This window comes from Paenibacillus gyeongsangnamensis (assembly GCF_027533625.1).
Classification (GTDB): Bacteria; Bacillota; Bacilli; order Paenibacillales; family NBRC-103111; genus Paenibacillus_G; species Paenibacillus_G gyeongsangnamensis.
In genome coordinates, this window is sequence record NZ_JAQAGZ010000001.1 from 632,225 (window position 1) to 679,463 (window position 47,239).

General features: G+C 57.5%; 40 protein-coding genes and 1 rRNA gene (1 of these 41 only partly in view). 36 read left to right on the plus strand and 5 right to left on the minus strand.

The genetic code is table 11. The features are described 5' to 3' along the window. Positions 1-743, plus strand: the 3' portion of a protein-coding gene (locus tag O9H85_RS02885) for a Gfo/Idh/MocA family protein (protein WP_269879752.1). It extends 424 nt beyond the left edge of the window; 743 of the gene's 1,167 nt are visible here — the last part of the coding sequence; its start codon lies beyond the left edge, outside the window; it ends in the stop codon at positions 741-743. A gap of 76 nt (positions 744-819) precedes the next feature. Here O9H85_RS02885 and O9H85_RS02890 read toward each other — a convergent pair whose 3' ends face one another. Continuing rightward, the gene (locus O9H85_RS02890) at positions 820-1,377 is read right to left on the minus strand and encodes a thermonuclease family protein (RefSeq protein WP_269879753.1); all 558 of its coding nucleotides are present in this window, start codon (positions 1,375-1,377) and stop codon (positions 820-822) included. Positions 1,378-1,536: 159 nt separating this feature from the next. Here O9H85_RS02890 and O9H85_RS02895 point away from each other — a divergent pair, with 159 nt between their 5' ends. From O9H85_RS02895 to O9H85_RS02905, 3 genes are all read left to right on the plus strand, one after another. After that, positions 1,537-3,243, plus strand: a complete 1,707-nt coding sequence (locus O9H85_RS02895) for a DNA repair helicase XPB (protein ID WP_269879754.1) — start codon at positions 1,537-1,539, stop codon at positions 3,241-3,243. Beyond that, positions 3,240-5,297: a helicase-associated domain-containing protein gene (locus O9H85_RS02900; protein ID WP_269879756.1), complete on the plus strand. Its 2,058-nt coding sequence runs from the start codon at positions 3,240-3,242 to the stop codon at positions 5,295-5,297. The genes O9H85_RS02895 and O9H85_RS02900 overlap by 4 nt, the downstream gene beginning before the upstream one ends. 141 nt (positions 5,298-5,438) lie before the next feature. Then, complete coding sequence (locus O9H85_RS02905; RefSeq protein ID WP_269879757.1) at positions 5,439-5,882, plus strand: YlbF family regulator; 444 nt, start codon at positions 5,439-5,441, stop codon at positions 5,880-5,882. A gap of 7 nt (positions 5,883-5,889) precedes the next feature. Here O9H85_RS02905 and O9H85_RS02910 read toward each other — a convergent pair whose 3' ends face one another. Next, complete coding sequence (locus O9H85_RS02910) at positions 5,890-6,909, minus strand: asparaginase (RefSeq protein WP_269879758.1); 1,020 nt, start codon at positions 6,907-6,909, stop codon at positions 5,890-5,892. Positions 6,910-6,955: 46 nt separating this feature from the next. Between O9H85_RS02910 and O9H85_RS02915 the strand changes: the two genes are divergently transcribed. The 5 genes from O9H85_RS02915 (at position 6,956) to galU (ending at position 10,823) form a co-directional block, all read left to right on the plus strand. Then, entirely contained in the window at positions 6,956-7,222 is a 267-nt protein-coding gene (locus O9H85_RS02915; protein WP_269879759.1) for a YlbG family protein, read from the plus strand. Between the two features lie 359 nt (positions 7,223-7,581). Continuing rightward, entirely contained in the window at positions 7,582-8,019 is a 438-nt protein-coding gene (locus O9H85_RS02920; protein WP_269879760.1) for a hypothetical protein, read from the plus strand. A 139-nt stretch (positions 8,020-8,158) separates the two neighbouring features. Continuing rightward, positions 8,159-9,070, plus strand: a complete 912-nt coding sequence (locus tag O9H85_RS02925; RefSeq protein WP_269879761.1) for a selenium metabolism-associated LysR family transcriptional regulator — start codon at positions 8,159-8,161, stop codon at positions 9,068-9,070. A 23-nt stretch (positions 9,071-9,093) separates the two neighbouring features. Further along, positions 9,094-9,942, plus strand: coding sequence for a PHP domain-containing protein (locus O9H85_RS02930; protein ID WP_269879762.1), 849 nt, complete (start codon positions 9,094-9,096; stop codon positions 9,940-9,942). Then, the gene (galU, locus tag O9H85_RS02935; protein ID WP_269879763.1) at positions 9,939-10,823 is read left to right on the plus strand and encodes a UTP--glucose-1-phosphate uridylyltransferase GalU; all 885 of its coding nucleotides are present in this window, start codon (positions 9,939-9,941) and stop codon (positions 10,821-10,823) included. The genes O9H85_RS02930 and galU overlap by 4 nt, the downstream gene beginning before the upstream one ends. 24 nt (positions 10,824-10,847) lie before the next feature. On the opposite strand, the gene O9H85_RS02940 is transcribed toward galU, so the two are convergent. Further along, the gene (locus tag O9H85_RS02940) at positions 10,848-11,441 is read right to left on the minus strand and encodes a hypothetical protein (RefSeq protein ID WP_269879764.1); all 594 of its coding nucleotides are present in this window, start codon (positions 11,439-11,441) and stop codon (positions 10,848-10,850) included. A gap of 241 nt (positions 11,442-11,682) precedes the next feature. On the opposite strand from O9H85_RS02940, the gene O9H85_RS02945 reads away from it, so the two are divergent. Beyond that, entirely contained in the window at positions 11,683-15,273 is a 3,591-nt protein-coding gene (locus O9H85_RS02945; protein ID WP_269879765.1) for a CheR family methyltransferase, read from the plus strand. An 87-nt stretch (positions 15,274-15,360) separates the two neighbouring features. Then, positions 15,361-16,293, plus strand: coding sequence for a MerR family transcriptional regulator (locus tag O9H85_RS02950; protein ID WP_269879766.1), 933 nt, complete (start codon positions 15,361-15,363; stop codon positions 16,291-16,293). An 80-nt stretch (positions 16,294-16,373) separates the two neighbouring features. Here O9H85_RS02950 and O9H85_RS02955 read toward each other — a convergent pair whose 3' ends face one another. Beyond that, positions 16,374-18,158 (minus strand): Rqc2 family fibronectin-binding protein, encoded by a 1,785-nt coding sequence (locus tag O9H85_RS02955; protein ID WP_269879832.1) that lies wholly within the window; start codon positions 18,156-18,158, stop codon positions 16,374-16,376. Between the two features lie 342 nt (positions 18,159-18,500). Between O9H85_RS02955 and O9H85_RS02960 the strand changes: the two genes are divergently transcribed. The 19 genes from O9H85_RS02960 (at position 18,501) to spoVM (ending at position 40,354) form a co-directional block, all read left to right on the plus strand. Then, positions 18,501-21,302, plus strand: a complete 2,802-nt coding sequence (locus O9H85_RS02960; protein ID WP_269879767.1) for a calcium-translocating P-type ATPase, SERCA-type — start codon at positions 18,501-18,503, stop codon at positions 21,300-21,302. A gap of 345 nt (positions 21,303-21,647) precedes the next feature. Then, entirely contained in the window at positions 21,648-22,484 is an 837-nt protein-coding gene (dapF, locus tag O9H85_RS02965) for a diaminopimelate epimerase (protein WP_269879768.1), read from the plus strand. Positions 22,485-22,516: 32 nt separating this feature from the next. Next, on the plus strand, positions 22,517-24,412 hold the full coding sequence (locus O9H85_RS02970) for a bifunctional homocysteine S-methyltransferase/methylenetetrahydrofolate reductase (protein ID WP_269879769.1): 1,896 nt from the start codon (positions 22,517-22,519) through the stop codon (positions 24,410-24,412). Positions 24,413-24,441: 29 nt separating this feature from the next. Next, positions 24,442-25,323 (plus strand): YicC/YloC family endoribonuclease, encoded by an 882-nt coding sequence (locus O9H85_RS02975; RefSeq protein WP_269879833.1) that lies wholly within the window; start codon positions 24,442-24,444, stop codon positions 25,321-25,323. Between the two features lie 238 nt (positions 25,324-25,561). Next, positions 25,562-25,822 carry an extracellular matrix/biofilm regulator RemA gene (gene remA / locus O9H85_RS02980; RefSeq protein ID WP_009672664.1) on the plus strand — a complete coding sequence of 87 codons (261 nt, stop codon included), beginning with the start codon at positions 25,562-25,564 and terminating at the stop codon, positions 25,820-25,822. After that, entirely contained in the window at positions 25,812-26,453 is a 642-nt protein-coding gene (gene gmk, locus O9H85_RS02985) for a guanylate kinase (RefSeq protein ID WP_269879770.1), read from the plus strand. Before remA ends, gmk begins: the two co-directional genes overlap by 11 nt. Position 26,454: 1 nt before the next feature. Then, positions 26,455-26,673 carry a DNA-directed RNA polymerase subunit omega gene (gene rpoZ, locus O9H85_RS02990; RefSeq protein ID WP_269879771.1) on the plus strand — a complete coding sequence of 73 codons (219 nt, stop codon included), beginning with the start codon at positions 26,455-26,457 and terminating at the stop codon, positions 26,671-26,673. Positions 26,674-27,036: 363 nt separating this feature from the next. Continuing rightward, positions 27,037-28,290 (plus strand): bifunctional phosphopantothenoylcysteine decarboxylase/phosphopantothenate--cysteine ligase CoaBC, encoded by a 1,254-nt coding sequence (coaBC, locus tag O9H85_RS02995; protein ID WP_269879772.1) that lies wholly within the window; start codon positions 27,037-27,039, stop codon positions 28,288-28,290. Continuing rightward, entirely contained in the window at positions 28,275-30,764 is a 2,490-nt protein-coding gene (gene priA, locus O9H85_RS03000) for a primosomal protein N' (protein WP_269879773.1), read from the plus strand. Before coaBC ends, priA begins: the two co-directional genes overlap by 16 nt. Before the next feature lie 103 nt (positions 30,765-30,867). Beyond that, positions 30,868-31,350 (plus strand): peptide deformylase, encoded by a 483-nt coding sequence (gene def, locus O9H85_RS03005; protein ID WP_269879774.1) that lies wholly within the window; start codon positions 30,868-30,870, stop codon positions 31,348-31,350. Then, positions 31,347-32,327 carry a methionyl-tRNA formyltransferase gene (gene fmt, locus O9H85_RS03010; protein WP_269879775.1) on the plus strand — a complete coding sequence of 327 codons (981 nt, stop codon included), beginning with the start codon at positions 31,347-31,349 and terminating at the stop codon, positions 32,325-32,327. The genes def and fmt overlap by 4 nt, the downstream gene beginning before the upstream one ends. Next, positions 32,320-33,807 (plus strand): 16S rRNA (cytosine(967)-C(5))-methyltransferase RsmB, encoded by a 1,488-nt coding sequence (gene rsmB / locus O9H85_RS03015; RefSeq protein WP_269879776.1) that lies wholly within the window; start codon positions 32,320-32,322, stop codon positions 33,805-33,807. The genes fmt and rsmB overlap by 8 nt, the downstream gene beginning before the upstream one ends. A 74-nt stretch (positions 33,808-33,881) precedes the next feature. Then, the gene (gene rlmN / locus O9H85_RS03020) at positions 33,882-34,964 is read left to right on the plus strand and encodes a 23S rRNA (adenine(2503)-C(2))-methyltransferase RlmN (protein WP_269879777.1); all 1,083 of its coding nucleotides are present in this window, start codon (positions 33,882-33,884) and stop codon (positions 34,962-34,964) included. Positions 34,965-34,972: 8 nt separating this feature from the next. Then, a complete protein-coding gene (locus tag O9H85_RS03025; protein WP_269879778.1) occupies positions 34,973-35,743 on the plus strand; it encodes a Stp1/IreP family PP2C-type Ser/Thr phosphatase in 771 nt (256 codons plus the stop codon). A gap of 7 nt (positions 35,744-35,750) precedes the next feature. Beyond that, positions 35,751-37,958, plus strand: a complete 2,208-nt coding sequence (pknB, locus tag O9H85_RS03030; protein WP_269879779.1) for a Stk1 family PASTA domain-containing Ser/Thr kinase — start codon at positions 35,751-35,753, stop codon at positions 37,956-37,958. Continuing rightward, positions 37,958-38,890 (plus strand): ribosome small subunit-dependent GTPase A, encoded by a 933-nt coding sequence (rsgA, locus tag O9H85_RS03035; RefSeq protein WP_269879780.1) that lies wholly within the window; start codon positions 37,958-37,960, stop codon positions 38,888-38,890. Before pknB ends, rsgA begins: the two co-directional genes overlap by 1 nt. Positions 38,891-38,892: 2 nt before the next feature. Then, positions 38,893-39,555: a ribulose-phosphate 3-epimerase gene (gene rpe, locus O9H85_RS03040; protein WP_269879781.1), complete on the plus strand. Its 663-nt coding sequence runs from the start codon at positions 38,893-38,895 to the stop codon at positions 39,553-39,555. Between the two features lie 7 nt (positions 39,556-39,562). Continuing rightward, complete coding sequence (locus O9H85_RS03045) at positions 39,563-39,808, plus strand: hypothetical protein (protein WP_269879782.1); 246 nt, start codon at positions 39,563-39,565, stop codon at positions 39,806-39,808. 465 nt (positions 39,809-40,273) lie between these two features. After that, the gene (spoVM, locus tag O9H85_RS03050; protein ID WP_014652194.1) at positions 40,274-40,354 is read left to right on the plus strand and encodes a stage V sporulation protein SpoVM; all 81 of its coding nucleotides are present in this window, start codon (positions 40,274-40,276) and stop codon (positions 40,352-40,354) included. A gap of 103 nt (positions 40,355-40,457) precedes the next feature. On the opposite strand, the gene rpmB is transcribed toward spoVM, so the two are convergent. After that, positions 40,458-40,646 (minus strand): 50S ribosomal protein L28, encoded by a 189-nt coding sequence (gene rpmB, locus O9H85_RS03055; protein ID WP_269879783.1) that lies wholly within the window; start codon positions 40,644-40,646, stop codon positions 40,458-40,460. Between the two features lie 242 nt (positions 40,647-40,888). Between rpmB and O9H85_RS03060 the strand changes: the two genes are divergently transcribed. The 6 genes from O9H85_RS03060 to O9H85_RS03085 all read left to right on the plus strand — a co-directional run. Beyond that, positions 40,889-41,251, plus strand: coding sequence for an Asp23/Gls24 family envelope stress response protein (locus tag O9H85_RS03060; RefSeq protein ID WP_269879784.1), 363 nt, complete (start codon positions 40,889-40,891; stop codon positions 41,249-41,251). A 109-nt stretch (positions 41,252-41,360) separates the two neighbouring features. Further along, positions 41,361-43,136, plus strand: coding sequence for a DAK2 domain-containing protein (locus O9H85_RS03065; RefSeq protein ID WP_269879785.1), 1,776 nt, complete (start codon positions 41,361-41,363; stop codon positions 43,134-43,136). A gap of 25 nt (positions 43,137-43,161) precedes the next feature. Continuing rightward, positions 43,162-44,013 (plus strand): DegV family protein, encoded by an 852-nt coding sequence (locus O9H85_RS03070; protein ID WP_269879786.1) that lies wholly within the window; start codon positions 43,162-43,164, stop codon positions 44,011-44,013. Position 44,014: 1 nt separating this feature from the next. Then, positions 44,015-46,069 (plus strand): ATP-dependent DNA helicase RecG, encoded by a 2,055-nt coding sequence (recG, locus tag O9H85_RS03075; protein ID WP_269879787.1) that lies wholly within the window; start codon positions 44,015-44,017, stop codon positions 46,067-46,069. Positions 46,070-46,153: 84 nt separating this feature from the next. Continuing rightward, the gene (locus tag O9H85_RS03080) at positions 46,154-46,441 is read left to right on the plus strand and encodes a stage VI sporulation protein F (RefSeq protein WP_269879789.1); all 288 of its coding nucleotides are present in this window, start codon (positions 46,154-46,156) and stop codon (positions 46,439-46,441) included. Between the two features lie 620 nt (positions 46,442-47,061). Further along, positions 47,062-47,239: ribosomal RNA gene (locus tag O9H85_RS03085) — 16S ribosomal RNA — on the plus strand; the annotation flags it as partial.

A 47,239-nucleotide genomic window follows, 5' to 3' on the forward strand; every position in this document is an offset into this window, starting at 1 on the left:
CCTCGGGCGAGCTCGGCCAGGTGCGCCGCACCAACTGGATCATTACCAACTGGTACCGCTCGCAAAGCTATTACGATTCGGGCGGCTGGCGCGCGACGTGGGCAGGAGAAGGCGGCGGCGTGCTGTTGAACCAGGACCCGCACCAGCTTGACCTGTGGCAGTGGACGATTGATATGATGCCGCAGCGTGTACGCGCGTTCTGCCATTTCGGCAAGTACCGCAATATTGAGGTGGAAGACGACGTCACCGCTTATGTGGAATACGCGAACGGAGCGACCGGCTTATTCGTAACGACGACCGGCGAAGCGCCGGGAACGAACCGTTACGAAGTGACGGGCGACAACGGGAAGATCGTCGTCGAAGACGGCAAGCTGACCTTCTGGCGGCTGCGCACGCCGGAGCCGGAATTTAACGCAACGTGGAAGGGCGGCTTCGGATCGCCGGAAGTGTGGAAGTGCGAGATTCCGGTCGCGAAATCCGAAGGCGCCCAGCATAAAGGCATTACGCAAAACTTCGTCGACTACGTTCTTAAAGGTACCCCGCTGCTTGCGCCGGGCGAAGAGGGCATCAAAGGCTTGACGCTGTCGAACGCGATGCACTTATCGGCTTGGACGGACAACTGGGTGGATCTGCCGATCAACGAGGACTTGTACTACGAGAAGCTGCAGGAGCGCATCAAGAACTCGACGCATAAGAAGGAAATGCAAGAGCTGAAGCATATGGACGTCAGCGGAACGCACTGATCTCTGCCATCCGGAATAGGACAAGAGAGGCCTCATCAACGGGCCTCTCTTTTTTGCGCTGCCTTGCTTGTGCAGCTTATTTGCTTTTATCATCCGCCCAAAGCCCTTTCTTAGCGGCGCGGGCTTCCCGCTCCAGCTGCAGGAAGCGCTTCTGGAACATGACGTTCGGCGGAACGGTCATCGTATTCGCATAGCCGTCCCGGACCAGCACTTCGTTGAACATGACGGGCTCGCCGTCAACCCAAACGTAGCGGAGAAGCCGGCCGTATTTGTCCTTGTCTCCGGCATCCGCGAACATATACACCTTTTTCTTCGTCAGCTTGCCCTTGGTGAAATCGCTCGCTTCCTTGCCGTATTTCTCCACAGGGCTGTTCGGCTTGACGGTTTCGGGCGTATTGACCCCGATCAGGCGAACCTTGTCTCCCTCTTTCGTCTCGAAGGTGTCCCCGTCGACCACCCGCTTCACCTCGGTGAACGTAATCTTGCGGTCTTTAAGCTCCGGGTAACGACTCCGAATCGATTGAGCGAACGGATCATCCGCGCCGGCGGAGGCGCTCCCGCAGCCGCTCAGCACGATCACCGCCGCCAGCAGCACGGCGATAAGCAAGACGCACTTCTCTTTGCGCAGCATCATTTTCTCCACTCCCGTATGTAAATCTTTGCCGCGGGGAACCTGCGATCCCCGCCCTTTATTGTAGGGGCATTGGGCCGATTTTGTAAATCGGCATCATGTTTAAATCACGGGCGTTCCCCTCATACTAGGAACAGATGCCAAAGTCTGGAGGGAATCCGCATGCCATACCACAAAGACCGGCCCTTGGTCGTGCAAAATGATTACTGCGTGCTGCTTGAAGTGCGGCACCCGAGCTTTGAAGAGGTTCGCGCGGGCTTGTCCCGTTTTGCCGATTTGGTGAAAACCCCGGAAAATATCCATACGTACCGCATGACCTCGTTGTCGCTGTGGAACGCCGCCGCCGCCGGACTGACCGCGGAGGAAATTACCGATTTTCTGGAGAGGTGGAGCAAATTCGGCCTGCCCGGCGGGCTGCGCAGCGATATCATCCGTTTTGTGGAACGATACGGCCTCATCCGCATGGAACGGCTCGGGGAGGATCTGCTGCTGATCTCGGACGATGTAGAGGCGATTAAGGAGATGGTGTCCTATAAATCGCTGCGCTCTTACGGACTGTGCCAGGTCGATTCGCGGACGCTGCGGTTCTCCCCGCAATACCGTGGACTGCTTAAACAGGAGCTCATCAAGCTGGGCTATCCGGTAGAGGATCTCGCCGGCTACAGCAAGGGGGAAGAGCTGTCGATCCGGCTTCGCGGCAAGGCGGAGGACCGGGGCGCTTTCGAGCTTCGGGATTACCAGCGGTCGGCGGTCGACTCGTTCTACCGGGAAGGGACGCATCAAGGGGGGAGCGGGGTGATCGTGCTCCCCTGCGGCGCAGGCAAGACGGTTATCGGGATTGCGGCCATGGGCAAGCTTGGCTGCGCCACGCTGATCCTGACGAGCAACAGCACCTCGGTGCGCCAATGGAAGCGCGAAATTCTCGACAAAACGGAAATCACCGAAGAGATGGTAGGGGAATATACGGGATCCGGCAAGGAGGTTCGTCCGATCACCATTGCCACTTATCAAATGCTGACTTATCGGAAAACCAAGGACGGTCCGTTCATTCACATGGATTTATTCAATAAGCGGGACTGGGGGCTCATCGTGTACGATGAGGTGCATTTGCTCCCGGCACCCGTTTTCCGCGTGACGGCGGATATTCAAGCGACCCGGAGGCTGGGGCTGACGGCGACGCTGGTCAGGGAAGACGGCCGAGAGGAGGACGTCTTCTCCCTTGTGGGACCCAAACGCTACGATCTGCCGTGGAAGGAACTGGAGGGCCGGGGCTGGATCGCTTCCGTCGAATGCGTGGAGCTCCGGGTTCCGCTCAGCGAGGTGGATTGGGAAACGTACCGGGCTGCGGAGCCGCGGGAGCAGATGAAGCTGGCGAGCGTCAACCCGGCGAAGCTGGAGGTGCTGAAGAAGCTGCTCGAGCAGCATGAAACCGAGCCGGTGCTGATCATCGGGCAATATTTGGAGCAGCTGCGCCGGATAGCCGAAAGCATCAAGGCTCCTCTCATTACGGGGCAGACGCCCCACGAGCAGCGGGAAACGCTCTACGGTGCCTTCCGCAGCGGTGAGCTCCGGGTGCTGATCGTCTCCAAGGTCGCCAATTTTGCCGTGGATTTGCCGGATGCGGCGGTCGCTGTCCAGCTGTCGGGCAGCTTCGGGTCACGCCAAGAGGAAGCGCAGCGGCTCGGCCGCATTCTCCGTCCGAAGACGGGGGATAATAAAGCTTACTTTTATACCATTGTCTCGGGGGAGACGAAAGAGCAGGAATTTGCGCTGAACCGCCAGCTGTTTCTGATCGAGCAGGGCTACGCTTACCGGATCGAAGCGGCTCCGGGCTCCGGCGGCTTGAAAGAGCAGGTGATCTCCGGATGAGGCTGACGGAAATCACGGCAAGAATGCCGGATGTGCTCTATGAGCGTTTGGCGTCGGACACGGCTTATGCTTCCTGGATTGCGAGAGGCGAGCCGCTGCTGCGGCTGTTGACCGACCCGGCAGTGCTTGAAACGGTCTGGAACCGGATGACGCCGCTTGAACGGCGGGTGCTGCGCCTTGTAATGGTGCACATGGGCTGCGAGCCGTTCGATGAGGGCAAGCTCGAGAGGCGGGGTGAGCCGAGCCTGTCCGGAGCGGAGCTGCGTCTCGGCTTCACGGGCCTGCTGCGTCTCGGCATCGTATTCGCCTTTCGCAAATCGTGGGGCGAGCTGGTGTATGTGCTGCCGGAGGAGACGCTGGCCGCCTGGCAGCGGCTGCTGGCTCCGGAGCTTCCTCCCGGAGGCCGGGTGATGGCCGAACCGCGCAGGGAAACGGGCATGCTTGGGTACTGTGCGGAAACGGGTCTGGCAGCGGAGCTCTTTCATGCGCTGGTCTACGCCGCCAAATACGGCCTCAAGCTGACCAAGAGCGGAACGCTTCATAAGAAGCATATTCAGAAGCTGGCGGAGCGCAATTGTCTGGATGAGGCCGCACTGGGGGGAGCGGCGCTTAAATTCGCCTTTGCCGATGCGTACCCGCTGAAGCTTGCCGTGGTGCTGGACTGCCTGCTTCGTCTGGAGCTGGCGGTGCCGGGGACGGACGAATGGGTGCTGGAGCCGGAAGCGCTGAGCCGCTGGCTTAGCCTCAGTGCCGGAGAGCAGAACCGCCGGCTCTATGCCTGCTGGCGGTCCTTGACGCTTCCATCCGCAGCGTGGCAGCAGCATGCCCTAATCCTGCTGGAACGCCTTGAGCCGGGGGAGGCCTTCTCCTCTGCCGATTTGCTGAATCTGCTGGCCCTTGCGGGGTTTCTTCCGGCGGCCGGTCCTGAAGAAACGGCGGAGCGCGTACAATCGCTGGAGCAGATCTGCTTGATGCCGCTCGCCGCACTGGGTTGGCTGGAGCCGGATGGGCAAGGAAGCTATGTGTGGAGGCTTCACCCTGCCGCGGCGGATGACACAGAGGAGGAGGGAGCGCTGATCGTGCAGCCGGATTTTGAAATTCTGGTTCCCCCCGATGTGCCGCCTGCGGTTTGCTGGGAGCTCGGCTGTCTGGCCGACCTGGTCCGGTCGGACCAAATGAGTATTTACAAGCTGTCCAAGGAGACGCTGAAGCGGGCGCTGGAGAACAGCCGTACCGCGGAAGAAATCGAAGCGTTTCTCGTCCGCCATTCGCTATACGAGCTTCCTGACCATGTGCTGATTACCCTCAGGCAATGGATGAAGCCGTTCGGGCAAACCGAGTTCCGCGAGGCGATATTGCTGCGCCTGGCCGATGCGGAAACGGCCAGAAGCGTCGCCAAGCTTCCGGGGGCCGCAGGGCATTTGACCGAGCCGGTGGGCGAGAAAGATTTTATTATTGCGCCTTCATCCGTGCAGCCGCTGTTTGACGCGTTGGAGCGTGCCGGCTACATGCCTGTGCGTCCAGACCTGAAGGGCGGTCCGAATGCGGCCGTTTATCCGAAGCTGAGCTTGCCGGACGGGCAGGAGCATGAGGAAACTTCCGGTCTTGCCGCCAGTCGCTTGTCCGGCGGGAGCGGGGAGAAGGGGCTGCTCTATTCCCGGCATTCCGTCGCGTACTTCGAGATGGAAAGCACGCTGCCGGAGGTGTCCCTGCTCTATCCGGAGATGAGCGAGATTCCCGGAAGCTGGCTGCGCGACTTTCGGAGCTATCATCCGTCCACGCGCAAGGAAATGATCGAGCAGGCGATTCGCATGAGAACGCTGCTGCTGATCCGCAAGGGGGGCCGGGATTACCGGGTGGCTCCCCGTAAGCTGCAGGAGTCCAGAGGGTCGTGGTGCATGACCGGCTGGGAGCAGACAAGGACCGAAGGGGCCTCGCCGGGCGGGATAGCCCGGCCTTGGGAAGAAGCTTTCGGCAAGGTGAACGAAATCCGCTGGATGGCGGACGAATGGCAGGAGATGAAGCTGCTGCTTCCCGGCATCAATGATCAATAAGGCCTACAGCAAGACAACGAAAAAAAGCAATATTCCGGGCGGCGAGGCAACCATTCCCCGCAGAAAAGGCAGCGCAAGACCGGCGAATTGTGATATGATAGTCTTGTTCGACTATTGAAAGAAAGGCAGGTGCTGCCCGACATGGCAGTAACGGAAAAACAAACGCTGGATATGTCTGCATTGCTGCTGGGGGCCTACGAGCTGGCCGAGATGATTATTCATTCCGCGGATACGGCGGATTATCTATATTGGAAAGAACGCCAGGAGTCCGACCCGGAGGTTAAGGTTCTGGTCCGGGAGTTCGGCCGGAAGAAGGAGCTGTTCGAGGAAACTCAGCGCTTCGGCCATTTTCATCCGAATTACCATGAGGCGCTGGATCGGGTGAAGGAGGTTCAAGAGAAGCTGGAGCGGCTTGAACCCGTGCACCGCTTCAAAAGCGCGGAGGAACGCCTGGACGAGATCCTCTTCGAGGTATCCGAGACGCTCGCCCGCGCCGTATCCGATTCCATCAAGGTGCCGGGAAACGGCGCAGAGGAGGGCGGGGGCTGCTCCAGCGGCGGAAGCTGCAGCGGCAAATGCGGCTAAACCTAATCTAGCTTCGCGTCAATTGGAAGACGGGACGAAGCTCGCCTACACGGTCGCCGCGGCGGTTCAGGACGGGAGGCGTCAGGAAGCTCTGAAGCTGCTGCGTTTCGGACGAGCTTAGGAGGCCCAGCTGCCGCAGCGCTTCAGCCGCCGCCGGATAACTGGCCCGTTCCGCGCCGTCTTCGATTTTCAGCGCGAGTCCCAGTGCTTCCTCAGGTATGCTGGCGGCGAAGATGCCTTCGGCGCCCATCTTGCCGATAATGCGTCCTCGTGTGACTTCAACCAAGCGGGTATCGAACCGGTCGGTACCCGCTACATAGAACGGGTGCCGCCGTATGGCCTGGGTTATGCGCCGGCATGCCTCCGCACGCTCCGGTGCCAGCCGGTCCGGCCGGCCGATGCCGGCGTAAGCGTAAGCCAAGGCGGATACCGGCACGGCGAAGACGGGTACTCCGCAGCCGTCCGTTCCAAGCGTGATGCTGTCCGCCTCCACGCCGCATAAATCGGCGACGGCGCTAAGCATCCTGCGTTGGACGGGATGCTCGCGGGCAATATAGCTTTCGGTAGGGGCGTCCAGCAGCCTGGCAAGCGCAAGCATCCCGGCATGCTTGCCGGAGCAGTTGTTGTGCAGCTGGGATGGGGAGCAGCCGCAGGCCGAGAGCCGCTCCGCGGCCGGTTTGTAATACGGATCCTGCTTGCCGCAGTCCAGGTCGCCTTCACCGAGCCCGAGCTTATGCAGCAGGCCGAGGGCCGCCTCCACATGCTGAGGCTCTCCGTTATGCGAAGCGCAGCAGAGAGCGATTTCCTCCTCCGTCAGGTCGAACCGCTCGATTCCGCCGGATTCGAGTAGAGGGACGAATTGAAGCAATTTGGCCGCGGAACGGGCAAAAGTATAGTAATCGGGATTGCCGGCGGAAGCGATCCGCTTCCCATTGAAATCAACGACGGCTATATGACCGCGGTGGAGGCTCTCGACCATCCCTCCGCGAGTGACTTCGACTAAAATTTCGGCATGATGCGATGGCATTTGTCAATCGATCCTCTCATTTTCGGATAAAGAAAGAAGGGTTCCCATGTTTACGGAGCGAAGCGGCATTATTGTATGGTTCAGCGATTTGAAAGCGGCCGGCAAGCAGCTTGAGAAGTACGGCAGCGTGCATTTTATATCTAAGAAGCTGCATTATGCGGCCATGTACGTTCATGCGAGCCGTCTTGAAGACACGATGAAGCAGCTGCAGAGGCTGCCTTTCGTGAAGAAAGTGGAGCGCTCGTACCGTAATGAAATCAAAACTGAGTATAACAGTAATGTTCCTGATAAAACAAGATTCTACACCTTATAACCGCGGCATCCGCGCTGCCCCAGCCTATGTCGTATAGAAAGCCTCCATTCGCGGAGGTTTTTTTGTTGATAAGAATTTATAAGTTTTTGCAGTTTATAGCTTCGCATCAACCTTGATAAACGCGCTGGTCCTTGTAAGACAAGGATGGCGTAGCCGTTTATCCTGGCACCAAAATTTATAAACGCGCCAGTCCCCGTGAGTCAAGGGCGCGTAGCTGTTTATCCTGTTTACAAATGACAGCGGTTTCTAAAAAAATTTTAAGTTGATTCTCGTTATAAAAAATGTACAATAGGAATTAATGTCTCTAAATTTGTACATAGGATATAAGAACCAAATAAATAGGCAGGAGGTAATGTTTTGTGAGCGAGGGTCAGAGAAGAGCTAACGAACAAACCGTCACTTTTCCCAATCGGCTTGGAGGCAAGACCATAGCTGAAATCATCGTGACCCATCATGCCCGCATGCGTTGGGCCGACCGTGTGGAGCAGAGCAAAACCGGATTTCACGACATTACCGCTTTTTTATGGAGCAGGCTGAAGTCTAATGCGATCCGGCCCTATTATAAGAACGAAGAGGATGTGTACGTGATCGACGAGGACCTCGTCATGGTAGCGGAGTTTACTCCGGTACTGACCGCTTCGTCCGAGCCCGGCGCACCCGCCTACAAGCTGATTGTCGTTACGTTTCTCGGACGCATGTCCGAGACGATGGAGCTGAGGGATCTGCGCTCCTACTATTCCTGGCTGCGGCATTCGCGGCGGATGACCTTGATCAAGAACAGCCGAAAACGGAGATAGCCCGTTGTTTGGTCTTCAGAGGCATGCCTGAATCCATGGGCATGCCTTTTATACGTTCCGTGGGAACCCGGCAGTCTTCGATAGGAAGCTTACCTGATTTTTGTTATAATGGGATTACCAAGTATTCGGAGGAACGTTCATGGCGCTTAATTTTCACCAGCTGCATATTTTTCATACGGTTGCCGAAAAAGGCAGCTTCTCTCACGCCGCCCAGGCGCTGCATATGACGCAGCCTGCGGTAACGATGCAGGTCCAGTCCCTGGAGGATTATTTCGGCACGAAGCTGTTCGCCAGATCGACGAAGCGCGTCGAGCTGACGGAATCCGGCCGGGCGCTCATTCCGTTCGCCCGGCGCAGCATTGAGCTCATGAAGGAAACGGATATCGGCATGTCCAAATTTACGCATATGCTGGATGGACGCCTCCATTTGGGAGCGAGCCTGACGATCGGCGAATATATTTTGCCCCGGCTGCTCGGCCCGTTCAGCCAGGAATATCCGAATATCTCGGTGTCGATGAAAGTGATCAACACCAAGCAGCTGCTGGAGGAAGTGCTGAACCATCAGCTGACCTTCGGCCTGGTGGAGGCGGAGGTGTCTCACCCGGACGTACATACGGAGGCGGTGCTCAGCGACGAGCTGAGGCTGATCGTGCCGAAGCAGCATCCGCTCGCGGACCGGGAGCGGGTGACGGTCGACGAAGTGCTGCAGTTCCCCTTTGTGCTGCGCGAGCAGGGCTCCGGCACACGCCGGGTCATGGAGGAGGAGCTGGAGAAAGCGGGCTACGCTCCGGACGCGCTCAGGATCGTAATGGAGCTCGGGAGTACGGGAGCGGTCAAATCCGCCGTCGAGGCGGGACTTGGCATCTCGATCCTGTCTCAATCGTCCGTACGGCACGAAGCGGCGCTCGGCGTGCTGAAAGTGAAGGAAATCGACGGTGTGCGCTTCGACAGGAGCTTTCATGCGATTTATTTGAACTCGACGCTGCTCCCGATATCGGCGGTTACGTTTATGACGTTCCTGAGAGAGCGCGATTTAAGCCAGTGGTTGTAAAGGAACAGACAGGAGGAATCGACATGGCATTCGCCGATTTGCACAGTCACACGACCGCCTCGGACGGCACGCAGTCTCCTTCGGATAATGTCCGTTTGGCGGCCGAAGCCGGACTTGCCGCTATGGCAGTCACCGATCATGATACGGTAGCCGGCTTGGAAGAAGCCCGGCAAGCGGGGCTGAAATATGGTATTGCGGTCGTTCCGGGCGTGGAGATCAGCACCGTCCGGGACGGGCAAGATATTCATGTGCTGGGGTACTGGATCGACTATACCGATCCGCTGCTGCTGGGGCGGCTTGCGGAGCTGCGGGCGGTGCGGGAGCGGAGGAACGAAATGATTCTGGAGCGGCTCCGGGCTCTGGGACTGGAAATGACTTACCAGGATGTGTTAGACTCGCTTCAGACCGTGAAACGAGGCGACGATACGATCGGAAGGCCTCATATTGCCGACGCGCTCGTCCGAAAGGGGTACGTCGGCACCATGAAGGAAGCGTTCGACCGGTATTTGGCCCAGGGGGCGGCCGCCTATGTCAATCCGCCCCGGATCGATCCGGTCACGGCGGTCCGTTGGATTCAGGAGGCGGGGGGCGCGGCTGTGCTTGCGCACCCCGGATTGTACGGATTGGATTCGCTCATTCCGGAATTGGCCGCGCAGGGTCTCGCCGGCGTGGAGGCGTATCATGCGGACCATACGCCGGAGCAGGAGGCACATTACGCGGTTCTTGCCGCAGCCTATGGGCTGCTCGTTACCGCGGGCTCCGACTTCCACGGCGAACGTGGCGGCGTCGTTTTTCATGCGCCGATCGGCTCCTGCCGCATCGGCGCCGAGATAACCGATCAACTATATACCCGGAGAGGAGTTCCAGTATGAAGATCAGGAAGGCCATTATTCCGGCGGCGGGTCTCGGCACGCGTTTCTTGCCGGCGACCAAAGCGCAGCCTAAAGAAATGCTCCCGATCGTAGATAAGCCGGCCATTCAATATATCGTCGAAGAGGCGATCTCCTCCGGCATAGAGGATATCATGATCGTAACCGGGAGAAACAAACGCGCAATCGAGGATCATTTCGATAAATCCGCCGAGCTGGAGATGCTGCTTGAGGAGAAAGGCAGCGAGGCGCTGCTTCGGACGGTCCGTTCGGTCTCTCAGTTGGCCGATGTGCATTATATCCGGCAGAAGCAGCCTTTAGGTCTCGGCCACGCGGTGTTTTGCGCGCGCAAATTTATCGGCAACGAGCCGTTCGCCGTGCTGCTGGGCGACGATATCATCGAGTCGGAGCCGCCTTGCCTCAAGCGGATGATCGATATATACGACCAAACGAAGACGTCCGTCATTGCCGTACAAGAGGTGCCCTGGGCTGACGTGAACAAATACGGAATCATCTCTCCCGGGGAGACGGAGGGGAACCTCTCGTTCATCCGGGATTTAGTCGAGAAGCCGGACCAGGATCAGGCGCCGTCCAATCTTGCGGTCATCGGCCGGTATATTCTGACCCCGGAGATCTTCGGCATTCTGGAGACCAGCGAGCCGGGACGCGGCGGCGAGATTCAGCTGACGGACGCGCTGCGCATCCTGAACCGAAGCAGACCGATGGCGGCGTACCCGATCGAGGGACAGCGCTACGATGTCGGGGATAAGCTGGGATACATCGAAGCGACGATCGAGATGGCGCTTCGCCGCGACGAACTGAAGGGCCCGCTGGAAGACTATTTGAGAAGGTTGGCAGACCGGCTCTCAAGCTCAAGCCGGTAAACATCATACGTAAGCCCGGGGATTTCAGCCCCGGGCTTCTTTTTCCATGGATGCGATCCACTCTTTGATGGCTGCGGTTTGATCGAGGATTAAGCCGGCATAAGCGTCTTTACCCGCTTCGATGAGGTCGGTTTGCAGCACGCCGATCAAATCCTCAATGGTCGATATCGCGTTCTTTATCTCCCGGAACGATTCGGAAGCGTCAGCCGGCAATGCAGGACCTTGCATCGCGGCCATTCTCTTGATTACTACAGAGGGAACGTCCGGCTCCGGGCTCCATAGGCCGATCTTCCTCCGTTCGATCCGCCTATGAATGAGGCCGAGCCGATGCTGACTGCGGATGAGCACCAGATGTCCGGTCCTATTGTCCTCCCACTGTTGGTACAGCTCGTAAAGGACCGGCCGGTTTGAGGCTTCCAGCAGGTTGAGCTCGATGCTTGCCTGTTGCGGCGGCTGGACAAAACGCGCCAGCTTGGCAGCCGAGCCGGGAGCGACGATCTCCGTCAATCGTTCGGAATAAGGGAACAGGAGCTTCGCGGAATTCGAGCATTCCATTATGCGGTATTGATCGTCGACTTTGAAATAGGGAACCGGGAAGCAGGGCAGAGGATAGGACACAGGAATCACCCTAACAAAGGTTTGATAGAAAGCTCCGATAAGCTGTCCGGATCATCAGTTAAATCTATTCTAAACCAATTGCCGTCACGGTTCCAGTAGAAGGTGCAATAGGGAATCGTTGGCGGAGAAGAAAATGATATTTTTTGATGCAGATGGCTGATTTTGGTATAATACGAATTGTTTACAAGATTCGGATCAACGGATGGAAGAGGCAACGGTTACAGGAAAGGTTGATGTGCGAATGATTAAAAATCAGGCGAAAACGGAGCAGGGCGCCCCCGTTGAGACAAACGGCATCGTCGGCATCGGAGCGTCGGCCTGTGGCTTGGAGGCGCTTCAACAGCTTTTCGCCCATGTGGAACCGTGCAGCGGGCTATCTTTTATCATTATCCAGCATTTATTGCCCGATTACATAAGCTTCATGGCCGAGCAGTTTTCCAAGATCACGTCGATGCAGGTGATCGAGGCTGAGGACAAGATGGAGGTTCGGCCCAATTGCATTTATTTGATTCCTCCGAACAAAAATATGACCATCAAAAACCGCGTGCTGCAGGTGACCGATCACCAGCAGTCCGCGGGTTTAAATTTGCCCATTGATCTGTTCCTTACCTCATTGGCCAAGGAAGAAGGAAAGCATGCGATCGCCGTGATTCTCTCGGGAACGGGCAGCGACGGCACTCGTGGCATGGAAGCGATCAAGGAGCACGGCGGGCTCGTACTGGTGCAGGATGAGCCAACGGCGAAGTCCGACGGGATGACGGGCAGCGTCCGATTACCCGGAAGCTTCGATGATGTGCTGAATCCCAGGACCATCGCCGATTATATGTGCAGCTGGCCGGTCAGTATGCAGAACGAATCGCACGGAGCCACTGCCCCGGAAGAGGACAAGCTGCTAAACGAGGAGGATACTGAGAGCTTACTCGGCATCTTCACCCTGCTGAAGCAGGCCAGCGGCATCGATTTCTCTTATTATAAGCAGAACAGTATCGTGAGGAGGATCGAACGGCGTATCCGGCTGCAGAACATTGCCGGATTCCGAATTTATGTGTGCTTCCTGGAGAGTCATCCTGACGAGGTAAGTGTGCTCGTTAAGGACCTGCTCATCGGCATCACCCGTTTTTTCCGCGACAGCCAGGCCTTCGAGATCATGCACCGAAAGGTGATTCCCGCCATCTTCGACAACAAGCAGTATGACCGCATCGTCCGCGTCTGGGTAGCCGGCTGCTCGACGGGCGAGGAAGCCTATTCGCTGGCCATTTTGCTCCGGGAGCATATGAGCAGGATGGACAAGCCGTTTACAGTCAAAATTTTCGCAACCGATCTCGACAAGGATTCGATCGATTTTGCCAGCCAGGGCATTTACCCGGAAACCGCGCTCGAGGATTTGCCGCGCAGGTTGGTAAAGACCTATTTCACCCGCCATGGCGATGTATATTCCGTGAACAAGGACATTCGGAAGATGGTCGTCTTCGCGCCGCATAATATTACCAAGGATCCGCCGTTCAGCAGCCTGGATTTGATCACCTGCCGCAACATGCTCATTTATTTGCAGCCCGAGATGCAGCGCAAGGTGATTTCTTTGTTCCATTTTGCACTTAGCCCGAGCGGTTTTTTGTTCCTGGGACCGAGCGAGACGCTAGGCAGGCTATCCAATTTGTTTACCCCCTATGACCGGAAATGGAATATTTTCCAACAAAATAAAATGCAGCCCCCTATGACTTACAGCAGCATGAGCATGAATGAAGGCATGGACATATCCAGAATTCATCACATCGCCAGGCGCGGTTTTCCTGCCCCGAAGGAATCTCCTTCTTACAAAAAAGAGAACGACTTGTGCACTGTATTCGCCGATGAGCATATGCCGCCCTGCATGGTTATCAATGAGCACAACGAGGTGCTCCATCTGAGCGGTAACATCAATCCGTATCTCGTTCTGGCCCAAGGAAAGCCGAGCTGGAATATTTACAAGATGGTCGAAGCCCATCTGGCGGTAGCTATCGTGACAGCGATCGTCAAGGTATTTAAAGATCGGCAGCCGGTTGTATACAAGAGCCTGAGAGTAAACCAAGCGGATCATTCGCCTGCTGTGAAAGTGACGGTTAAGCCTTTTTCGACGAAGAACAAAAAATTCGACCAGCTGGTGCTGGTCACGTTCGAGGAAACGGCGGAGCAGCCTGTCCCGACCAGGACGATCGAATCGTTCGATATCGCAAGCAACGTGAACGAAAGGATCATCGAGTTGGAGCAGGAGCTTCAGCGGGCGGAGGAATCGCTTCAAGCGACGATCGAAGAGCTGGAAACTTCCAATGAGGAGCTTCAAGCGACGAACGAGGAATTGGTTGCCGCCAACGAAGAGCTGATGAGCGCAAACGAAGAACTGCAGTCGCTGAACGAGGAATTGGTCACCGTAAATACGGAATACCAGTTCAAAATCCAAGAGCTGACCGAAGTCAACAACGATCTGGACAATTTTCTTGTCAGCACGAAGATCGGAACCATTTTTCTGGACAATCAAATGCGCGTGAGGCGGTTTACCCCGGCGATCATGAAAGAAATCAATTTGATGGAAGTCGACCACGGACGTCCGATCGGGCATATTTCCCATAATTTCAAGTATGACGGCATCCTTCGGGATGCGAAAAAAGTGCTGAAGACGGAGAACGCGCTGGAGCGTGAAATTCAGAGCAACAATGGCAAATGGTACAACATGCGGGTGCTGCCTTATCGCGCCAATGACAAGGCCGTCAAGGGCATTGTGCTGACATTCGTCGACATCACCGAGCTGAAATCCGCCAACGAGGAGCTGTTGAAGCTGTCCTACGCGATCCAGCAGAGCCCTTCGATCAAGGTCATTACGGACGCGGACGGACGTGTGGAATATGTGAACCCGAAATTTACTGAGGTGACGTCGTTCCAGCTGTCGGATGTGGCCGGCAAGCATCTGCGCGAGTTGAACAATACGGATTCGGCAGGTCCGGCATTCCGCGAGGTGTGGGACGCGATCTCGTCAGGCCGGGAATGGAAGGGAGAGCTCGAAAGCCGGCGCAGCGACGGGGAGCTCTATTGGGAATCCGTCAAGTTTCTGCCGATCAAGAACCGCAAGCGGCAGATCATTCATTATTTAAAAATCGCCGAGGATATCAGCGACCGCAAGCAAACGGAAGAGCTGCTCCGCAAATCGGAGATGCTCTCCGCGGTCGGACAGCTGGCCGCCGGCATCGCGCATGAAATCCGAAATCCGCTGACGGCGCTCAAGGGCTTTACGAAGCTGATGACTTCGGGGGGACCGAACGAAAGCTATCTCGCCATCATGTCGGGAGAGCTGGAACGGATTGAGGAAATCGTCAGTGAGCTTCTCGTGCTGGCGAAGCCGCAAGCCGTCGAATTTTTGCCGAAGCCGGTGCCCGTAATTCTCCACGACGTACTGCTGCTGCTGGATACGCAGGCTATCATATCCAACGTGCAGATCGAGACGGAAATCGACGATAGTCTGCCGATGGTCAACTGCGTGGAGAACCAATTGAAGCAGGTGTTCATCAATGTCGTGAAGAATGGAGTCGAAGCGATGGCAAGCGGGGGCAAAATGGTCATCCGGGCGGTCCGTACCGAGGAGGGCATGCTGAAGATCAGCTTCACGGACAACGGCAGCGGTATTCCGGCCCAGACGCTGGCCAAGCTGGGCGAGCCGTTTTTTACGACCAAGAACAAAGGCACGGGGCTCGGGCTGATGGTCAGCTACAAAATTATTGAAAATCACCAGGGTAAAATGACCATCAACAGCAAAGAGGGGGCCGGCACTACGGTCAATATTGTGCTGCCTCTGCTAGGGTAACCTCCGTCCCGTCACCATTGCTTGCCCTTGTATAACGTTTGTTAACGCTCTATAATGGGGGTACATGATGGTTCGGGGGTTTTCCGGATGAATCAGAGGCTGTTTACCATTAAAGAAGTCTCCATGCGAACGGGATTATCCACCCAGCTCATCCGCAAATGGGAGGAAAGGTATGAGGCGGTCGCACCCTCCCGGTTCCCTAACGGCTACCGCGGATATACGGGGCGCGATGTCGAGACGCTCTTATGGCTGAAGAACAAAGTGGACGAGGGCGTTCCGATCGGGCTTGCCGTGGAAGAGATGAAGCTGCTGATGCCGGATAAAAGGGCCGCGGCTGCGGAGCCGCCGCTGCGGGCCTCGCTCGTGCAAGCTCCGAATGAGCTTAGCGAATACCGAGAGAAGCTGCTGCAGCTGTTTTTGCGGCTGGACCAGGCGGGGGCGCAGCGTTTTTTCGATCAGCTGCTCGCGCTTCACTCTATGGATTATGTGCTGCTGGAGGTGCTGGCTCCGGTACTGGTTGAGATCGGAGACCGCTGGGAGCGGAGAGACATATCGGAGTACCAGGAGCATTTCGGCAGTCATTTTGTCCGGGAACGGCTGCTGGCGCTGAAAATCTCGTACCACCGGTCCGCGGATACGCCTCTCATCGTCACCGCCTGCTCCCCGGGAGAGCGCCATGAGCTTGGGGTGTTGTTTTTCGGCTATTTCGCGCTGCAGGAAGGCTTTCAGATCGTATACCTCGGCGCGGCCCCATCGGAAAAAGGTATCTTCGATTGCTTGGAGCAGCTGGAGCCGGCCGCGTTCGCCTTCGGCATTTCGTCCGAACGGCTGCTCGGGGAAGCGAAGCCGTTCTATGAAGAACTGGACCGCCGTATTGCGGCGCGGAGGCTTTCCACGAAAGTGTTCCTGGGCGGTAGAGCGATCGGGGAGGACCGGCTTATGCCGGGTACGCAATCGATTCATTGGGTCAGCGGGGATGCGCACGAAGCGGTGAAGAAGATGAAGCGGATCCTCGGGTAGCCTCACAAGTCCGGCCAACAAAAAGAACGCGGCATCGCACTTTCGTGCGGAGCCGCGTTCTTTTCCATTGGTGCGGGATGTTATTTCTGCTGCACGGGCAGCCGTTTCAAGCTGTCCGGCTCCGGCGTAATGAACAGCGTCTTCTGGTGGTCGTAAATGACGAAGCCGGGCTTCGCGCCGCTGGGCTTGCGAACATGCTTGACCAGCGTATAATCGACCGGTACCTGGCTAGACTCCTTGCCCTGGCTGAAGAAGGCGGCCAGCTGAGCCGCTTCGTTCAAGGTGGCGTCGCCGAATTCCGGGCTGCGGATCACGACGTGCGAGCCCGGGATGTCCTTCGTATGGAGCCAGGTGTCCGCAGGATGGGCCAGACGGTTCGTCAAATACTCGTTCTGCGTATTGTTCTTGCCCACATAAATGGGGATGCCCTCGCTGGAGGTATAGCAGGCGAGGACCGGCCGCGCGTTCGGCTTCTTGCGCCGGGCGCCTTTTTTGCTGCCGCGGTCTCTTAAATAACCCTGCTCCACCAGCTCCTCGCGGATTTCCTCAATGTCGCCGAGCGAAGCGCTCGTCAGCTGCTGCAGCACATTGTCGAGATAGCGGATTTCCTCTTCGGCCTGCTCCATCTGCTCCTGAACGGCGATTAAGCTGTTCTTGCTCTTGGTGTACTTCTTGAAATAACGCTGGGCATTCTCCGAAGGCGTCAGCAAAGGATCGAGATCGATGGTGACGGGACGCTGCTCTTCATCATAATAGTTCGTGACCTCGACCTGCTTGTCTCCCTTGGCGATCAAATGCAGCGAAGCGGTTAACAGCTCGCCGAGGATGCGGAATCGGTCGGCCTGCCGGGCATCCCGGATCGTCTCCTCCAGCTTCTCCAGCTTCTTAACGTTCTTGCTGCGTTCGTTCGCAAGCAGCCGGAACAAATCCGACACGCGCTGCTTGACGGTGTCCCGCTCCGCTTTATCCCCGTAGTAGGCTTCGAGGCAGCGGCTTATGCTGTCGTAATGCTTCGTTTCGCCCGGGATGTGGGTCAGCTCCAGAATGGAAAAATAGGCCTTGCCTCCGTCGGCTTCCACGATAATCGGATGCGGCCGCTCCTCCTTCAGCTCCCGGATCAGCCCGTGGAACGGCTCCCATAGACGGCCGGCACCCTCAAGCGGATCCTCCAGCAGCCGCGGTTCCGTTCCCGCGCGGTGGACCAGCTCCCGGGCAACCAACGGACTGATGCCGCTGAAGCTTTGCACCAGCAGCTTCTCCCAGGCCGCCGGCGTTAGCGCGGAGCCGTCCTCCACCCCGGCTGAAGCTTCCGTCAGAAGCGCGACGAAGCGTTCCCGGTCCACCTCGGTCGGAAGCGTCTTGTGCTGCTCCGGCGGCGCTGTATATGAAACTCCCGGCATGACGACGCGATAGCTGCTGATGGAGGGTGTGACATGGTGAATTCCGTCCAGTATCGTTCCCGTCGACGGGTCCGTCAGAATAATGTTGCTGTGGCGTCCCATAATTTCTATAATGATCGTTTTCGTGCTGAGGTCGCCGAGCTCGTCTCTTTGGCGGATGCCGATATGGATAACGCGCTCCATTCCGGGCTGGACGACTGATTCGATGATTCCGCTCTCGCAGTGCTTGCGCAGGAGCATGCAGAACATCGGCGCTTCGGTTGGGTTGATGAAGGCGGCTTCGGTAAGATGAACGCGCGGATAGGTGGGGTTGGCGGACAACAACAGCTTTACTCCTGTGCCTGCCGCGCGAATTTGCAACACGATATCGTTCTCCGTGGGCATTTGAATTTTATTGATTCTGCCGCCTACCAGGCTCTGCAGTTCATGAACAAGGCTTCGGACGACAAGACCGTCTAACGACATGACTGACAACAACTCCATTTCTGCTTCTCAAATGTGCTACCCTCTATCATGCCATATTTCGGGCAAAAACTTAAGGGCAAATTCCGTTATAGCCAAGTCTTGCAAGCTGAACCCGGCCGTATGGAGCGACACACAGGGCGGTCCGGCATCGGGGCTGCGCGGATCGCTTCTTCGTTTGGAGGGATGAGGGTGCTATTTTGCGGCTTGTCTGAATACATTTACCCTAGACAACCTTTTGAGGCGGAGACATCCGTACGAACGGGGCATTGACGTAATCAGACGGGTGGTTCCCATCAGGTTTTCGCACATTCGCTGTGCAAGAAGTTTGGGAGGGAAGAGCAGATGAGTCAGAGAAAGTGGTACCACATGACGGCCGAGGAAACCTTGCAAACGACCGGGACGGAAGCCATAAAAGGGTTGACGTCGGTGGAGGCGGACAAGCGGATCTCGGACGCCGGACTTAACGAGTTGGCGGAGGGACAGGGCGTATCCCCGATTACGCTCTTCCTGAATCAGTTTAAAGATTTCATGGTCCTCGTGCTCGTTGGGGCCACACTGGTATCGGGACTGCTCGGCGAATACCTGGATGCCATTACGATCATCGCGATCATCGTTATGAACGGGATTCTCGGGTTCGTGCAGGAGTTCCGGGCCGAGCGGTCGCTTCGCGCGTTAAAAGAGCTATCGGCTCCGAATGCCAAAGTGCTGCGCGACGGCGTGGTGCTTCAGCTGCCGGCTCGGGAGCTGGTGCCGGGAGATATCGTCGTGCTGGAAAGCGGCGACCGGGTTCCCGCCGACATTCGCTTCGTGGAAGCTAACGGCGTTTATGCTGAAGAATCGGCATTGACCGGGGAATCGGTCCCGGTGGCCAAGCATACGGAGTCGTTAGCCGGGGAGGAGATTCCGCTTGGCGATCAGCGGAACCTCGGCTTCATGGGCACGCTGCTGACGCGCGGTACGGCAAAGGGCGTCGTTGTACGTACGGGGATGGAAACGGAGATGGGCAAAATCGCCGATCTGATTCAAAGCACGGAATCGACGGAAACGCCGCTTCAGCACCGGCTGGAGCAGCTGGGGAAGATTCTCATCATCGTAGCGATCGCTTTGACCGTGCTTGTTGTCGTGGCGGGCATCCTGCACGGCCAGGAGCCGTACGGCATGTTCCTCGCCGGGGTCAGCTTGGCGGTCGCGGCCATTCCGGAAGGACTTCCCGCGATCGTAACGATTGCGCTGGCACTTGGCGTACAGCGGATGATCCAGCGCAAAGCGATTGTGCGCAAGCTGCCGTCCGTCGAAACGCTCGGGTGCGCGTCGGTCATTTGCTCGGATAAAACCGGCACGCTGACGCAGAACAAAATGACGGTTACGCATATGTGGCTGGGCGGCGAGCTGCTTGAGGTGACGGGAGACGGCTATGACCCTAACGGCACGATTCTGAAGCAGGGCAAGCCGGTCGACGTGCGAAGCAACCAGATGCTAAGGCGTCTGCTGCAGGTTTCGGTGCTGTGCAACAACGCCGAGCTATCGGAGGAAGCGGCGGGAGGAAAGAAGAAAAAAGGCTCCGAAGAGGCGGACCCGAGCATCTGGAGCATCAAGGGGGATCCGACCGAGGGAGCGCTTGTCGTGCTTGGCGCGAAGGCCGGCGTGACCCAGCAATCCTTGACCAGTTTGTACCGGCGTCTTACAGAAATGCCGTTCGATTCCGAACGGAAGCGGATGTCGGTCGTCGTGGAGCATCAAGGCGGACGCATGGTCTGCACCAAAGGCGCCCCGGACGTGCTGCTCCAGCAATGCGCCTATGTGCTGTGGGACGATAAGGTGATTCCGTTTACGGCCACGCTTCGTCAGAAGGTGCTCGCGGCGAATGAAGGGATGGCCAAGAACGCGCTTCGCGTGCTGGGGCTGGCTTACAGCGACCTCAAGACAAGCGAGCGGGGGACGGAAGAGGACGAGACGGAAAATAACCTGATCTTCATCGGACTGACGGGCATGATCGATCCGCCCCGGCGGGAGGTGCGGGAAGCGATCCTGAAGTGCCGCAGAGCCGGCATCAAGACGGTGATGATTACGGGAGATCATCAGACGACAGCGGAAGCGATCGCGAAGCAGCTCGGCATCCTCCCTCCCGACGGGCTCGCTCTGAACGGACAGCAGCTTACGGCGATGGACGACGACGAACTGGATAAGCATGTGGACAATGCATATGTCTACGCGCGCGTTTCGCCGGAGCATAAGCTGCGGATCGTCAAATCCTTGCAGCGTCGAGGCCATGTGGTGGCGATGACCGGCGACGGCGTCAACGACGCTCCGGCGATCAAGGCGGCCGACATCGGAATCGCCATGGGCATCAGCGGCACGGATGTATCGAAGGAGGCTTCCTCCCTCGTGCTGAGCGACGATAATTTCGGCACGATCGTCTCCGCAATCGAGGAAGGACGCGGCATTTACGAGAATATCCGCAAATTCATCCGTTATTTGCTGGCCTCGAACGTTGGGGAGATCATGACCATGTTCCTCGCCATGATGGCCGGTCTGCCGCTGCCGCTCGTTCCGATTCAAATTTTGTGGGTCAATCTCGTCACCGACGGGCTCCCGGCCATGGCGCTCGGCGTGGATCAGGCGGAGAAGGACCTGATGCAGCAAAAGCCGCGCGGCGCCAAAGAAAACATATTCGCCCGCAGGCTCGGCTGGAAAATTATCAGCCGCGGGCTGCTGATCGGCTTATGCACGCTCGCGGCATTCATCATTGCTCTGCATCAGGGGGAGGACAGCCCGAGCGGATTGATGAAAGCTCAGACCGTCGCGTTCGTTACGCTCGTTATGGCGCAGCTCATCCATGTCTTCGACTGCCGCAGCTCCCGCTCCATCTTCCACCGCAATCCGCTGCAGAACCGCTGGCTTGTATTGGCCGTCATCTCGTCACTGCTGCTGGTGCTGCCGGTCCTTTATGTGGAGCCGCTGCGGCCGATCTTCAAGACGGTGCCGCTCGGTCTGCTCGATTGGATTCTCGTTCTCTTCTTTGCCGGCATTCCGACCTTCCTGATGGGGTTCGGCAGCGTCATGAGCAAACCGAAGCGGAGGCCCCTCGCCTACGGAAGCGGCGGTTCGAAGCCGATGAAGCCGATCAAGCCGATCGCCCGCTAACAATGCCGGACCGCCTTGGCGGTCCGGTTTTCGCTTGGTTGATAAGAATTTATAAGTTTTCACAACTTACAGCTTCGCATCAACCTTGGTAAACGCGCTGGTCCTTGTAAGACAAGGACGGCGTAGCCGTTTATCCTGGGTTGATAAGAATTTATAAGTTTTCGCGGGCTTACAGCTTCGCATCAACCTTGGTAAACGCGCTGGTCCTTGTAAGACAAGGACGGCGTAGCCGTTTATCCTGGTATAGGGGGTTACAGCGGAACAAATTTTGCACTGTCCCTATGCAGTGGGCCGGAATTGCGCTATGATAGGGGGTAAAACACGTTCTTACGGGAGTCTTGAACCATGAACTTTACGAAAATGCAAGGTCTTGGCAACGATTTTATCGTCATCGCCGGAGCGGGCGAGCTTCCGCCGGACGCCGGCGATCAGGCGCTGCGTTTATGCGACCGCCACTTCGGCATCGGAGCGGACGGGCTGGTGTATTTGCTGCCTTCCCGCCTGGGGGATTATCAAATGCGTATTATCAATTCCGACGGCTCGGAAGCGGAGCAGTGCGGCAACGCGATCCGCTGCGCGGCCAAATATATATATGACCACGGGCTTGTACCGGCGGACCGGAGGTCTCTCGTCATCGAGACGATCGGGGCGGGGGCCCAGGCGGTGCAGCTAACCGTAACCGAAGGCAAGGTCACGGCCGTGCGCGTCGATATGGGCGCGCCGGTTTTATCCGGACTTGCGGTGCCGACGACGGTGGATGCCGAGCCGGTGCGCGATTTTCCCGTGGAAGCCGGCGGACGGGAATTCCGGTTCACCGCCGTTTCCATGGGCAATCCGCACTGCGTGATTTTTGTGGACGATGCGGCGGGCTTCGATCTGGCGGCCTGGGGGCCGAAGCTGGAGACGCACCCGCTGTTTCCGAAGCGGACCAACGTCGAATTCGTTACCGTGAAGCGCAGGGATTTCGCCGATATGCGCGTATGGGAACGGGGAGCCGGCCCTACGCTGGCCTGCGGAACCGGCGCCTGCGCCACGCTCGTGGCCGGTGTGCTGAACGGCGTAATGGATCGGCAAGGGGTCGTTTCGCTCAAGGGCGGGGAGCTGTTTATCGAGTGGAATGAAGCGGATAACCGGGTTTATATGACCGGACCAGCGGAAACCGTGTTTAAAGGAACGTTGTAATGTTTATCATGGGAAGGTAAGGTGAAGCCGAAATGAAACCGGATCTGAGAGAAGCGCTTCGTCAGCGCATATTGGTCGGGGACGGCGCCATGGGCACGTATCTGTATCAGATGGGTTTTCCCGTAGGCATATCATATGAAGAATTGAATCTGCTGAAGCCCGACGTCATCGAGAACGTGCACCGTCTTTATTATGAAGCGGGAGCGCGGCTGATCGAGACGAATACGTTCTCCGCGAACCGGGAGAAGCTGTCGAAGTATGGTCTCGAGCAGGAGGTTGAGGCGATTAATCGGGCGGGGGTCGCCCTGGCCAGACAAGCGGTCGGCCCCGACGCCTACGTCGTAGGGGCGATCGGCTCGATCCGGGCGGGCAAGCGAAAGAACGTGCGTACCGCCAAGGTGAAGGAGGATTTGCGCCAGCAAATCGAGGTTTTGACGGATACGGCGGTGGACGGTATTCTGCTCGAATCGTTCTACGATCTCGAGGAGTTGCTGATCGCCGTGAAGCTGATCCGGAGGATCAGCACGCTCCCGGTCATCTGCCAGTTCGCTTCGGAGGGCACGGGCACGACACAAGACGGCATTGCGCTGCAGGATGCGTTCCATATGCTGCTGGACAGCGGCGCCGATGTGGTCGGCTTTAACTGCCGCAGCGGTCCCGTCGGACTTCTGCGTTCCTTGGAGAAGGTAGCCGGAATGAACGAGGCTCCGCCGTTCTCGGTGTTTCCGAATGCAGGCATACCGGATTATGTCGATGGGCGGTATACGTATGCGGCGACGCCGCAATATTTCGGCGAGACGGCCAAACGGTTCGCGGACCTCGGCGCGCGCATCGTCGGCGGCTGCTGCGGGACGACGCCGGAGCATATTGCGGCGATGGCAAGCGCCCTCGAAGGCTACATCCCGAATCCCGAGGCGCTGATGCAGCTGGAGACGGCATCCGGCGTGACGGAGACGATCCGTGTCGTCCGGGAGCCATCCCCTGCCGCAGTGAAGGAGACGGATGAACCGAATTTGGTGGAGCTGGCGAAGCGGCGCCACACGGTCATCGTGGAGCTCGATCCTCCGCGGGATCTCGATATCGCCAAGTTCATGGAAGGCGCGCAGGCGCTGAAGCACGCCAAGGTCGACGCCTTGACCATGGCGGACAACTCCCTGGCCGTCACCCGCATGAGCAATCTTGCGCTCGGCAGCCTCGTGAAGGAACGGACCGGCATTCGTCCGCTCATTCACATCGCCTGCCGGGACCGGAATATGATCGGAACGCAGTCGCACATGATGGGGCTGCACGCGCTCGGCATCGACCATGTGCTTGCGGTTACGGGCGATCCTGCCCGCTTCGGCGATTTGCCGGGCTCCAGTTCGGTGTATGACTTGACCTCCTTCGAGATTATCCGTATGATCAAACAGTTGAACGAAGGAGTGGCGTTCTCGGGCAAGCCGCTGAAGAAGAAAGCGAATTTCGTCATCGGCGCGGCTTTTAATCCCAATGTAAAATATTTGGATAAAGCGGTGCAGCGCCTCGAACGCAAGATCGAAGCCGGCGCCGACTATATTATGACGCAGCCGGTATACAATGCCGAGCTGATCGAGCGGATCTACGAGGCGACGAAGCATCTGTCCGTTCCGATCTTCCTCGGTATCATGCCGCTGGCCAGCGGCAATAATGCGGAATATTTGCATAACGAGGTGCCGGGCATCCAGCTGTCCGACGAAGTGCGCCGGCGCATGCAGGGGCTGAAGGGCGAAGAAGGAAGAGCCATGGGCGTGCAAATCGCCCGGGAGCTGCTGGATACGGCGATGGCCTATTTCAACGGGATCTACTTGATGACCCCGTTCCTGGCCTACGAAATGACCGTGCAGCTGACGAATTACGTGTGGGAGAAGGCCGGGCGCCGGGATTTCCACTTGTCCCCACTAGCAAAATGAATTAAAATAGGGTAACGGATGTGAAAGCCATGTTGTTCAGCATGACCGGATTCGGCCAGGCGGAACGTTCGATTGCGGGCTTTAAGCTGCAGATCGATCTGAAATCGGTCAATCACCGGTATTGTGAAATCGTCGTCCGGATGCCCAGAGAATGGGCCAAATTCGAGGATACGATCAAGCGAACGGTGTCGCAGCAGGTGAAGCGGGGACGCGTCGATGCGTTCATCTCGATGGAGAGGGACAGCGGCGGAACACCCTCTTTTCGCGTTGATGCCGCGCTTGCGGAGTCGTATATGCACGCTGCGGAGCAGTTGCGGTCGGGATTGTCCCTGCAGGACGAGCTGAAGCTGAGCGACTTGCTCCAAATCCCGAATTTGATCGTACTGGAGGATGGGCTTCAGGCGAGCGAAGAGGAGATCGAGCGGGCATTGACGGACGTCACGGCGGAAGCGACCCGGAACCTGCTTTCCATGCGGGAGCGGGAAGGAGAGCATCTGCTCTCCGATCTGAAGCAGCGGCTCTTATCGATGCGGAGCTTCTGCGAATCGGCCGCGTTTATTGCGCCGCAGGCCGTTAAAGAATTCTCGGACAAGCTGCGTCTTCGGATGCAGGAGCTGCTTCAATCCGCCGCGCTCGACGAGAGCCGGCTTGCGATGGAAGCGGCGATCTTCGCCGACCGGGCGAGCGTCGATGAAGAGCTGACCCGCTTGCAGAGCCATTTTCAGCAATTCGAGGGACTGCTTCAGGCGGCGGTACCGGTGGGCCGCAAGCTGGACTTTCTAGTCCAGGAAATGAACCGGGAAGTGAACACGATCGGCTCGAAGGCGAACCATGCCCGGTTAACCTCCCTTGTCGTGGAGATGAAAGCGGAGCTGGAGAAGATGCGGGAGCAGATTCAAAATATTGAGTAATATATTTATTTTTTTGCAACGGCATTCATGTTTCTGACGGAGCAATAGCGGAGAACAGAATACATGCTGTAGAACGAAGTGTGGCGCATTTGAAAATGGGTTATTACCGCAGATAATTTTACAATAGAATGAACCCATTTTCTAAAGCGCCCGGAAGCATGTATTCTGATTCGCAGCGGACCCGCCGTAGTCATGCTAAAGCCGTTGCAAAAAACACGTTCCAGGGGGATACCAACTAATGGCGATCAAACTAATCAACATCGGTTTCGGAAACATCGTCTCCGCAAATCGAATCATTTCCATTGTCAGCCCGGAGTCGGCGCCGATCAAACGGATCATCCAAGAAGCGCGGGACCGACACATGCTGATAGATGCGACGTACGGTCGCCGTACTCGTGCAGTTATCATCACGGACAGCGATCATGTCATCCTGTCTGCGGTACAACCGGAAACGGTAGCTCATCGACTTTCGAATAAGGACGATGATCATGACGAGTAATATTGGTTATACCCCTGCTGAGAAAGGCATACTGATCGTACTCTCGGGCCCTTCCGGCGTAGGGAAAGGCACCGTATGTAAAGCGCTTCGCTCGAAAGCTCCGGAGCTGGTATACTCCGTCTCCGCAACCACCCGTCCGCCCCGTGAAGGGGAAGTGGACGGCGTGAATTATTTTTTCAAGAGCAGGGAACAATTCCTGCAGCTGGTCGATCAGGACCAAATGCTGGAATGGGCTGAATATGTGGGCAATTTCTACGGGACTCCAAGGAAATTCGTGGAGGAAACGCTCCAGTCCGGCAAGGATATCATCCTTGAGATCGAAGTCCAGGGCGCTCTGAAAGTGAAGCAGAAATTTCCGGAGGGCGTATTCATCTTTCTCCTGCCGCCGTCGCTGCCCGAGCTGGAAAGCCGGATCGTGGGACGCGGGACGGAATCCGAGGAATCCATCCGCAACCGCATGTCGGTCGCCTTGGAGGAGATCCGGCTGATGGAGCATTATGATTACGCGATCGTCAACGATCAGGTTGATCTGGCCTGCGAGCGGATACTCGGCATTCTCACGGCGGAGCACTGCCGTAAAGATAGAATGGTATCGAAAATTAAACATTGGATGGCAGAGGTGAATCACTGATATGTTGTATCCTTCAATCGATAAATTGCTGGGTAAAGTAGACAGTAAGTATTCCTTGGTGGTTGCGGCGGCTAAGCGGGCAAGATTGCTGCGTGACGGCGCGAAAACGGAAGTTCGTCAAAAACGGTCGCACAAACACGTCGGGTTGGCGCTGGAAGAAATTTTCGAGGACCACATCAATTACGAGAAGATCCAATCCAAAGAAACTCCTTTAAAATAAACAACCCATAGCGGTTGTTATTTTTTTGCGGATAACGGAGCGGGAGGCTAAGCCGCCCCGGCAGCCTGAGTGCAGTGCAAAGCTGAAGCCCACGCCGGGAGAGGCATACCGAGGCAGGGCTGACGTCGCTGACTTGGCAAGGAGGTACTGAAGGAACCGTACTTAGGAAGCATGGTAACTCAGACTAAGGGAGTGCTCAGGAGACTGTTTGGTATCGCAAACTGAAATGAACGCCTAAGAAGTAGTTTTGCTACCGCAATGCTTACGAAGTGGTTTTGCTAAAACTATGCTTATGAAGTAGTTTTGCTATCGCAATGCTTACGAAGTGGTTTTGCCAAAGCAAAACCTGGAGGAGGAAGTCAAATGCTGAACGGAAAAACGATCGTTCTCGGCGTATGCGGCGGAATCGCCGCTTACAAAGCCGCCGCCTTATGCAGCAAGCTCACGCAGGCGGGCGCGGAGGTTCGCGTCATCCTGACGGAATCGGCAACGAAGTTCATCGCCCCGCTTACGTTCCAAACGCTCTCGCGCCATCCCGTTGCCGTCGATACGTTCGACGAGAAGGACGCTTCCGTCGTGCAGCATATCGATTTGGCGGACAGGGCGGATCTCATTCTCGTTGCGCCGGCGACGGCGAACATGATCGCCAAGATGGCGCACGGGCTTGCCGACGACATGCTCAGCACGACCCTGCTCGCTACGACGGCGCCGGTGCTGGTCGCTCCGGCCATGAACGTACATATGTACGGCCACCCGTCCGTGGAAGCGAACATGCAGACGCTGGCGGATCGCGGCGTGCGGTACATTGAGCCGGGAACCGGCCAGCTCGCCTGCGGATATGTGGGCAAGGGCCGTCTGGCCGAGCCTGAGGAGATCGTGGCGGCGGTGGAGCGATTCTTTCAGGAGAAGCGGATGCTCGCGGGGAAGCGCGTGCTAGTCACGGCAGGTGGAACGATAGAACGAATTGACCCCGTCCGTTATTTGACCAATGACTCCTCCGGCAAAATGGGATTTGCCATCGCGGAGGAGGCGAGCCGTATGGGGGCGGAAGTCACCCTCGTTACGGGAAAAACCTCCGTTCCGCTGCCGCCTGGCGTGAAGGCGGTCCGAACGGAGTCGGCGCTGGACATGATGGAGGCCGTATTGTCCCGTCTGCAGGACAACGATATCGTCATTAAAGCGGCGGCGGTGGCGGATTACCGCCCGGCCGAGCAGGCGCAGCAGAAGATCAAGAAGAAAAAATCCGAGCTGACCCTGCAGCTTGTGAAAAATCCGGATATATTAAAAGCCGTCGGCGAGCGCAAGACAACCCAGTTCGTGGTCGGCTTTGCCGCCGAAACGGAGCGCGTGGCCGAGCACGCCATGGACAAGCTGAAGCGCAAGAATTCCGATTTGCTGGTGGCGAACGATGTGTCCGCGGAAGGGGCGGGGTTCGGCACGGATACGAACATCGTGAGCTTTTTTGACCAGAACGGACTGGTCGAGGCTCTTCCGGTGCTGCCCAAGGCGGAGGTTGCCCGCAGGCTGCTGACGCTCATCGCGAGCCGGATGGAAGGCGGCAAAACAGCCGCAAATGATCATTCCGGGAACGGAGGAAACGAATGTACGCCAAAGTAATCGTGGATGTCCCGGCTCGGCAGACGAACCGGGCTTTCGATTATATCGTGCCGGAATCGCTGCGGGACTGGATCGCCGTCGGCAGCCGGGTGGGCGTGCCGTTCGGTCCCCGCGTCGTGCAAGGGTTCGTTGTGGAGCTGCAGCCGGATACGGACCAGAACAAGGAGAAGCTGAAGCCGATCGCCCACGCGCTCGATCTGACGCCACCCCTGACGCCGGAGCTGGTCAAGCTGGGACGCTGGATCAGCCGGACCTACTTGTGCCATGAGGTGACGGCGCTTCAGGCGATGATCCCCGGCGCCCTGAAGGCAAAGTACGAGCGGCATGTGCGTGTAACCGAACCCGCCGAAGAAGGGGCGGTTTCTTTCTTGCTTCCCCGGCAGCAGGAGATCCTTCAGTATGTGAAGGAAAGAGATTCGGTCGAGCTGGAATCCCTGATGGAGAAGTTCGGCGGGGACGGGCCGCTCATCCGGCAGCTGATCGAGGAAGGCCGCCTCAGCGAGGTGCAGCTGATCAAGGACCGGATGAGTACCAAGAAAGCGCTCACCGTATTCCCGCCGGACGACCTGGAGCGGCTGGACGGCTGGATCCGGGAGCTGTCCGCCCGGGCGGCCAAGCAAAAGGAAGTGCTGGAGCATCTCCGGCTCCATCCTGAGCCGGTGAAGCTTACGGATCTTCTGGCCAAGCTGAATATCAGCGCGAGTACGGTCAAAGGGCTGGCCGACCGGGGCTGGCTCCGGCTCGAAGAGGTCGAGGTAATGCGCGATCCGTACGGCTCCCGCACGTTCAAGCCGACCGACCCGCTGCCGCTGACGGCCGAGCAGGAGAAAGTGTTCAGCCGAATTCAGGGGGCCGTCGTAGGCAGGGAGAAGCGCGTGTTCCTGCTCCACGGGGTAACGGGAAGCGGGAAAACCGAAGTGTATTTGCAGTCGATCCAATCCTGTCTCGACATGGGACGCGAGGCGATCGTGCTGGTGCCGGAGATCTCATTGACGCCGCAAATGGTGGAGCGGTTTAAAGGCCGCTTCGGCGAGCGGGTGGCGGTGCTGCACAGTCGGCTCTCACACGGGGAACGATACGACGAATGGCGCAAAATCATGCGCAAGCAAGTACAGGTCGTCATCGGCGCGCGTTCGGCGATTTTTGCCCCTTTTACGAGTATCGGCCTGATCATTATCGATGAAGAACACGAGACGACCTATAAGCAGGAAGAAAGTCCGAAGTATCATGCCAGAGAGGTGGCGGCGGCGCGGGCGTCCTATCACGGGGCGGCGGTTGTACTCGGTTCCGCCACGCCTTCGCTGGAAAGCATGTACCGGACGACGCCGGAGGCCATGGACGATCCGTCGGAGGACCGGGCGGCATATGAGCTGCTCTCCATGCCGTCGCGCGTAGAGGGCAGGCCGCTGCCGGCCGTACAGATCGTCGATATGCGCGAAGAGCTGAAGCAGGGCAACCGTTCCATGTTCAGCCGCGGCCTGTATAAAGCGATCGAAGATCGGTTACACAAGAAGGAACAGGTCGTTTTGCTGCTGAACCGGCGGGGCTACGCCACATTCGTGATGTGCCGGACGTGCGGTTACGTGGCGGAATGCCCTCACTGCGACATCTCGCTCACCTATCATCAGAGCTCGCATACGATCCGCTGTCATTACTGCGGCTATGCGGAGCGCGAGCTGTCGACTTGTCCGGAATGCGAAAGCTCGCATATTCGCCACTTTGGAACGGGAACGCAGCGCGTGGAGGAGGAGCTCGGCAAGCTGTTCCCGGGTATCCGGGTCATCCGGATGGACGTGGACACGACGACCGAGAAGGGCTCGCACGAGAAGTGGCTGACCCTTTTCAAGAATCGTCAGGCAGACGTGCTGCTCGGCACGCAGATGGTGGCGAAGGGGCTCGATTTCCCTCACGTCACCTTGGTGGGAGCGCTGGCTGCGGATTCGGTGCTTAACCTGCCGGACTTCCGGGCGGCGGAACGGACCTTCCAGCTGCTTACGCAGGTGGCGGGCCGGGCCGGACGCCACGAGCTGCCCGGGGAAGTGTTCGTGCAAACGTATACGCCCGAGCATTACAGCATTTTGACGGCCGCCCGCCACGATTACACCGCATTCATGCGCAAGGAAATGATGCTGCGCAAATTTCATCACTATCCGCCGTTCCACCGGCTTATTCTGATCACGCTGACGCATGAGCAGGTTCCCCTGCTTCTCCGCTCGGGGGAAGTGCTGGCAAACCGGCTCAGGGAGATCGGAAACGACCGAAACCGGTCGGGCGGAGAGCTGGAGGTGCTCGGTCCCGTCGCCTCGCCGATCTCGCGGATCAAGGATAGATATCGTTTTCAATGCATGATAAAATATCGGGGGGAAGCGGACATTGCCGCCCTAGTGCAGCAAGCCGCCTCAGTGCTCGACGAAACCGTCAAGCAGCAGAAGCTGACGGTCAGCATCGATGTGGACCCGCAATTATTGATGTAGTGTGTATCTTTCCTATTTTTGAATATAAATGAACTATACGGAAGCCTTCGGCCGGCAGGGCCAAGGCAACAGGTTGTCGAACCCGAGAGGATGGTGCTGCTGCATGGCAATTCGAATTATTGTGAAAGACCCGGATCCGGTGCTGCGCGAGAAGTGCAAGCCGGTCACCAAAATTACGCCCAATATTCATAAGCTGCTGAACGATATGGCGGATACGATGTACGATGCGGAGGGCGTAGGTTTGGCCGCTCCTCAGATCGGCATTCTGAAGCGCGTGATCGTAATGGACGTCGGGGACGATCACGGGCTGATCGAGCTGATCAACCCCGAAATCATTGAACGCGAAGGGGAGCAGTTCGGCCCGGAAGGCTGCCTCAGCATTCCAGGCTTCTCCGGTGATGTCCGGCGCGCGCAGCGGGTCAAGGTCAAGGGCCTGAACCGGAACGGCGAGGAGATCGTGATTGAAGGGGAGGATCTGCTGTCGCGCTGCATTCAGCACGAGGTCGATCATTTGAACGGCGTGCTGTATACCGATTTGGCGGAGTCGATGTACAAGAATGAACCGAAGGAACGTGAAGAAGGATGAGAGTCGTGTTCATGGGCACGCCGGAGTTCGCCGTAGCGTCGCTGCAGACGCTGCTGCAGGATTTGCGGGTCGAGGTCGTCGGCGTTGTCACCCAGCCTGACCGGCCGGTGGGGAGGAAGCGCGTGCTGACGCCCCCCCCGGTGAAGGCGGAGGCGCTGAAGCACGGTTTGCCGGTGCTGCAGCCCGAAAGGATGCGGCGTCCGGAGGCCGTGGAGGCCGTACGGGCGCTGCAGCCGGATTTGATCGTGACGGCGGCGTTCGGGCAAATTCTCCCGAAGACGGTGCTGGACCTGCCGAAGCTCGGCTGTATCAACATCCATGCTTCGCTGCTGCCGAAATACCGGGGCGGGGCCCCGATCCATTACGCCGTGATGAACGGAGATCCGGTGACGGGCGTAACGATTATGTATATGGCCGAAGGTCTCGATACGGGCGATATGATCAGCCGGGTCGAGGTTCCTATAGGAGATAACGATACGACCGGGACGATGTTCGAGAAGTTGAGCATTGCAGGCGCCAAGCTGCTCTCGGAAACGTTGCCGGACCTGCTGGAGGGACGGGTGCAGGCGATGCCGCAAAATGATGAGGAGGCCGTTTATTCGCCGAACATTTCCCGAGAGCAGGAACGGATCGACTGGTCGAAATCGGCGGTGGACGTATGGAATCTGGTACGGGCCCTGCATCCGCGTCCGGGGGCATTCACCCTGTGGAACGGGGAAGTGCTGAAGGTATGGCGTTGCGCGAAGCCGGAGTCCGGGACGGCAGCGAAAGCCGGCGCGTTGCCCGGCACGATCGTCGGCTTCGGCGAGGACGGCCTTGAGGTGGCCACCGGCAGCGGCGTGCTGCGGATTACCGAGCTTCAGCCGGCGGGCAAGAAGGCGATGGCGGCCGGTGAGTGGGTGCGCGGAGGACAAGTCGCCGTCGGCACCGTACTCGGCATAGAACCTCAGCAGCGAGCGGAGGGACAGGATGAGTAAGGGCAGGGGCAAGGAAGGCGGTACTCATCCGGCAGCTGGCCGTCCGGCTTCGGTGCCGGGTACGGGGCCGAAGCGCGGCAGCGGCGGAGCTGGGAGACCGGGTGCCGGGCGCCCGCAAGGCGCCGGTAAGCCGGGAGGGCCCGGGGCTCGGCAGGCGGCGCTCGAGGTGCTGCTGCGCGTCGAGCAGGACCGCTCCTACAGCAACCTGCTGCTGAATCAGACGCTGCAGGCGTTTCGCTTGAGCCAGGCGGACGCGGCTCTTGCCACGGGCATCGTGTACGGCACGGTGCAGCATTTGAATACGATCGATTTTTTTCTGGAGCGATTCGTCTCGAAGGGGCTGGACAAGCTTCAGCCGTGGGTGCGGAGCCTCCTGCGGCTGAGCTTCTACCAGCTTTATTATTTGGACCGGGTTCCCGACCACGCCGTCGTGAACGAAGCGGTCAATCTGGCCAAGCGGCGCGGCCACCAGGGCATCTCCGGCATGGTCAACGGCGTGCTGCGCAGCGTGCTGCGCAGCCGAAGCGAACTGGCCCTGCCGGAGGGGCTGCCGGCGGAACGCCGCATCGCGCTGGCGGCGTCGCACCCCGAATGGCTGGTGCGGCGCTGGCTGCGCCAGTTCGGCGAGCAGACCGCGCAGCGGATCTGCGAGGCGAACAACGAGCCGCCGCGCGTCAGCCTGCGCGCGAACGGGCTGAAGCTCGGCCGCGCGGAGCTGATCGAGCGCCTGCGGCAGAGAGGGCTCGAGGCGGAGCCCTCCATGCTCGCCCCGGCCGGCGTCATCGTACGCGGCGGCGGCAATATGGCTTTGACGCCGGAGTACGAGGCGGGGCTGTTCTCAGTGCAGGACGAGAGCTCAATGCTAGTCGCGGAATGGGTCGACCCCCAGCCGGGTGAGCGGGTACTAGACTGCTGCGCCGCGCCCGGCGGGAAGACCGCCCATATGGCCGAGAAGATGGGCGACAGCGGCGAGCTTGTGGCCTGCGACGTGCACGAGCACAAGGAGAAGCTGATCCGCGATCAGGCGGAGCGGCTCGGTCTTAAGTCCGTCCGCACCGTCGTAACGGATGCCAGGAAGCTGGCGGAGCGGTTCCCTGCGGAGAGCTTCGACCGCATTTTGCTCGACGCTCCTTGCTCGGGGCTTGGCGTCATCCGGCGGAAGCCGGACGTGAAGTGGAACAAGTCGGAGGAGGAGCTGGCGGACATCTGTGAGATTCAGCGCGATCTGCTGAACGCCGTGCAGGGGCAGCTGAAGCCGGGCGGCGTGCTCGTATACAGCACCTGCACGATCGAACGGGCGGAGAACGAGGAGATGGTGGAAGCGTTCCTGCAGCGCCACCCGGACTTCGAACCGGATGTCCCCCCGGCGCATCTCTTCGGCCCGGACAGGCCGCCTGCGGCTTATGTGCAGATTCTGCCGCAGGACTTCGGCACGGACGGCTTTTTCATCGCGCGCCTGCGCAAACGAGCATCCGTTTAACACTTATGATACAATAGAAGATGGCTTGCTCTATCCTGGGCGGCCAATAGAAAATAACGGGTTGTGATACCATCATGGATTCGGTGCAAACCAAGGGGACAACAGAGAAAAAACCATACGTATACGACTTCACGCTCGAAGAGTGGCAGGAATGGGTGAAGCAAAACGGCGAAGCCGCGTTTCGCGGGGGCCAGATTTTCGATTGGCTATACGTCAAAAGGGTTTCAAGCTTCGCCGAGATGACCAACCTTCCAAAGAGTCTCCGGGAGAAGCTGACGGAGCAGTTCGACTTCGTGACCTTGACGGAAGTGACGCATTACCGCTCCAAGGACGGAACCGTTAAATTCCTGTTCGAGCTGTCGGACGGGAACGCGATCGAAACGGTCATCATGAAGCATAATTACGGCAACAGCGTCTGCGTGACGACCCAGGTCGGCTGCCGCGTCGGATGTACGTTCTGCGCCTCGACGCTCGGCGGTTTGAAGCGGAACCTCAGCCCGGGCGAAATTATCGCCCAGGTCGTCAAGGCGCAGCAGCTGCTCGATGCAACGGAGGAGCGGGTCAGCAGCATCGTGATTATGGGCATCGGCGAGCCGTTCGAGAACTATGATGCGGTGATGACGTTTCTGAAGGTGATGATTCACCCGAAGGGCCTGAATATCGGGCAGCGCCATATTACGGTATCGACGAGCGGGATCGTGCCGAACATTTACCGGTTCGCCGACGAGGATACGCAGATTAATTTGGCGATTTCGATTCACGCGCCGAACGATGCGCTCCGCTCGAAGCTGATGCCGGTGAACCGCCGGTTCCCGTTCGCGGATCTCATAGAGGCCTGCCGTTATTACGTCGCTAAGACGGGCCGCCGCATCACCTTCGAATACGCCCTGATGGGCGGAGTGAACGACCAGCCCGAGCATGCCGAGGAGCTGGCTCAGGTATTGAAAACTTTTCCGCATGCGCATGTGAATTTGATCCCCGTGAATTTCGTCTCGGAGCGCAATTTCGTCCGGACGGAGCGCGATGACATCTTTACCTTCCAGCGTATACTGGAGCGCAATAAAGTGAACGCCACCATTCGCCGGGAGCAGGGCAGCGACATAGCCGCCGCTTGCGGGCAATTGAGGGCAAAGCATATGGAATCGGGTGCGAGGTGAATGTTGGGATGCTGAAAATGGCCTATCAATCCGATATTGGCCGCGTGCGCCAGGTCAATGAAGACCGCGCGATCGTACAGGAGGATTTGAACGGCCTGACGCTGGCTATCGTCGCTGACGGCATGGGCGGCCATCAGGCCGGGGACATCGCCAGCCAGATGGCGGTGGAGCTGATTCAACAGCAGCTCCAATCCATGAATCGCGGGACACCGCTGGACCAGCGCCAGCGGGAGCTGAAAGCGGCGATTGAAGCGGCAAACGAGAAAATATTCGAGTTCGCTTCCGGCCGGGAAAATTATCATGGAATGGGCACTACGGTGGTTGCCGTCGTCTCGGACGAAAATACGGCCGTCATCGCGCATATCGGCGACAGCCGGGCTTACCGGATTCACGGCGATCGGATCGAGCAGTTGACCGAGGATCATTCCTTGGTCAACGAGCTCGTCAAGAGCGGCCAAATTACGCCGGAGGAGGCCGACCATCATCCGCGCCGCAACGTGCTGACCCGGGCGCTCGGGACGGAGCCCTCCATCGAGGTGGACGTACGTGAGATGGTGTGGGAGCCGGGCGACCTGCTTTTACTGTGCAGCGACGGGCTGAGCGCGCTTCTGACCAGGGATCAGCTGCTGGCGCTGGCGAATGCCGAAGGCGAGCTGGACGACAAGGTGAAGCGTCTTGTAACCGGCGCGCTGGATGCCGGCGGCGACGACAACATTACCGTCGTTTTAATGGCTCATGCGGCGGGCGGCGTATTACATCACGACGAAGAAGCGAGGTGAGGCATGAATGATCGGTAAACAGCTGGGAGGACGTTACGAGGTTCTCGAACGGGTCGGCGGCGGCGGAATGGCCATAGTGTATAAGGGACTAGATATTTTATTACATCGACATGTCGCCGTTAAAGTCCTTCGTCAGCAGTATGTACACGATGAAGAGTTCATTCAACGGTTCCGCCGCGAAGCGCAGGCGGCTGCCTCGCTATCGCATCCGAACGTGGTGAGCATCTACGATGTAGGTCAAGAGGAAGACGTTCATTATATCGTGATGGAGTACATAGAAGGCACGACGCTGAACGATTTGATCAAAGAGAAGGCTCCGCTTCAGGTGGAGGAAGCCGTCCACATTGCAAGCCAGATCTGCGACGCGCTCGACCATGCCCATCATAATCAAATCATTCACCGCGATATCAAGCCTCATAATATCTTAATCGGCAAAAACGGCCGCATCAAAGTGACCGATTTCGGCATCGCGCGGGCCGTCACTTCATCCACGATTACGCAAACCGGCTCCGTCGTCGGTTCCGTGCATTATTTTTCCCCGGAGCATGCCAAGGGTACGCCGACCGGCGAGCAGTCGGATCTATACTCTCTGGGGATTGTCATGTATCAAATGCTGACGGGCCGACTTCCTTTTCTGGGAGAAAGTCCGATCAGCGTGGCGCTTAAGCATCTTCAGGAGGATGTGGAGGATCCGCGCAAGGTGAATCCGCTGATTCCTCAAAGCGTCGAGAACATTATTTTGCGCGCAATGCGCAAAAGCACGTCTGAACGTTACCGGTCGGCGAAGGACATGCTGAACGATTTGGATTCCTGCCTGCAGCCCCAGCGCCGGAACGAGCCGAAAATTCATTTCTTCGACGACGACGAGATGGATGAGGAAAAGACCAGGGTGATGCCTGCGCTCAGGCCTGGCCAATACACGCCGGATCCCCGGGCAGACGAGTCCGATGATGAAGAGGAGGACGAGGAGGAACCCGGAAAAAAGAACCGATGGGTAAAGCCGCTCATCTGGTTCATCGTCCTGATGGCGCTCGTCGGGGGCATGTGGTATGCGGTGCAGTATGTGTCCAAGTCTATCGCGCCTCCTTCCGAGGTGCTCGTGCCGAGCGTCGTAGGCAAGACGCTTGCTGATGCGCAGACGGAGCTCAAGGGCCTGCAGCTCGTGCCTGAAGTCGCCGGCTATGAAGCAAGCAAGGACGTTCCGAAGGATACGGTCATCCGCCAGGATCCTTCCAATATGAAGGTCCGGGCCAACTCCAAAGTCAAGCTCACCGTCAGCAGTGGACCGCAAAAACAGAAAATGCCGGACGTGACGAAGAAGAAGCTGAGCGATGCCTTGGCCCTTCTTGCCCAGCTCGGGTACAAGGAGGACCGGATCTCGGTGGATAAGCAGTATATGGACGCCGATCCGGATTTGGTCATGTCGCAGACACCAGGCGTGGACGAGGACATCGATCCGACCACGGGCACGGTGAAGTTGACTGTGAGCAAAGGACGCGAAACGTTCAAGATGCCGAACTTGATCGGCAAGACGGAAGCCGAGGCGCGGAACCAGATTCTCGCCAGCAACCTGAAGCTGGGCAAGGATGCGGTAACTTACGAGTCAAGCTACAAACAGTCCAAGGGCCGCGTTATTGTGCAGTTCCCGTTCCAGCCGAACGACGATGTTTACGCGGGCTCGGAAGTGTCGAAGCTGATCGTAAGCTCCGGGCTCCCCGATGATGCCGGACCGATGACGGTTACGGTACCGGTAAAGCCGGCACGGGAAGGGAAGCCGTCGACGGTGAAGATCATCCTGAGCGATGCCCAGTACGATAACTTCGAATATCAGACGCTGAACAACGTAACCAAAACGGAAAATGTGGACGTGAAGCTGGTCGTCGCGCCCGATAAGAAGGCCACCATTCAATTGAAGGTGGACAATCAGATTACGGACATCCGCACCGTGACGTACCAGGATTATTTGGCGCAGAAAAACGGGGTTCCGCCCGGAAACGGCGGCAAGCCGGGAGCCGGCGGCCCGACGACCGGACCGGGTACGGGCACTGCGCCGCCGGCGCCGGGAACGAACGGCGGCGCAGCCCAGAGCCAGCCCGGCGGCGCGTCCAATCCCGCCGTGCCTGCGGGGGCCAATACCGGTTCCGGTGCAGCCGCACAGGCTGGCGGGACTAACAATACAGGAAATTCGACAGCTACAGGAGGCCGAAACCCGTAATGCCAACCGGATTAATCGTCAAAGCTTTGAGCGGCTATTATTATGTGCTTCCGGACGATTCCGGACGGGTTGAATCGGTGCAGTGCCGGGCGCGGGGGATTTTCAAGCTGAAGGGGATCTCGCCTCTGGTCGGAGACCGCGTGGAGTTTGAGCTCACCGAGAACGGGGAAGGCACGGTGGACGAAATTTTCCCCCGTACCTCCGAGCTTGTTCGTCCCCCCGTGGCGAATGTGGAGCTGGTTGTGCTGGTGTTCTCCGTCGACGAGCCGGCACTCAACCGGCAGCTGCTGGATAAATTTCTGGTGCATACGGAAAGCGCGGGACTGGAGACGCTCATCTGCTTAACCAAGCATGATCTGCGTCAAGGCGCCGGCCAGGCCGTTTCCGAAGAAGAAGCGGAGGCCGGGGAGCACTTGGAGCTGGACCAGGTCATCCGGCTGTATGAAAGATTAGGCTACCCTGTGCTCGTCACCAGCGCGAAGGAAGGGATCGGCGTCGAGGCGGTAAGGGAACGGCTTGCCGGGCGAATTAGCGTGTTTGCGGGCCAGTCCGGCGTAGGAAAATCGTCTCTGCTCAATGCTATGATCCCCGGTCTCGGCTTGGAGACGAATGCGATCAGCATGAAGCTCGGACGAGGCAAGCACACGACGCGGCATGTCGAGCTGATCTGCCTGCCGACCGGCGGCTTTGTCGCCGATACGCCGGGCTTCAGCTCGCTTGATTTCCTGCATGTGGACGCCGAAGGGCTAAGCTCCTGCTTCCGTGAATTCGCGCCTTACTCGGAGGGCTGCCGCTTCCGCGGCTGTCTGCATTTGCATGAGCCGGGCTGCAAGGTTCAGGAAGCGAAGGAGAGCGGCGCCATCGATGCGCTGAGGTATGAGCATTATTTGCAATTTTTGGGAGAAATCCGAGAGAAAAAGAGGAGGTACTGACCATGCTGCAGATCGCTCCGTCGATTCTTTCCGCCGACTTCGCGAAGCTGGGACAGGAAATAACAGATGTAGAACAGGGAGGAGCGGATTGGATCCATGTCGACGTCATGGACGGGCATTTTGTCCCGAACATCACGATCGGGCCGCTTGTGGTAGAAGCGATCCGTCCTGTTACGAAGCTCCCGCTTGACGTGCATCTGATGATCGAAGAACCGGACCGGTACATTCAAGCGTTCGTACGCGCCGGGGCCGACTCCGTTTCCGTACACGCGGAAGCCTGCACGCATCTTCATCGCACCTTGCATTACATCAAAGAGCAGGGAGCGCGCGCCGGTGTCGTCCTGAATCCGGCGACGCCGCTGTCGGCCATCGAATATGTCATGGATGAAGCGCTCGATCTGGTGCTGCTGATGACCGTGAATCCGGGCTTCGGCGGCCAATCGTTCATTCCGGCTATGCTGCCTAAGATCTCCGAGCTTCGTAAGCAGCTGGATCAGAGAGGCCTGACCCGGGTGGACATCCAGGTGGACGGGGGCATTAATCCTGATACGGCCAGACAGGTTGTCGAGGCGGGGGCCAATGTGCTTGTAGCCGGCAGCGCCCTGTTCGGCGCGTCTGACCGGGCCGAGGCGATCCGCCGGATCCGCGGCGGGCAGAGGAGCTGAGGAATGCATGAGGACGCTGGCCGTCATCGGTTTTAGCCTGGTTTGCGCCCTGCTGTTAAGCTTATTCTCGCAAATACAGGATTTGCTGAGATATATCTTCTCCTTGGGCGCTTTGTATGCCGGCATTCAATTTTTCCGGCGTTACGAAGGCCGCGGGATGCGCATTGCCTTTGTTGTAACGACCGTCCTTTTTTATTTCGCGTTTACCGTCATCATTGCGATGGTTATTGCCATGAAGCAAATGAACGCATGACCGGCGCCGGCCGCCGGAATGCGGCCAAAGACCTCTATCGTACGCCTATCCGGCGGCGAGGGGTCTTTTTCTTAGTTGATAAGAATTTATAAGTTTTTCGCGGGCTTATAGCTTCGCATCAACCTTGATAAACGCGCTGGTCCTTGTAAGACAAGGACAGCGTAGCCGTTTATCCTGGTTCGGCCCGTTCCCGAAACTGCCCGGAGCCTTCAAGGGTGCGTCATATTCTTCGCCTCCCTTTCATAAGTAATAGTATCAGGTTTATGCAAAACTCCGGCAGCATGCCGTGTGTGCGGAGTTCGGCGTATGGCCGGGTGGATCCGGAGCAAAGCGCGGGTTGGCACATTTTGCATAATAACGGAATACAATACGTTGAGGCTTCCTCAGGGTGTGTTATCCGGTGGGAGCGAATGATGCGAAGCGGCTTTAGTTCAGTGAAAAGCCCGGGAGAGGGAGGGGTAAGGAATGAAGTTCTACACAATCAAGCTTCCGAAATTTTTGGGCGGGTTTGTGAAGGCTGTACTTAATACATTCAGTAAAAACTGAACGGACAGGACTTCATACTTAGGCGGAACGCATGCGCCGTCGCCATTTTTTTGTGAATAAAAAAAAGCACCTGTTACAGGTGCTTTTTGTCTGCGGTCGCTTGTTACACGCGAGTTACTTTGCCGGATTTCAATGCCTTCGCGCTTACCCAAACACGCTTCGGTTTGCCGTCCACCAGAATGCGGACCTTCTGAACGTTAACACCCCAAGTGCGTCTCGTTTTGTTGTTCGCGTGGGAAACGTTGTTGCCTGTACCTGGTCCTTTACCAGTAATGAAACATTTGCGGGACATGGTTACACCTCCTTAAAGCTCCGACGATCCGTGAAGCTCCGATCGCTCTATAGCTGCTCTTTCAATTGCGTTTACTAGCTTCTTAAAAACACACTTAAACATCATATCATAGCGGATTGATGCACGTCAACGCGGGAATGCCGTTTTTGGGCTCCGGCACCAAATTTTATTTTCTTTCTTAAAATGGATATAGTACAATGGGATATAGTCCATCCTAATCAATACATAGAGGAGCTGTTAAGATGGCTATTGAACTGGCGACGGAATATGGCAAGGTTTATGTTACGGATGAAGTGATCGCCGTGCTCTCGGGCTCTGCGGCTTTGGACTGTTACGGACTTGTAGGTATGGCATCGCGAAACCAGTTCAAGGACGGGATTGCCGAGCTTCTGCGCCGAGAAAATTTATCCCGCGGGGTAGAGGTACACCGGAATGAGCAAGGGATGATGACCATCGATTTATATATAGTCGTCAGCTACGGCACCAAAATTTCCGAAGTGGCTCATAATGTGCAATCGAAGGTAAAATATGTGCTGAGCGAAGTGGCCGGTCTTCAAGTGGACGCGGTCAATATCTTCGTTCAAGGCGTACGGGTGGTACAATAGCATGAGCGATCGGACATTCCGGGTAACGACGGACACGACAAACGGCCCGGCCATCGGGGACAGCACCTGAGGCCGGCGGAGCTTCATAGCAGGAAGGGGATTGGTCTTATTGAGTAAGCGCTTAAATGAAATCAACGGTCAGGACTTCATCCGCATGGTGGAAGCGGGGGCGCGGCGCTTGAATGCTCAAGCGGAGGCTGTCAATGCGCTGAATGTGTTCCCCGTACCGGACGGGGATACGGGAACCAACATGAACTTGACGCTGACCTCCGGGGTAGAAGAGCTGCGCAGACGCCCGTCGGCGCATTTGGGAAAAGCAGCCGAAGCGCTTGCCAAGGGGCTGCTGATGGGGGCCAGAGGCAACTCCGGGGTCATTCTTTCGCAGCTGTTCCGCGGCTTCTCGAAAGCGGTGGCCGAGCTTGAAACGGCGAACGCGCAGCAGTTCGCCGCAGCTCTGCAGAACGGAGTGGATATGGCCTACAAAGCGGTCGTTAAGCCCGTCGAGGGGACCATTCTCACCGTATCCAAGGAAGCGGCGCGGCAGGGTGTACAGACCGCCAAACGGCAGCCTCAGCTTGCCGAGGTCATGCGGGATGTGCTGACGAAAGGACAAGAAGCGCTTGCCAGAACGCCGGACATGCTGCCGGTTCTCAAGCAGGTCGGGGTTGTCGATTCCGGCGGCCAAGGCTTGATATTCATATACGAAGGATTCATGAGTGAGCTTGATTCGTTGTCGGATTCGGTATCGGAACACGAAGCGGAAGTGCCTTATGCCGCCTTCGGCGCGGTGCAAGTACCGGACGCGCCTCTCGAGCCGCTTCCCGTAGGGGGAAGGCAAGGGGCTGAAGCTCATCGGCACGAGCCGCAGCGGGCGCAGGCCAAGCTGGCTACCGAGGATATCGAATTCGGTTACTGTACGGAATTTATGGTTACTTTGAACAAAGCGATGCTATCGTCCAAGCGGTTCGACGAGCAGCGCTTCCGGGAAGAGCTGTCCGCCTTCGGAGATTCGCTTCTGGTGGTTGCGGACGATGATCTGGTGAAAATACACATTCATGCGGAGTATCCGGGGCAAGTTATGAATTTGGCCCAGCGTTACGGGGATCTGAGCAGGATCAAGATCGAGAATATGCGGGATCAGCATACGCATATTCTGATGGAAGAATACATGGAGCAGCCTGCCGGCGGCACGGCCGGACGGGGGTCAGAGCCGGCGGCGGAGCTGAAGCGTTACGGCTTCGTCGCAGTAACGGCCGGAGAGGGACTTACGGGCATATTTACCAGCCTGGGCGTAGATCGTGTGCTTCACGGCGGCCAAACGATGAATCCCAGCACTGAGGATATCGTCAAGGCGGTGGCGGAAGTACCGGCGGAGACGGTCTTTGTTCTGCCGAACAATTCCAATATCATTTTAGCCGCCCAGCAGGCGGTGGAGCTTGTAGAAAACAAACAGATCATCGTGATTCCGAGCAAGTCGATCCCGCAAGGGATCGCCGCCGTCATTGCTTTCAATGAAGACGCCGCCCCGGATGACAACGCGGACGAGATGCAGCAGGCGCTGCAGCAAGTTCATTCCGGTCAAGTGACGTATGCCGTACGGGATACGAAGATGGACGGGATCAACATCAAGCAGGGCGATTATATCGGCATCCACAACGGTACTATCGTTTCGGCGAATCCGGACTGCACCGAGTCCTGCCGCAAGCTGATTGACAGTCTCCTTGCGAATGGAGCGGAAATTCTCACTTTATATACCGGCGCCGATGCCGATAAAGAACAAACCCGCAGCTTGATCGAATACGTGGAAGATCAATACGCAGGCGTGGAGCTGGAAGTCCATGAGGGCGGACAGCCGCTGTATTTTTATATTATGTCTGCCGAATAACTTTTTAAAGACGGGGTGAACCTTTTTGAATCAGGTTCGAGTAGTAACGGATAGTACCGCCGATCTTCCCGCCGATCTGAGAGCAAAGCTGGGCATTGCCTTGGTTCCCTTGAAGGTAAATTTCGGAACAGAGTCTTATCGGGACGGAATCGATATGAACCCGGACGAATTTTACGCCAAACTTGCCTCCTCGGCGGAGCTCCCGAAGACGTCTCAGCCTTCGCCGACGGAGTTTCAAGAGGTATATGAGCGGTTAGCCGAACAAGGGGAAGGGCCGATCATTTCGATTCATCTCGGCTCCAACTTCAGCGGCACGTATCAATCGGCCGTATTGGCTAAATCGATGGTGGAGGATAAGGCGGACGTTACCGTTGTGGATTCCCTTACGGCCTCCTTCGGGATCGGCGCCATGGCCATTGCCGCTGCTGAAGCGTCGATGCAAGGGAAGAGCAAGGACGAAATTCTCGGCTTGATCGCCGAGGTCCGCCAAGCGATGCGGATCTATTTCCTGGTGGATACGCTGGAATATTTGCAGAAGGGAGGCCGGATCGGCAGAGCCGCGGCATTGGTAGGATCGCTACTTAACATTAAGCCGATTCTTTCCATCAGTGACGATGGCTATGTCGCTTCAGTAGACAAGGTGCGGGGACAGAAAAAAGCGATGAACCGCATCCTTGAGCTGCTCCAGCAGGAGTTTGCGGGGAAGCCGATCCATCTCGCTCTCGCTTATTCGACGGACAAGACGACGGCTCAGGAGCTCGAAGCTTTGATTGCCGGACATTTTGAGATAAGAAGTGTGCAGTACACCCACTTGGGGCCTGTCATCGGCACTCATGTGGGCCCCGGGACCGTAGCGGCCTTTGCTTCCCCGGCTTAGCATGGCTATCGATTTATATGCGCTTCCGGTCACACAGGTGTCCGGCGTCAAAGGCAAGAAGCCTGAGGAGCTGCTCGCGCTGGGCATTACAAGCGTCGGCCAGCTCCTTGATTATTATCCTTTCCGCTACGAGGATTACACGCTTCGCGATTTGACGCAGGTCAAGGACGGTGACAAGATCACCGTCCAAGGGACCATCGCCGGTGTACCGCAGGTGCAAATGTACGGGCGGACCAAATCCCGCATGACTTGCAAAATAGTGGTCGACTCCTTGTTTATTACGGCCGTTTGGTTTAACCGCCATTTTCTTAGGGACAAGCTGACGGCCGGGGCTGAGATCGTCCTGACCGGCAAATGGGATCAAAAGCGGCTGCATCTCACCATATCCGAAACCGAGTTTCCCGGACAGGGGAAGTCGCAGACCGGCACGCTGCAGCCGGTGTATTCCATCACGGGTGCGCTGACGCAAAAATGGATGCGCCAAACGATGAAGCAGGCGCTGCTGCAGTTCGGCGAGCTGATTCCTGAAGTACTGCCTGCCGAGCTGCTCACTCGGTATGACCTGCTGCCGCGCAAGAAAGCCATGGCCCTTCTTCATGCGCCGGGCAGCCTGGAGCAGGGCCAGCAGGCCCGGCGCCGGATGGTTTACGAGGAGCTGTTTCTGTTCCAGCTCAAAATGCAGGCTTACCGCGCCTTGAATCACGACCGCGCCGACGGCGTGGCGCATCCGGTCGATCTTCCGGCCGTCCGCGCGTTCGTCCGTGCGCTGCCGTTCACGCTAACCGCATCGCAGAAGCAGGTGCTGGCCGAGATTCTCCACGATCTCCAGCAGCCGCATTGTATGAACCGGCTCCTGCAGGGGGACGTTGGCGCAGGCAAGACGGTCGTCGCGGCTTCCGCATTATTCGCGGTTGTGAAGTCGGGCTATCAGGGCGCCTTGATGGTGCCTACGGAAATTCTCGCGGAGCAGCATAAGCGCTCACTGGACCGCCTATTTGAACCCTACGGCATCCAGACCGCGCTCCTGACCGGCAGCTTGACCGACCGGCAGCGCCGGGACTTGCTCGCCTCGCTCCAGATGGGATTGATCGACGTCGTCGTCGGTACGCATGCACTGATCCAGGAGGATGTATATTTCCGGCAGCTGGGGCTTGTCGTAACGGATGAACAGCATCGGTTCGGCGTCAATCAGCGAAGCATTTTGCGTCGCAAAGGGATGAATCCGGATGTGCTGACGATGACGGCAACGCCGATTCCCCGGACCTTGGCCATCACCGCCTTCGGCGATATGGACGTGTCGACGCTGCGCGAGCTGCCGAAGGGACGGAAGCCGATCCAGACTTATGCCGTGACCCCTGCGATGCTGGAGAGGGTGCTCGGTTTTATACGGCGTGAGGTGTCGGCCGGCAGACAGGCCTATGTCATTTGCCCGTTAATTGAAGAATCGGAGAAGCTCGATGTACAGAATGCCATTGACGTGCATGCGCAGCTTCAGTTCGCATTTCCGGAGTACAGGGTCGGTCTGCTGCACGGCCGGATGACCGCTTCAGAGAAGGATGAAATCATGCGTCAGTTCAGCTCGAACGAGGTTCAGGTGCTCGTCTCCACTACGGTTATCGAAGTGGGAGTGGACGTGCCGAACTCCACACTCATGGTCGTCTATGATGCCGACCGGTTCGGCTTGTCGCAGCTGCATCAGCTGCGGGGGCGCGTCGGACGGGGGGAGCATCAATCCTACTGCATCCTCATTGCCGACCCGAAGAACGAAGTGGGCAAGGAACGGATGAAGGCGATGACGGACACGAACGACGGCTTTGAGATTGCGCGGCGCGATCTGGAGCTCCGGGGGCCGGGCGATTTCTTCGGCACGAAACAGAGCGGTCTGCCGGAATTCCGCGTGGCGGACATGGTGACCGACTTTGAAACGATGGAGCAAGCCCGGGACGATGCGGCGGAGCTTGTGCGGCGGCCTGATTTCTGGACGGGGGCATCCTATGCTTCGCTCCGGCAGTTTTTGCAGCGGGAGAACATCTTTACCGGCGATTTGCTCGATTAGGTACACATGTCCAAGCCATCCGACATAGACTAATTGCAAGGGAGATGTAAGTCCGCTCCTAACCGGATGACGGAGGTGCCGAGCATGAGCTATATGAAGCACGGGTTTGATTCCGCCCAAGTCGAGCGTATCAAATTAAAGTTGAAAAATCCGGAGACGAAGGAACGCGTTAAAATGATTCTGCAGGGCGTTACGAAATATGATCTGCAGGACCGTATCAAGGTACGCAAATTCGTGGGATTGCTGACGAAGGCGCTGGGCGAGAAGGTAACCGATCTCCAAACGGAGCATTTAGTGAATTTCGTCATATCGCAGAAAATTGATCCGAATAACACCTTTCATTTGATTAAACTTTGGGGCATGTTCCGCTGAGCGGGGCATGCTTTTTTAAGTTGATATACATAGACAGGCTTCATCGTTGGGAAAAATGAAGGAGGAGGTTATTCGGGAAGGTGCTTGGGGGGCGGCATGGGGCATGAGAAGAAGTTTACATGGCAGCAGCGGTACTGCTTGGCGTAGCTTGCACGTTAGGTTCGGGATATTTTCTAGGCTCGGGTATATGTAGCCATTCTATTCAAGAAGGACGATTCGTTAACTCACGCAGCATCACTTTGTTGGAAGAAATATCTTCTTGCAAAAGCCATTGCCGAAATGGTATATTAGTTTTCCGCCACTTGAGAGAGCGACGAAATGATGCAGCATTCGTGCTTGCCAAATGAATCGGATCATGTTATATTGATCCTCGCTCTTCTGAAAGTAACGCATGGTCGATCTGGTCGTCAGGGCAATCCTCTGATTGGATAAAACAAGCAGTTGCAAAATGAGAAGCGATATGGTACATTGTGAATCCGGCCGTGAGAACGGTACGGTGAAACGAAAGAAACGAATTGCTCTTTGAAAACTGAACAACGAGTGAGTGCGATAAGAGAATGAAAATTCTCGTCAGCATTAAAGATTGAGCTTAATCAGCTCTGTTCGATAAAGTTTTACCTTTATTGGAGAGTTTGATCCTGGCTCAGGACGAACGCTGGCGGCGTGCCTAATACATGCAAGTCGAGCGGACCCTTCGGGGTTAGCGGCGGACGGGTGAGTAACACGTAGGCAACCTGCCTGTAAGACCGGGATAACTACCGGAAACGGTAGCTAAGACCGGATAGCTGGTTTCTCCGC

Excerpts from the sequence above, each read along its gene's own strand:
- O9H85_RS02890 (WP_269879753.1), bottom strand. The coding sequence starts at position 1,377 with ATGATGCTGCGCAAAGAGAAGTGCGTCTTGCTTATCGCCGTGCTGCTG.
- O9H85_RS02895 (WP_269879754.1), top strand. The coding sequence starts at position 1,537 with ATGCCATACCACAAAGACCGGCCCTTGGTCGTGCAAAATGATTACTGC.
- O9H85_RS02900 (WP_269879756.1), top strand. The coding sequence starts at position 3,240 with ATGAGGCTGACGGAAATCACGGCAAGAATGCCGGATGTGCTCTATGAG.
- O9H85_RS02905 (WP_269879757.1), top strand. The coding sequence starts at position 5,439 with ATGGCAGTAACGGAAAAACAAACGCTGGATATGTCTGCATTGCTGCTG.
- O9H85_RS02910 (WP_269879758.1), bottom strand. The coding sequence starts at position 6,909 with ATGCCATCGCATCATGCCGAAATTTTAGTCGAAGTCACTCGCGGAGGG.
- O9H85_RS02915 (WP_269879759.1), top strand. The coding sequence starts at position 6,956 with ATGTTTACGGAGCGAAGCGGCATTATTGTATGGTTCAGCGATTTGAAA.
- O9H85_RS02925 (WP_269879761.1), top strand. The coding sequence starts at position 8,159 with ATGGCGCTTAATTTTCACCAGCTGCATATTTTTCATACGGTTGCCGAA.
- O9H85_RS02930 (WP_269879762.1), top strand. The coding sequence starts at position 9,094 with ATGGCATTCGCCGATTTGCACAGTCACACGACCGCCTCGGACGGCACG.
- galU (WP_269879763.1), top strand. The coding sequence starts at position 9,939 with ATGAAGATCAGGAAGGCCATTATTCCGGCGGCGGGTCTCGGCACGCGT.
- O9H85_RS02945 (WP_269879765.1), top strand. The coding sequence starts at position 11,683 with ATGATTAAAAATCAGGCGAAAACGGAGCAGGGCGCCCCCGTTGAGACA.
- O9H85_RS02950 (WP_269879766.1), top strand. The coding sequence starts at position 15,361 with ATGAATCAGAGGCTGTTTACCATTAAAGAAGTCTCCATGCGAACGGGA.
- O9H85_RS02955 (WP_269879832.1), bottom strand. The coding sequence starts at position 18,158 with ATGTCGTTAGACGGTCTTGTCGTCCGAAGCCTTGTTCATGAACTGCAG.
- O9H85_RS02960 (WP_269879767.1), top strand. The coding sequence starts at position 18,501 with ATGAGTCAGAGAAAGTGGTACCACATGACGGCCGAGGAAACCTTGCAA.
- dapF (WP_269879768.1), top strand. The coding sequence starts at position 21,648 with ATGAACTTTACGAAAATGCAAGGTCTTGGCAACGATTTTATCGTCATC.
- O9H85_RS02970 (WP_269879769.1), top strand. The coding sequence starts at position 22,517 with ATGAAACCGGATCTGAGAGAAGCGCTTCGTCAGCGCATATTGGTCGGG.
- O9H85_RS02975 (WP_269879833.1), top strand. The coding sequence starts at position 24,442 with ATGTTGTTCAGCATGACCGGATTCGGCCAGGCGGAACGTTCGATTGCG.
- remA (WP_009672664.1), top strand. The coding sequence starts at position 25,562 with ATGGCGATCAAACTAATCAACATCGGTTTCGGAAACATCGTCTCCGCA.
- gmk (WP_269879770.1), top strand. The coding sequence starts at position 25,812 with ATGACGAGTAATATTGGTTATACCCCTGCTGAGAAAGGCATACTGATC.
- rpoZ (WP_269879771.1), top strand. The coding sequence starts at position 26,455 with ATGTTGTATCCTTCAATCGATAAATTGCTGGGTAAAGTAGACAGTAAG.
- coaBC (WP_269879772.1), top strand. The coding sequence starts at position 27,037 with ATGCTGAACGGAAAAACGATCGTTCTCGGCGTATGCGGCGGAATCGCC.
- priA (WP_269879773.1), top strand. The coding sequence starts at position 28,275 with ATGTACGCCAAAGTAATCGTGGATGTCCCGGCTCGGCAGACGAACCGG.
- def (WP_269879774.1), top strand. The coding sequence starts at position 30,868 with ATGGCAATTCGAATTATTGTGAAAGACCCGGATCCGGTGCTGCGCGAG.
- fmt (WP_269879775.1), top strand. The coding sequence starts at position 31,347 with ATGAGAGTCGTGTTCATGGGCACGCCGGAGTTCGCCGTAGCGTCGCTG.
- rsmB (WP_269879776.1), top strand. The coding sequence starts at position 32,320 with ATGAGTAAGGGCAGGGGCAAGGAAGGCGGTACTCATCCGGCAGCTGGC.
- rlmN (WP_269879777.1), top strand. The coding sequence starts at position 33,882 with ATGGATTCGGTGCAAACCAAGGGGACAACAGAGAAAAAACCATACGTA.
- O9H85_RS03025 (WP_269879778.1), top strand. The coding sequence starts at position 34,973 with ATGCTGAAAATGGCCTATCAATCCGATATTGGCCGCGTGCGCCAGGTC.
- pknB (WP_269879779.1), top strand. The coding sequence starts at position 35,751 with ATGATCGGTAAACAGCTGGGAGGACGTTACGAGGTTCTCGAACGGGTC.
- rsgA (WP_269879780.1), top strand. The coding sequence starts at position 37,958 with ATGCCAACCGGATTAATCGTCAAAGCTTTGAGCGGCTATTATTATGTG.
- rpe (WP_269879781.1), top strand. The coding sequence starts at position 38,893 with ATGCTGCAGATCGCTCCGTCGATTCTTTCCGCCGACTTCGCGAAGCTG.
- O9H85_RS03045 (WP_269879782.1), top strand. The coding sequence starts at position 39,563 with ATGAGGACGCTGGCCGTCATCGGTTTTAGCCTGGTTTGCGCCCTGCTG.
- spoVM (WP_014652194.1), top strand. The coding sequence starts at position 40,274 with ATGAAGTTCTACACAATCAAGCTTCCGAAATTTTTGGGCGGGTTTGTG.
- rpmB (WP_269879783.1), bottom strand. The coding sequence starts at position 40,646 with ATGTCCCGCAAATGTTTCATTACTGGTAAAGGACCAGGTACAGGCAAC.
- O9H85_RS03060 (WP_269879784.1), top strand. The coding sequence starts at position 40,889 with ATGGCTATTGAACTGGCGACGGAATATGGCAAGGTTTATGTTACGGAT.
- recG (WP_269879787.1), top strand. The coding sequence starts at position 44,015 with ATGGCTATCGATTTATATGCGCTTCCGGTCACACAGGTGTCCGGCGTC.
- O9H85_RS03080 (WP_269879789.1), top strand. The coding sequence starts at position 46,154 with ATGAGCTATATGAAGCACGGGTTTGATTCCGCCCAAGTCGAGCGTATC.